The organism is Pedobacter namyangjuensis, from assembly GCF_003313325.1.
Taxonomy (GTDB): Bacteria; Bacteroidota; Bacteroidia; order Sphingobacteriales; family Sphingobacteriaceae; genus Pedobacter; species Pedobacter namyangjuensis.
On sequence record NZ_QMHQ01000004.1, the window covers coordinates 230,686 to 288,356 of the forward strand.

General features: G+C 36.1%; 60 protein-coding genes (1 of these 60 running past the window's edge). 30 read left to right on the forward strand and 30 right to left on the reverse strand.

The genetic code is table 11. The annotated features are described in order from the left end of the window. The first annotated feature begins 79 nt into the window (after nucleotides 1-79). Nucleotides 80-391: a hypothetical protein gene (locus DUT69_RS16720; RefSeq protein ID WP_113654401.1), complete on the forward strand. Its 312-nt coding sequence runs from the start codon at nucleotides 80-82 to the stop codon at nucleotides 389-391. Between the two features lie 149 nt (nucleotides 392-540). Here DUT69_RS16720 and serS read toward each other — a convergent pair whose 3' ends face one another. Beyond that, entirely contained in the window at nucleotides 541-1,812 is a 1,272-nt protein-coding gene (serS, locus tag DUT69_RS16725; RefSeq protein WP_113654402.1) for a serine--tRNA ligase, read from the reverse strand. 116 nt (nucleotides 1,813-1,928) lie between these two features. On the opposite strand from serS, the gene rsmI reads away from it, so the two are divergent. From rsmI to DUT69_RS16755, 6 genes are all read left to right on the forward strand, one after another. After that, nucleotides 1,929-2,654, forward strand: a complete 726-nt coding sequence (gene rsmI / locus DUT69_RS16730; RefSeq protein WP_113654403.1) for a 16S rRNA (cytidine(1402)-2'-O)-methyltransferase — start codon at nucleotides 1,929-1,931, stop codon at nucleotides 2,652-2,654. 59 nt (nucleotides 2,655-2,713) lie between these two features. Continuing rightward, the gene (locus DUT69_RS16735) at nucleotides 2,714-3,358 is read left to right on the forward strand and encodes a PH domain-containing protein (RefSeq protein WP_113654404.1); all 645 of its coding nucleotides are present in this window, start codon (nucleotides 2,714-2,716) and stop codon (nucleotides 3,356-3,358) included. Nucleotides 3,359-3,473: 115 nt separating this feature from the next. Continuing rightward, on the forward strand, nucleotides 3,474-5,093 hold the full coding sequence (gene lnt / locus DUT69_RS16740) for an apolipoprotein N-acyltransferase (RefSeq protein WP_113654405.1): 1,620 nt from the start codon (nucleotides 3,474-3,476) through the stop codon (nucleotides 5,091-5,093). Beyond that, entirely contained in the window at nucleotides 5,078-5,587 is a 510-nt protein-coding gene (locus DUT69_RS16745; RefSeq protein ID WP_113654406.1) for a hypothetical protein, read from the forward strand. The genes lnt and DUT69_RS16745 overlap by 16 nt, the downstream gene beginning before the upstream one ends. Nucleotides 5,588-5,590: 3 nt before the next feature. Further along, entirely contained in the window at nucleotides 5,591-6,085 is a 495-nt protein-coding gene (lspA, locus tag DUT69_RS16750; protein ID WP_113654407.1) for a signal peptidase II, read from the forward strand. A 70-nt stretch (nucleotides 6,086-6,155) separates the two neighbouring features. Then, complete coding sequence (locus DUT69_RS16755; protein WP_113654408.1) at nucleotides 6,156-6,407, forward strand: YtxH domain-containing protein; 252 nt, start codon at nucleotides 6,156-6,158, stop codon at nucleotides 6,405-6,407. 56 nt (nucleotides 6,408-6,463) lie between these two features. On the opposite strand, the gene DUT69_RS16760 is transcribed toward DUT69_RS16755, so the two are convergent. Both DUT69_RS16760 and DUT69_RS16765 read right to left on the reverse strand, forming a co-directional pair. After that, the gene (locus DUT69_RS16760; RefSeq protein ID WP_113654409.1) at nucleotides 6,464-8,104 is read right to left on the reverse strand and encodes an NAD+ synthase; all 1,641 of its coding nucleotides are present in this window, start codon (nucleotides 8,102-8,104) and stop codon (nucleotides 6,464-6,466) included. Between the two features lie 29 nt (nucleotides 8,105-8,133). Continuing rightward, complete coding sequence (locus DUT69_RS16765) at nucleotides 8,134-8,787, reverse strand: porin family protein (protein ID WP_113654410.1); 654 nt, start codon at nucleotides 8,785-8,787, stop codon at nucleotides 8,134-8,136. Between the two features lie 26 nt (nucleotides 8,788-8,813). On the opposite strand from DUT69_RS16765, the gene gldB reads away from it, so the two are divergent. Next, entirely contained in the window at nucleotides 8,814-9,848 is a 1,035-nt protein-coding gene (gldB, locus tag DUT69_RS16770) for a gliding motility lipoprotein GldB (RefSeq protein WP_113654411.1), read from the forward strand. A gap of 32 nt (nucleotides 9,849-9,880) precedes the next feature. Further along, nucleotides 9,881-10,681 carry a patatin-like phospholipase family protein gene (locus tag DUT69_RS16775; RefSeq protein WP_113654412.1) on the forward strand — a complete coding sequence of 267 codons (801 nt, stop codon included), beginning with the start codon at nucleotides 9,881-9,883 and terminating at the stop codon, nucleotides 10,679-10,681. A 14-nt stretch (nucleotides 10,682-10,695) separates the two neighbouring features. On the opposite strand, the gene DUT69_RS16780 is transcribed toward DUT69_RS16775, so the two are convergent. Together DUT69_RS16780 and gcvT are read right to left on the reverse strand one after the other, a co-directional pair. Then, nucleotides 10,696-11,412, reverse strand: coding sequence for a 2-phosphosulfolactate phosphatase (locus DUT69_RS16780; RefSeq protein WP_113654413.1), 717 nt, complete (start codon nucleotides 11,410-11,412; stop codon nucleotides 10,696-10,698). A 71-nt stretch (nucleotides 11,413-11,483) separates the two neighbouring features. Beyond that, nucleotides 11,484-12,563 carry a glycine cleavage system aminomethyltransferase GcvT gene (gene gcvT / locus DUT69_RS16785; RefSeq protein WP_113654414.1) on the reverse strand — a complete coding sequence of 360 codons (1,080 nt, stop codon included), beginning with the start codon at nucleotides 12,561-12,563 and terminating at the stop codon, nucleotides 11,484-11,486. Between the two features lie 101 nt (nucleotides 12,564-12,664). Here gcvT and DUT69_RS16790 point away from each other — a divergent pair, with 101 nt between their 5' ends. The 3 genes from DUT69_RS16790 to DUT69_RS16800 all read left to right on the forward strand — a co-directional run bounded on the left by DUT69_RS16790 (nucleotide 12,665) and on the right by DUT69_RS16800 (nucleotide 14,585). After that, the gene (locus DUT69_RS16790) at nucleotides 12,665-13,213 is read left to right on the forward strand and encodes a nuclear transport factor 2 family protein (protein ID WP_113654415.1); all 549 of its coding nucleotides are present in this window, start codon (nucleotides 12,665-12,667) and stop codon (nucleotides 13,211-13,213) included. 305 nt (nucleotides 13,214-13,518) lie between these two features. Next, nucleotides 13,519-14,067 (forward strand): DNA-3-methyladenine glycosylase I, encoded by a 549-nt coding sequence (locus DUT69_RS16795; protein ID WP_113654416.1) that lies wholly within the window; start codon nucleotides 13,519-13,521, stop codon nucleotides 14,065-14,067. Nucleotides 14,068-14,141: 74 nt separating this feature from the next. Continuing rightward, nucleotides 14,142-14,585, forward strand: coding sequence for a DoxX family protein (locus DUT69_RS16800; RefSeq protein ID WP_113654417.1), 444 nt, complete (start codon nucleotides 14,142-14,144; stop codon nucleotides 14,583-14,585). Between the two features lie 52 nt (nucleotides 14,586-14,637). Here DUT69_RS16800 and DUT69_RS16805 read toward each other — a convergent pair whose 3' ends face one another. From DUT69_RS16805 to DUT69_RS16830, 6 genes are read right to left on the reverse strand one after another with little or no spacing between them, the layout of a single operon-like run. Then, a complete protein-coding gene (locus DUT69_RS16805) occupies nucleotides 14,638-15,873 on the reverse strand; it encodes a WG repeat-containing protein (RefSeq protein WP_113654418.1) in 1,236 nt (411 codons plus the stop codon). Beyond that, nucleotides 15,873-17,075 (reverse strand): glycosyltransferase family 4 protein, encoded by a 1,203-nt coding sequence (locus DUT69_RS16810; protein WP_113654419.1) that lies wholly within the window; start codon nucleotides 17,073-17,075, stop codon nucleotides 15,873-15,875. Before DUT69_RS16810 ends, DUT69_RS16805 begins: the two co-directional genes overlap by 1 nt. Nucleotides 17,076-17,091: 16 nt before the next feature. Then, on the reverse strand, nucleotides 17,092-17,703 hold the full coding sequence (locus DUT69_RS16815; RefSeq protein WP_113654420.1) for a ribonuclease HII: 612 nt from the start codon (nucleotides 17,701-17,703) through the stop codon (nucleotides 17,092-17,094). A gap of 43 nt (nucleotides 17,704-17,746) precedes the next feature. Then, nucleotides 17,747-18,892 (reverse strand): ABC transporter permease, encoded by a 1,146-nt coding sequence (locus DUT69_RS16820; RefSeq protein WP_113654421.1) that lies wholly within the window; start codon nucleotides 18,890-18,892, stop codon nucleotides 17,747-17,749. A 3-nt stretch (nucleotides 18,893-18,895) separates the two neighbouring features. After that, nucleotides 18,896-20,038: a glycosyltransferase family 2 protein gene (locus DUT69_RS16825; protein WP_113654422.1), complete on the reverse strand. Its 1,143-nt coding sequence runs from the start codon at nucleotides 20,036-20,038 to the stop codon at nucleotides 18,896-18,898. Further along, complete coding sequence (locus DUT69_RS16830; protein ID WP_113654423.1) at nucleotides 20,016-20,993, reverse strand: hypothetical protein; 978 nt, start codon at nucleotides 20,991-20,993, stop codon at nucleotides 20,016-20,018. The genes DUT69_RS16825 and DUT69_RS16830 overlap by 23 nt, the downstream gene beginning before the upstream one ends. 43 nt (nucleotides 20,994-21,036) lie before the next feature. On the opposite strand from DUT69_RS16830, the gene ruvC reads away from it, so the two are divergent. Next, nucleotides 21,037-21,603 carry a crossover junction endodeoxyribonuclease RuvC gene (ruvC, locus tag DUT69_RS16835; RefSeq protein ID WP_113654584.1) on the forward strand — a complete coding sequence of 189 codons (567 nt, stop codon included), beginning with the start codon at nucleotides 21,037-21,039 and terminating at the stop codon, nucleotides 21,601-21,603. A 500-nt stretch (nucleotides 21,604-22,103) separates the two neighbouring features. Here the strand turns inward: ruvC and DUT69_RS16840 are convergent, their stop codons facing one another. The 11 genes from DUT69_RS16840 to DUT69_RS16890 all read right to left on the reverse strand — a co-directional run bounded on the left by DUT69_RS16840 (nucleotide 22,104) and on the right by DUT69_RS16890 (nucleotide 30,568). Next, nucleotides 22,104-22,973, reverse strand: coding sequence for a DUF4349 domain-containing protein (locus DUT69_RS16840; RefSeq protein ID WP_113654424.1), 870 nt, complete (start codon nucleotides 22,971-22,973; stop codon nucleotides 22,104-22,106). A gap of 232 nt (nucleotides 22,974-23,205) precedes the next feature. After that, nucleotides 23,206-23,421 (reverse strand): hypothetical protein, encoded by a 216-nt coding sequence (locus tag DUT69_RS16845; RefSeq protein WP_113654425.1) that lies wholly within the window; start codon nucleotides 23,419-23,421, stop codon nucleotides 23,206-23,208. A gap of 63 nt (nucleotides 23,422-23,484) precedes the next feature. Further along, the gene (locus DUT69_RS16850; protein WP_113654426.1) at nucleotides 23,485-24,255 is read right to left on the reverse strand and encodes a 5'-nucleotidase, lipoprotein e(P4) family; all 771 of its coding nucleotides are present in this window, start codon (nucleotides 24,253-24,255) and stop codon (nucleotides 23,485-23,487) included. A 153-nt stretch (nucleotides 24,256-24,408) separates the two neighbouring features. Continuing rightward, a complete protein-coding gene (gene atpG / locus DUT69_RS16855) occupies nucleotides 24,409-25,290 on the reverse strand; it encodes an ATP synthase F1 subunit gamma (RefSeq protein ID WP_113654427.1) in 882 nt (293 codons plus the stop codon). A gap of 152 nt (nucleotides 25,291-25,442) precedes the next feature. Further along, nucleotides 25,443-27,014, reverse strand: coding sequence for a F0F1 ATP synthase subunit alpha (gene atpA / locus DUT69_RS16860; protein WP_113654428.1), 1,572 nt, complete (start codon nucleotides 27,012-27,014; stop codon nucleotides 25,443-25,445). A gap of 181 nt (nucleotides 27,015-27,195) precedes the next feature. Beyond that, on the reverse strand, nucleotides 27,196-27,732 hold the full coding sequence (gene atpH / locus DUT69_RS16865) for an ATP synthase F1 subunit delta (RefSeq protein WP_113654429.1): 537 nt from the start codon (nucleotides 27,730-27,732) through the stop codon (nucleotides 27,196-27,198). 91 nt (nucleotides 27,733-27,823) lie between these two features. Further along, nucleotides 27,824-28,318, reverse strand: coding sequence for a F0F1 ATP synthase subunit B (locus DUT69_RS16870; RefSeq protein WP_113654430.1), 495 nt, complete (start codon nucleotides 28,316-28,318; stop codon nucleotides 27,824-27,826). Nucleotides 28,319-28,410: 92 nt separating this feature from the next. Further along, nucleotides 28,411-28,617 carry an ATP synthase F0 subunit C gene (atpE, locus tag DUT69_RS16875; RefSeq protein ID WP_010601523.1) on the reverse strand — a complete coding sequence of 69 codons (207 nt, stop codon included), beginning with the start codon at nucleotides 28,615-28,617 and terminating at the stop codon, nucleotides 28,411-28,413. A gap of 41 nt (nucleotides 28,618-28,658) precedes the next feature. Continuing rightward, nucleotides 28,659-29,804, reverse strand: a complete 1,146-nt coding sequence (gene atpB / locus DUT69_RS16880; protein ID WP_317047221.1) for a F0F1 ATP synthase subunit A — start codon at nucleotides 29,802-29,804, stop codon at nucleotides 28,659-28,661. A gap of 38 nt (nucleotides 29,805-29,842) precedes the next feature. Beyond that, a complete protein-coding gene (locus tag DUT69_RS16885; protein ID WP_113654432.1) occupies nucleotides 29,843-30,229 on the reverse strand; it encodes a hypothetical protein in 387 nt (128 codons plus the stop codon). Nucleotides 30,230-30,337: 108 nt separating this feature from the next. Further along, nucleotides 30,338-30,568 carry an AtpZ/AtpI family protein gene (locus DUT69_RS16890; protein ID WP_113654433.1) on the reverse strand — a complete coding sequence of 77 codons (231 nt, stop codon included), beginning with the start codon at nucleotides 30,566-30,568 and terminating at the stop codon, nucleotides 30,338-30,340. 110 nt (nucleotides 30,569-30,678) lie between these two features. Between DUT69_RS16890 and porW the strand changes: the two genes are divergently transcribed. From porW to uvrC, 3 genes are read left to right on the forward strand one after another with little or no spacing between them, the layout of a single operon-like run. After that, on the forward strand, nucleotides 30,679-33,582 hold the full coding sequence (gene porW, locus DUT69_RS16895; protein WP_113654434.1) for a type IX secretion system periplasmic lipoprotein PorW/SprE: 2,904 nt from the start codon (nucleotides 30,679-30,681) through the stop codon (nucleotides 33,580-33,582). Between the two features lie 2 nt (nucleotides 33,583-33,584). Next, nucleotides 33,585-35,813, forward strand: a complete 2,229-nt coding sequence (locus DUT69_RS16900) for a transglycosylase domain-containing protein (protein WP_113654435.1) — start codon at nucleotides 33,585-33,587, stop codon at nucleotides 35,811-35,813. 20 nt (nucleotides 35,814-35,833) lie between these two features. Then, entirely contained in the window at nucleotides 35,834-37,648 is a 1,815-nt protein-coding gene (gene uvrC / locus DUT69_RS16905) for an excinuclease ABC subunit UvrC (RefSeq protein WP_113654436.1), read from the forward strand. 119 nt (nucleotides 37,649-37,767) lie between these two features. On the opposite strand, the gene porN is transcribed toward uvrC, so the two are convergent. From porN to DUT69_RS16935, 6 genes are all read right to left on the reverse strand, one after another. Further along, on the reverse strand, nucleotides 37,768-38,694 hold the full coding sequence (gene porN / locus DUT69_RS16910; RefSeq protein WP_113654437.1) for a type IX secretion system ring subunit PorN/GldN: 927 nt from the start codon (nucleotides 38,692-38,694) through the stop codon (nucleotides 37,768-37,770). Between the two features lie 8 nt (nucleotides 38,695-38,702). Then, complete coding sequence (gene porM / locus DUT69_RS16915) at nucleotides 38,703-40,241, reverse strand: type IX secretion system motor protein PorM/GldM (protein ID WP_113654438.1); 1,539 nt, start codon at nucleotides 40,239-40,241, stop codon at nucleotides 38,703-38,705. A 49-nt stretch (nucleotides 40,242-40,290) separates the two neighbouring features. Beyond that, a complete protein-coding gene (gene porL, locus DUT69_RS16920; protein ID WP_113654439.1) occupies nucleotides 40,291-41,100 on the reverse strand; it encodes a type IX secretion system motor protein PorL/GldL in 810 nt (269 codons plus the stop codon). Between the two features lie 43 nt (nucleotides 41,101-41,143). Next, complete coding sequence (gene porK, locus DUT69_RS16925) at nucleotides 41,144-42,481, reverse strand: T9SS ring complex lipoprotein PorK/GldK (RefSeq protein ID WP_113654440.1); 1,338 nt, start codon at nucleotides 42,479-42,481, stop codon at nucleotides 41,144-41,146. Between the two features lie 240 nt (nucleotides 42,482-42,721). Continuing rightward, complete coding sequence (locus DUT69_RS16930) at nucleotides 42,722-43,489, reverse strand: uroporphyrinogen-III synthase (protein ID WP_113654441.1); 768 nt, start codon at nucleotides 43,487-43,489, stop codon at nucleotides 42,722-42,724. Nucleotides 43,490-43,504: 15 nt separating this feature from the next. Further along, nucleotides 43,505-44,473 carry a DUF4271 domain-containing protein gene (locus tag DUT69_RS16935; protein WP_113654442.1) on the reverse strand — a complete coding sequence of 323 codons (969 nt, stop codon included), beginning with the start codon at nucleotides 44,471-44,473 and terminating at the stop codon, nucleotides 43,505-43,507. 90 nt (nucleotides 44,474-44,563) lie between these two features. Between DUT69_RS16935 and hemW the strand changes: the two genes are divergently transcribed. The 5 genes from hemW to DUT69_RS16960 all read left to right on the forward strand — a co-directional run bounded on the left by hemW (nucleotide 44,564) and on the right by DUT69_RS16960 (nucleotide 49,051). Then, on the forward strand, nucleotides 44,564-45,706 hold the full coding sequence (hemW, locus tag DUT69_RS16940; protein WP_113654443.1) for a radical SAM family heme chaperone HemW: 1,143 nt from the start codon (nucleotides 44,564-44,566) through the stop codon (nucleotides 45,704-45,706). Beyond that, nucleotides 45,706-46,491: an SDR family oxidoreductase gene (locus DUT69_RS16945; RefSeq protein WP_113654444.1), complete on the forward strand. Its 786-nt coding sequence runs from the start codon at nucleotides 45,706-45,708 to the stop codon at nucleotides 46,489-46,491. Before hemW ends, DUT69_RS16945 begins: the two co-directional genes overlap by 1 nt. A gap of 89 nt (nucleotides 46,492-46,580) precedes the next feature. Then, nucleotides 46,581-47,132: a fasciclin domain-containing protein gene (locus tag DUT69_RS16950; protein WP_113654445.1), complete on the forward strand. Its 552-nt coding sequence runs from the start codon at nucleotides 46,581-46,583 to the stop codon at nucleotides 47,130-47,132. A gap of 187 nt (nucleotides 47,133-47,319) precedes the next feature. Beyond that, complete coding sequence (locus tag DUT69_RS16955; RefSeq protein WP_113654446.1) at nucleotides 47,320-48,201, forward strand: cupin-like domain-containing protein; 882 nt, start codon at nucleotides 47,320-47,322, stop codon at nucleotides 48,199-48,201. 235 nt (nucleotides 48,202-48,436) lie between these two features. Continuing rightward, on the forward strand, nucleotides 48,437-49,051 hold the full coding sequence (locus DUT69_RS16960) for a sugar O-acetyltransferase (protein ID WP_113654447.1): 615 nt from the start codon (nucleotides 48,437-48,439) through the stop codon (nucleotides 49,049-49,051). 476 nt (nucleotides 49,052-49,527) lie between these two features. On the opposite strand, the gene DUT69_RS16965 is transcribed toward DUT69_RS16960, so the two are convergent. Further along, nucleotides 49,528-50,064 (reverse strand): hypothetical protein, encoded by a 537-nt coding sequence (locus DUT69_RS16965; RefSeq protein WP_162796348.1) that lies wholly within the window; start codon nucleotides 50,062-50,064, stop codon nucleotides 49,528-49,530. A gap of 10 nt (nucleotides 50,065-50,074) precedes the next feature. Next, a complete protein-coding gene (locus DUT69_RS16970) occupies nucleotides 50,075-50,500 on the reverse strand; it encodes a YybH family protein (protein WP_113654449.1) in 426 nt (141 codons plus the stop codon). Between the two features lie 57 nt (nucleotides 50,501-50,557). Here DUT69_RS16970 and DUT69_RS16975 point away from each other — a divergent pair, with 57 nt between their 5' ends. The 9 genes from DUT69_RS16975 to DUT69_RS17015 all read left to right on the forward strand — a co-directional run. Further along, the gene (locus DUT69_RS16975; protein WP_240186749.1) at nucleotides 50,558-50,950 is read left to right on the forward strand and encodes a ribosomal maturation YjgA family protein; all 393 of its coding nucleotides are present in this window, start codon (nucleotides 50,558-50,560) and stop codon (nucleotides 50,948-50,950) included. Nucleotides 50,951-50,970: 20 nt separating this feature from the next. After that, a complete protein-coding gene (locus tag DUT69_RS16980; protein ID WP_113654450.1) occupies nucleotides 50,971-51,636 on the forward strand; it encodes a suppressor of fused domain protein in 666 nt (221 codons plus the stop codon). 12 nt (nucleotides 51,637-51,648) lie between these two features. Further along, on the forward strand, nucleotides 51,649-52,542 hold the full coding sequence (locus DUT69_RS16985; RefSeq protein WP_205314296.1) for a CbrC family protein: 894 nt from the start codon (nucleotides 51,649-51,651) through the stop codon (nucleotides 52,540-52,542). 50 nt (nucleotides 52,543-52,592) lie between these two features. Further along, nucleotides 52,593-53,459, forward strand: a complete 867-nt coding sequence (locus tag DUT69_RS16990; RefSeq protein ID WP_113654451.1) for a carbohydrate kinase family protein — start codon at nucleotides 52,593-52,595, stop codon at nucleotides 53,457-53,459. A gap of 12 nt (nucleotides 53,460-53,471) precedes the next feature. Continuing rightward, complete coding sequence (locus tag DUT69_RS16995) at nucleotides 53,472-55,487, forward strand: WG repeat-containing protein (protein WP_113654452.1); 2,016 nt, start codon at nucleotides 53,472-53,474, stop codon at nucleotides 55,485-55,487. Between the two features lie 84 nt (nucleotides 55,488-55,571). Next, nucleotides 55,572-55,799 carry a DUF433 domain-containing protein gene (locus DUT69_RS17000; protein WP_113654453.1) on the forward strand — a complete coding sequence of 76 codons (228 nt, stop codon included), beginning with the start codon at nucleotides 55,572-55,574 and terminating at the stop codon, nucleotides 55,797-55,799. Continuing rightward, nucleotides 55,799-56,134, forward strand: a complete 336-nt coding sequence (locus DUT69_RS17005; protein WP_113654454.1) for a DUF5615 family PIN-like protein — start codon at nucleotides 55,799-55,801, stop codon at nucleotides 56,132-56,134. Before DUT69_RS17000 ends, DUT69_RS17005 begins: the two co-directional genes overlap by 1 nt. Nucleotides 56,135-56,439: 305 nt before the next feature. Continuing rightward, nucleotides 56,440-57,531, forward strand: coding sequence for a vWA domain-containing protein (locus tag DUT69_RS17010; protein ID WP_113654455.1), 1,092 nt, complete (start codon nucleotides 56,440-56,442; stop codon nucleotides 57,529-57,531). 79 nt (nucleotides 57,532-57,610) lie between these two features. Next, nucleotides 57,611-57,671 carry the 5' end (the start) of a sigma 54-interacting transcriptional regulator gene (locus DUT69_RS17015; protein ID WP_113654456.1) on the forward strand. The gene runs 1,424 nt beyond the window's last position, so only the first 61 of its 1,485 coding nucleotides appear in the window; the start codon lies at nucleotides 57,611-57,613; its stop codon lies beyond the right edge, outside the window.

A 57,671-nucleotide genomic window follows, 5' to 3' on the forward strand; every position in this document is an offset into this window, starting at 1 on the left:
CAAGCTGATATTAGAAATGCAGAAAAGGTTACATTTGATTTTACTGCAACATCACATTCTTAATTAAAAAACAAAAATTATGAAAAAATTTATTTACTCGTTGGTTTTAATCTTTACGTTAGGTGTTAGTGCAAATACAGCTTCTGCTGCAGACAGCAAAAAACCTAAAACCGAACTTACAGCTGAGCAGAAAGTCCAGTTCGAAAAAATTACTTCTAGAGTGGAGGAAATCCGTAACATGGATAAATCTAACTTATCTAGAGCGGAGAAAAAAGCTTTGCGTAAAGAATTAAGAGAAATGAAAGATCAAGCTCGTGCTTTATCTGGTGGCGTTTATCTATCAGTTGGCGCAATCATTATCATCATTTTATTATTAATTTTGATTTTGTAAGCACACGAACACTATTATAAAAAAGCCCTCCCAAATTAATTTTGGAGGGCTTTTTTATTTTTCATACCCAACTCGGCTTTGTACCTAATGCGCAACATAATTGTATCGCATTAAGATTCCGCTTTTTTGGAGAGTGAAGAATTTTTGTGTTAATCGATTATATCAAATCCAGTATATTTTCTTAAAACTTCCGGTACTATAATACCGCTTTCACTTTGGTAATTTTCTAAAATAGAAGCTACAATGCGTGGTAAAGCTAATGCACTTCCATTTAAAGTATGTGCCAGCTGTGTTTTTCCTTCTTTACCTTTAAAACGCAATTTCAATCTATTACTTTGGTAGGTTTCAAAATTCGATACAGAAGAAACTTCTAACCAACGCTGCTGAGCTGCGCTCCAAACTTCCATATCATAAGTCATTGCAGAAGTAAAGCCCATGTCGCCTCCACACAAGCGTAATACACGATAGTGCAAGCCTAATTGTTGCAACAATGATTGCACGTATGCACTCATATCCTCTAACGTTTCATAAGATTTGTCGGGATGCGAAATTTGCACTACTTCTACCTTATCAAACTGATGTAACCGGTTTAAGCCGCGAACATGAGCACCGTAAGAACCTGCCTCCCTACGAAAACAAGGCGTGTAGGCAGTATTTTTAATTGGAAGGTCTTCCTCCTTTAAAATCACATCGCGGTACAAATTAGTTACCGGAACTTCCGCCGTCGGAATTAGATATAAATCGTCTACAGTTGAGTGGTACATTTGGCCTTCTTTATCTGGCAACTGACCTGTTCCAAATCCCGAAGCAGCATTTACCATATGTGGCACTTGCATTTCTTTGTAACCCGCAGCCGTAGCGCTATCTAAAAAGAAATTAATCAAAGCACGTTGCAGCCTGGCTCCTTTTCCTTTATAAACAGGAAAACCTGCGCCCGTAATTTTTACGCCTAGTTCAAAATCAATAATATCGTATTTTGCTGCCAACTCCCAATGAGGCTTTGCATCAATATATAAGCTTGCAGGCTCGCCATGCGTTAAAACAATTTCATTCTCTTCTGGCGTAGCACCAGTTTTTACTAAATGATAAGGCAAGTTAGGCAACTGAACAACTAAGTTAAATTGATTTTCTTCCAGTTCATTTAATTTCTCTGTTAACGATTTAATTTGCTCTTTATAGTTAGCTGTGTTTGTTTTAACAACTTCAGCCTCTTCTTTCTTGCCATTACGCATTAGCTCGCCAATTTGTTTGGCAGCTAAGTTCGCTTCTGCAGAAATACTATCCAACGAAGTTTGAGTTTGGCGACGTTCTTCATCTATGGAAATGATTTGATCTACCAATTCGGGTTGTTTAAAATTGCGCACTTTTAAGCGCTCCAAAACTTTCTCTCTATTTTCGCGGATATAGTTAACTTGCAGCATTATTTTAATTTTTCACAAAGATAGTTTTTAAAGGCGAAAGGCAAAAGGTTTAAGGCATAAGCGTAACGAAGCATATTATACTAAAAACCCCAACCCCTCCCTAAACCCTAAACCTGATGAGCGGAATACTTTATCTCGTACCCACCCCAATTGGAAACCTGGAAGACATGACTTTTAGGGCGATTAGAATATTAAAAGAAGCAGACGTTATACTGGCGGAAGACACTAGAACTAGTGCACCCATGCTAAAACATTTTGGGATTGATAAAAAAGCCTACTCGCACCATCAGCATAATGAACATAAAGCCACTGCCGAAATAATTAAATTTTTAAAGGAAGGAAAAATGGTTGCTTTGGTTTCTGACGCAGGTACGCCTGCGATTTCAGATCCGGGATTTTTCTTGGTAAGAGAGGCACTGAAAAACGAAATTGAGGTAAATTGTTTGCCCGGGGCGACAGCTTTTGTACCAGCTTTGGTTAACTCTGGCCTGCCCAGCGATCAATTTGTTTTTGAGGGATTTCTTCCTGTTAAGAAAGGTAGACAAACGAGATTAAAGTTATTGGCGGAAGAAGAAAGAACTATGATTTTTTACGAAAGCCCACATCGGTTATTAAAAACATTAGAAGAATTTGCCAGTTATTTAGGTGAAGATAGACAGGCATCTGTAAGTAGAGAGCTTACCAAAATTTACGAAGAGACCGTTCGTGGCACAGTATTAAAAATAAAATCACACTTCGAAAACAATATATTAAAAGGAGAATTCGTAATTTGTGTAGCTGGAAAAGACTTGGCAAAGGACAAAGCATCAAAGAATAAAGACAAGTATAAAAAAGAAGATTAAAGAAATTCCTCAGCAAGGCTTCTGTTTAAAAGGAAGTACATGAGCTAAAAGAAAATAAAATGAATTCAATAGATAGATTTTTAAGCGACGAGCAAGACCCAAAAGCGGTTGAAAAAGTAATCGGAAAATTAAATGATTTACTAACCAGTGGCGAAGAACTTTTGTATTTAGCTGTACAAAAAAAACCAGCTGTAAATTTGTTACCAGATAGCATTGCAATTAGCAATAAACGAATTTTTTATTGTGAGCCAGGAAATCTTGGCCTAACCATGAACTTCAAGGATATCTCTTGGAAAAATGTTAAGGAAGTTTCTTTTAAGGAAGGACTTTTAGGCTCTAAATTTATCTGTGTACCACAGTCTGGAGAAAATATCGTTACAGATTTTATTCCAAAGGCTCAAGTACGCAAGTTACACCAGGCTGCCAACGAACAACTAGAGCAATACAAAGAGTTGTTAAGACAACAGAAACTAGAAGAAAACAGAGCAACAGCATCGGCAATTAATGTACCGCCGGTTGCGGAGAGTTTTTTTCAGGCACCTATTGAAATTGAAGAAGCAGTGGTAATTGCCCCTGCGCAAATTGAAGAACCTGAAGATGAAACAACCTTAAAATTAAGAAAGTTAAAAACGCTTTACGATAAACAACTGATTACCTTAGATGAATACGAAAGTAAAAAATCTGCCATTTTAGATAGTTTGTAATCTCTTTACGTCGCCCTGATTTTTATTCTAGCGTCTGTTTTTAAACGAAGAGAGCAGCCATAGATGCTGAACTAAATTTAGCATGACGACACACATCGCAATGACGAACCAAACAATGACCAAAAAACAAACTTATCTATTAGCCTTGCTTAGCGCATTTTTAATGTGGTTGGCTTGGCCACCACATAATTGGCTAGCCCCTATCCTCCTTGTTGGTTTAGTACCATTATTCGTTGCGCTACATCAAATCATCAATAAAAAAGAAACTAAAACGGGTAAAAAAGTTTTCTTAACTGCCGGATTAACGTTTCTAGTTTGGAACACGGCAAGCATTTACTGGGTTTTTAACTCTATCAATGCGGTAAATACAGGTGTGGTTGGCACCATAATTTCACTTTTAGTTTCGCTTATACCATATTGTTTAGGCGCTTTTTTAATGACATCAGGATTTTGGCTTTATTATCGCCTAACTAACTATACCAACAAATACCTTAGCTATTTAGGGTTGATCTCATTTTATGTAGCTTTAGAGTATTTACACGAAAGTTGGGATCTGGCCTTCCCCTGGATGACGTTAGGCAATGGATTTGCAGGCTTGCACCAATTGGCGCAGTGGTATGAGTTTACAGGGGTTTATGGTGGCTCCATTTGGATTTTATTAAGCAATATCTTGGCTTTCGAACTTTATAATGCCTATAAAACCAAACAACGGGTTGGCAAAACTGCCATAGCCTTAGTTGCTACCATTGTTTTACCCATAGTAACCTCGCTTTACATATATTCAAACTACAAAGAAAAATCAGTACCGGTAAATGTGGTGGTGGTTCAGCCTAACATAGACCCTTATGATAAATACGGTGAAATTTCTGCTACCGAACAACTGCAAATTCTAGCAAAACTATCAGACTCGGTTGGACAGGTAAATACCGAATATTTTGTTTGGCCAGAAACTGCGATACCCAATTATGCAGACGAAGATAAAATTCGTGCTAACGGAGATTATATTAAAACGCAGGAATTTTTAAGTAAATATAAAAATGGAACATTAATAACCGGAATAGAAAGTAGGAAATTTTACGATGATCAAAAAACGTTATCAGCCAAAGTAAATCCAAATGGCGGCTTTTATGATAATTTTAATACGGCAATGCAAGTAGAAAATTCTGCAAATGTCCAGTTTTACCATAAATCTAAACTCGTTCCTGGCGTAGAGAAATTACCTTTTCCAACAGTGTTATCTTTCTTAGCTCCTGTTTTCGACAAATTAGGCGGCAGTGTTTCTGGCTGGGGATGGCAAGACAAGCCGGGTGTTTTCTATTCACAAGGCGGTGTTGGAGTTGCTCCTGTTGTTTGTTACGAATCTTTATGGGGAAGCTGGATTGGCGAATCGGTTAAAAACGGCGCACAGTTTATAACCATTATTACAAACGATGGTTGGTGGGGAAATACATCGGGCAAAGACCAACATTTGCTTTATGCTAAGCTAAGAGCAATTGAAACACGCAGATGGGTTGCCAGATCGGCAAACACTGGTATATCAGGTTTTATAAATCAACGAGGTGATGTAGTTCAGCAATCTAAATGGTGGACAAGATCTGCGTTAAAAGCAGACATCAACCTAAATGATAACCTTACCATTTACGTAAACAACGGAGATTACCTAGCGAAAATATTTTCGTTTTTAGCCGTATTGTTAGCATTAATTATTCCTTATAGAAAATGGGTAAAAAAATAATCTTCTCAATACTCTTACTGTTATCATTCGGCTTTAGTGCCAAAGCTCAAGAATATTTAGATAGCATAAAAAGTCAGTCTACTCAAATGGTTAATGCTTTTTCTAAAGGTGATTATGGTAAACTACTTGAATTTACACATCCTTCTATTATTAAAATAATGGGTGGAAAAGAAACTGCAACAAGACTTTTAGACACCGCTCTTCACCAGCTTAAAGAGTCTGGAATAACTGTAGAAGAGGCCAAAGTAGGAGATATCATACAGTCGCTCAAATCAAACGATACTATTCAATGCATGCTTCCGCAATACCTTAAAATGAAAATGGGCGATAAATTTTACAGTTCTAAAAATTACCTGTTGGGAATTTCTTATAACAACGGAAAACGATGGTATTTTATAGATACAAATGGTGGTACTGAGGAAAGCATAAGAAAAATGATTCCGGAAATTAGTAAGGAAATAGTTTTTCTGGAAGCTGAAAAAAGCTTTAATTAAGCCATGGGGAAAGTTAACAAAACCAGATTGATAATCTTATTCGCCATCATTTGCGTTAATGTTGCATTAGACCAAGTTTCTAAAGCAATTGTTAGAAACGAAATTAGCTACCAAGAACAGATCAGCATTATAGAAAATCATTTTATTTTAACCAGGGTAGAAAACACAGGGGCTTTTTTAAGCGCAGGCCATAATTTACCAGAGATTATTCGATTTCTATTGTTAACCGCTTTGCCTATCGCTGTTTTGGGTTATGGCCTATACTTCTTAATCAGCAACAAAAATATACCAACTAAAATGCAAATTGGAATCTCTTTTTTAATTGGCGGAGGAATTGGCAATATTTACGATAGAATTGTTCACGGTTCGGTAACCGATTTTCTCTTTATAGACTTCGGAATTTTCAAAACCGGAATCTTCAACGTTGCCGATATGTCTATAATGTTTGGAATTGGCCTTTTACTACTCCAATCCTTTTTACAGAAAAAAGCTGTTTAAACATCTAAAAATCAGTTATTTGAATATTATTTATTTTTCTATATTTGAAGTTCATCTATAGAAAAATACAATGACAAACGAAAATCAACAACCAGAAGAAGAAAAAAGTTTTTTCGACAATTTATCGGATAAATTTGAAGAATTAAAAGACAAAGCAGAGGATAAATTCGAGGCCTTAAAAGATCAGGCAGAAGAGAAGTGGGATGAATTGAGTGATAAAGCCACACTTGCAGCCGACGAAGCAAAGGTTAAGTTTAATGAGCTTAAAGATCAAGCCGAAGATAAGTGGGATGATTTAACAAACGATAAAGAGGTTAAATAGTTGTAAATTATCTTCTAAACAAAAAATCCCAGTTCTAATAGAGCTGGGATTTTTTGTTAGGCTGTATATTTTCCAACAATAGGCATTCTTCGGCCCATACCAAAAGCCTTAGGTGAAACTCTTAAAATTGGTGGCGTTTGATAACGTTTAAACTCGGCCAAGTTTACCATACGTAAAATACGGTGTACCAAAGCCTCGTCATAACCAGCAGCAATTATTGCTTTAGAACCTTTTTGCAATTCAATATGCTCAAACAAAATCCTATCTAAAATTCCATAATCAGGCAATGAATCTGAATCTTTCTGATCTGGCCTCAATTCTGCCGAAGGAGGTTTGACAATCGTATTTTCTGGAATAAGTTCACCATCTTTATTAATATACCTTGCAACCTCAAAAATCTGCGTTTTGTAAACATCGCCTATTACACCAATTGCGCCACACATATCGCCGTACAGCGTACCATAACCCACCGCACATTCGCTTTTGTTAGATGTATTTAATAAGATATAACCGAACTTGTTTGACATTGCCATTAAAACAATACCACGGCAACGAGCCTGTATGTTTTCTTCTGTTAAGTTAAACGGTAAACCCGCAAAAGGTTTTGCCAGCATACTGTCAAACGCATCAGCAGCTTCTTTAATGGGTACAATTTCATGCTTGCAGCCAAAATTATTAACTAAATCCAACGCATCTTTAATAGAATGATCTGTGGAGTACTTCGAAGGCATTAAAACTGCCATCACATTTTCTGGTCCTAAAGCTCTACAGGCTAAAGCGCAAACAACGGCAGAATCTATTCCGCCAGAAAGACCTAAAACTGCTTTTGTAAATCCAGACTTTCCAAAATAATCCTGTATTCCCAATATTAAAGCATCGTGAATTTGGCTGATATCCGATGCTCGCTCTACCGCTGGATATTTATTTTTTACGTTTTGTACTTCATCCAAATCAAATACCTGAAGATCTTCTTCAAAATATTTCATTTCTGCCTTTACATCACCTGCTTCGTCAAAAACCAAAGATCCACCATCAAAAATAATTTCAGTTTGGGCACCTACTTGATTAACGTAAAACAGCGGTAAATTATACTTCTTGGCATTATCAGAAAGTACTTGAATACGGTTTTCGTCATGCCTGTAATTAAATGGCGAAGCTGCAATATTGATCATTAAATCTGGCGATTCTTTAATCAATTCATCCATTGGGCAAGAAACGTATAACGGATTGTCGTTAATGTTCCAAAGGTCTTCGCAAATGGTTAGCGCAATCTTTTTGCCTTTAAAATCTACACATTCAAATTTCGTATTTGGCTCAAAATACCTGTACTCGTCAAAAACATCGTACGTGGGCAAAAGTGCTTTCTTAATTACTTTCTCAACTTTACCTTCACTAATAAAATACGCTGCATTATATAAATCTTTACCTTCTAAAACCTCGTTTTTAATTGGCAAACCAACAATACAGGCAATATCTACACAATGCGTTGCAATTTTTTGCGCAGCCTCGTCACAAAGCGAAATAAAGTCTGTAAACTCCAAAAAATCACGAGGCGGATAACCGCAAATTGCCAGTTCAGCAAACACAACAATATCAGCTCCTTTGGTTTTAGCCAAATTGATATTTGTTATAATATGATTGGTATTATGTTCGAAATTACCAATGTGATAGTTAAGTTGTGCTAATGCTATTTTCATCTATGATTAACCTAAATAATTGTTTCTATTTAAAAGAAAACACCAATATTAATACCCACGTAATGGTTACGAACACTGTTTTTGTTAGTAGAAATATTGGTAAAACCGTTATTCAAAGACAAACCAGCCATAATGCTTGTTTTCTCATCAATGTCATATTCTGCTCCACCGCCAATAATTAAACCAGCACGGTAAAAACGTGTCCAGTCAGATGAATTAACATCGTCAGCAATCATATTATTACCTACAGAAGCATCTTGCCTAGCACCAATCTTAAAATCGTTAGATAAGCCAAACTGACCATACCATCTTACATCGCCAATTTTATTTGTTTTTAATTTAACAGTTAGCGGAACTTCGATATACTGCATTTTGTATTTCAAATCGTAAGCGGTATTTGCACCGGTAACATGATAGGGTAAAGCATTAATTTCTGTGCTTTTACCATTAATAGTTGTAATAGTTAAGCCAGTTGCAAAGCTATAGTTTTCTGCAAAGTTAAAATCTCCGATCAATCCGTAAGAAAAACCTAAGCTTACGCCATCCGATTTTCCATTTTCTGCTTTAATAAAACCTAAAGTTGGGTGTGCGGTTAAGCCTAGTCTAAAACCAGAGAATACCTCTTGGCCATATACATTCGCCGTAAAAATTAAGCATACTAAAGCAATAAGTGTTTTTTTCATCGTACTTGTTTTTATATTTGTTATTAATGAATGAAAAAGGGAGATTACCGCAAATCTATTTAATTTTTTTATCTATCTGCATAATTATTTCGTGCAAACCAGCTAAGAAACCGGACGTAAGCAATATTAAACTCGATATAAAAATCGAACGTTTTGAACAAGATCTGTATCAAGGAAAAGGGGAAAATATTGCAGAAACAGACCAGAAACTTCAGTCTAAATATGGGTATTTTTATGATGATTTTGTAAAGCGAATGGTAGGAACCCCAGATTTACAAGGTGCAGAAGTTTTAGATATACTATATAAAAATCAAGCCTTTACAGATTTATATAAGGAAATTGACAGCGTTTACCCAAACCTAAATCAGGCTGAAAAGGATTTAACAGAGAGTTTCAAATACATTAAATATTATTATCCGAAAACCAAAATACCGCGTTTTATTTCTTTCCTATCGGGATTTGCTTATCAAGTACCAATTGGCGACAATTATATAGGTATTGGCTTAGATATGTTTTTAGGCAAAGACAGTAAATTTTACAAAGCAATTGTACAAAGCGTACCAATGTACGCCTCAAAAAGGTTTACTCCAGCGTATATTGCACCAAGAGTTACAGAAGTTTTTGCTCGCGAAGAACTTTTTAAAGAGCGAGATGAAGACCAAACTTTATTGTCTAAAATGATTTTTAATGGCAAGATACTTTATTTTTTAGATCAGGTTTTACCAGAACGCGTTGCCGACTCTGTAAAAATTGGCTATACTGACAAGCAAATTAGCTGGAGCAAAAATTACGAAGGCAATATTTGGGGCTACTTTTTAGAGAACGATTTACTCTACCAAACCGATATGCAGAAAATACAGGTTTATTTAACTGATGGGCCTTTTACGCCGGGCATTGGCGAAAAAGAATTTTCTGCGCCTAAACTTGGTGTTTGGTTAGGCTGGCAAATAGTTAAGCGGTATATGGAAGAAAACCCGAAGGTTACTTTACAACAATTAATGGAAGAAACCGATGCACAAAAAATACTAACGCAATCTAAATACAAACCAAAAGAAGGCTAATAACTAAATACCTAACTTGAACCAAAAAAAGCATGTCTGAAAATAATGTTTTAAAAACCGACAAGAAAATCGGCATTGTATTATCTGGTGGTGGCATTAGAGGTATTGCTCATTTAGGCGTGTTAAAAGCAATCGTAAACACTGGAATTAAAATTAGTCATGTTAGCGGTACTAGTGCAGGTTCTATTGCCGGTTCGTTCTTTGCTGCTGGCATAGACCCAGAAGAAGGTTTAAACATCTTTATAAAGACTAAGCTTTTACGTTTCATTCGCCCTGCTTTAGGCTCGTTAGGCTTAATCAACATAGAAAACGTTAGAGATATTTTAAAAGATTATTTCCCGACGGATAAAATAGAAGCGCTAAAAATTCCGCTTACCATTTGTGCAACCAATTTTAGCCAAGGCACTGTTAGCTACTTTAGCGAAGGACCGCTAATTAGGTCTATTCTTGCGTCGAGCTGTATACCAGGAATTTTTAAGCCAATTATGATTGAAGACCAGATGTATGTGGATGGCGGCATTTTAAACAACTTTCCTATTGAACCGTTACTAAATAACTGCGATTACATTATTGGATCGAGTTGTAACCATTTGAAACCAGTGGATAAAATATCGAAAATTGCAGATCTCATCCAGCGTTCGGTAGTAATGTCTATCAATCATGATATGGAGCGAAAGGCAAGCCTTTGCAATGTTATGGTAGAGCCTAAAGGCATGGGAGAAATTAGCACCTTCGATATGAAAAAGGCTGAAACCATTTACTGGCTAGCTTATGAAGAAGCTTTAAAATCGATTAAAAACAATGAGAGTTTTCAGGAATTGTTAAAGCGTTAAGTCCGCTATCCCGCTTAGGAATTAAGGGAGATTAATCTCTCACCTTCTAAAACAGGAATCGCTTTGCAAATATCTAACTTAAGGCAAAACTTCACATCCTCCTCAATATTTAGTTGCTCCAATCTGTGGTTATGAGAAGATTTTTTCAAATAACCACGCAGATCATCTTTCGCTAACAAGTACATATCTTCCGCGGCAACGCAAGCATCATCAAAATGAACAAAATCTTTGCGCAAAGTATTTACTACTGCACCAGCAAACAACGTATCCTCTAAATTAAACTTATCTTTCCAGCCAGCACAAAGCAATAGCACATCCTTATCTTGCACTTTTAACCAATCGCAAAGCGATGTTAAATTAAGAAATGAACCCACTACAACTTGATGTGCACGTTCTTGCGCCAAATGCATGGCTTTTGTGCCATTTGTAGTAGTTAGCACAATAGTTTTACCCTTAACTTTTTCGGTTGTATAAGAAAAAGGAGAATTACCAAAATCATAACCTTCTACTACTTCGCCATTACGCTCAGCTGCAAGTAAGTAACCCCTATCGGCATAAGCCAAACAATCATCTACCTGCGCCACCGGAATTATTGCTTCTGCGCCATTATCGATGCCGTAAGTAATAGAAGAAGTTGCCCGTAAAATATCGATAACTACAACAATACTTTTCTCAATAGTATATAAATCTAACAGCGCCGGTGTAAGGCAAACTTCAATGGTTCTAGACATATTTTTGGTATATAGTTATTAGTATTTAGTAGCTAGAGAAATCCAATTACTAAATACTAACTACTAAAGTATTATTTATAAAAAGGAAACTTAACTACTTTAGCCTTAATTTTCGTGTTTCTAATTTCAACAAAAATTTCTGTGCCTTCTTTGGCAAATTCTTTAGCTACATATCCCATACCAATAGCTTTTTGCAACGATGGCGATTGGGTACCAGAAGTAACTTTACCAATTACTTTACCTTGTGCATCAACAATTTGATAATCGTGACGAGGAATACCTCTATCAATCATTTCAAAGCCAACCAGTTTGCGTGTTACCCCAGCCTCCTTTTGCGCCTGCAAAGCTTCAGAATTAGTAAATGGCTTGGTAAATTTGGTAATCCATCCTAAACCAGCTTCAATTGGCGAGGTAGTATCATCAATATCATTACCGTATAAACAGAAACCCATTTCCAAACGCAACGTATCACGAGCTGCTAAACCAATTGGTTTAATACCATATTCTGCACCTGCGCTAAAAATTGCCTCCCACATTTTATCTGCATGCTCGTTATCAAAATAAACTTCAAAGCCGCCAGCTCCGGTGTAACCAGTTGCAGAAACAACTACGTTATCTATTCCTGCAAACGTTCCTTTCTTAAAAGTGTAATATTCCATCGATCCTAAATCAATGTCGGTTAAGCTCTGCAAAGCATCTGCCGCTTTCGGACCTTGAACTGCCAATAACGAAGTCTTATCAGAAATGTTGTGCATCTCTACGTTCGCTGTATTGTATTTCTTAATCCATTCCCAATCTTTATCAATATTGCTCGCATTAACAACCAACATGTAGGTTTTCTCGTCAATACGGTAAACCAACAAATCGTCTACAATACCGCCATCTTCATTTGGCAAACAAGAATACTGCACTTTACCATCAATTAGCTTAGAAGCATCATTACTGGTAACACGTTGAATTAAATCTAAGGCATTTTCGCCTTTCAAAATAAATTCGCCCATGTGGCTCACATCAAAAACACCAACAGCACTCCTAACGGTTGCATGTTCTGCATTAATGCCTTCGTAAGTAACAGGCATGTTATAACCTGCAAATGGCACCATTTTAGCGCCTAATGAAATATGTTTTTCTGTTAATGCGGTATTCTTCATTTTATGGATTTTAGATATTTGGTGGGCAAAAATACTAAGAATAGCCCAATGATTTTAGCACAATTTGCTAACTTGTAAAAATTAATCTAAACACCCGTTTTATGAAAGCAAAAATTACCCTATTAGCTATTTCCTCTATTATCGCTTTGTTTTTTTCGTGCACCCAAAAGGCAAATGAAAATGCAACTACCACTCCGCCAACAGAAGCCCAAATAAAATCAAGCAAAACTGAAATAGCACAGCTTTTAGACTCTTTAAATGCTGCAGCCGCTAATGCCGACCTCGAAAAATATTTTAGTTATTATACCGAAGATGCCACTTATAACGGAACAGATGCTACCGAAAACTGGAACAAACAATCTTTTAAAGATTGGGCAAAGCCTTATTTCGACAAAAAAACAACTTGGAATTTTACCACAGTTAAAAGGAATATTTATTTCGGTGCCCATCAAGATATTGCTTGGTTTGAAGAATTGGTAAGCACTCAAATGAAAATTTGCCGAGGCTCTGGCGTAGTGGTTAAACAAGATGGTAAATGGAAAATTCAGCAATACGTTTTATCTATGACCATACCAAATACACAATTAGACAAAGTTGTATCACTTAAAACTGCCGAAGAAGATTCGCTCTTAAAAAGCTTTAAAAAATAGTTCGCAACTTTTGCAATTAGCTCATCATTTGTTCTTTTGTGGTTAGTAATAATTATAGAAACGATTTGCATAACTTGAAAACGACCGGCAGAATTTCATCGCAATTTTAGTCCCGCTTTCCGCTTCAATCTTTTTTGCCCTTCCACAAGCTCAGGATGACAGCAAAAAAGGATTTCGCTGCAATCGGGTTTAGATAACAAAGGTTTTGTTGCTATGTACAGTTGCAATAGCAATTTATCAAATATGCGTTATTCCAGATTTCTAGTCCGTAATTCTTATCCCCAAAATATTAATAAAGCAACAACATGTCATACTGCACAGCAATTAATAACATGTCTGGCGACAGACGAGAACTGCACAAGGCTTACCACGATAAGCTTTACGGCTTCCCCATAGATAACGACAATGAACTGTTTTGCAGGTTGATTTTAGAAATTAACCAAGCCGGATTAAGTTGGGAAACTATCCTTAAAAAAGAGAGCAGTTTCAGAAAAGCCTTTGATAATTTCGATATCAAAAAAGTGGCGTCTTACACAGAAAAAGATAGAGAGAGGCTTTTAGCCGATGCAGGAATTATTAGAAACAAACTAAAAGTAAATGCTGCAATAGAAAATGCTAAAACCATTTTGGATATTCAAAAAAAACATGGTTCGTTTAAAAACTGGTTAGACGAACATCATCCAAAAACTAAGGACGAATGGATAAAACTTTTTAAAAAGACTTTTAAGTTTACTGGAGGAGAAATTGTTAACGAATTTTTAATGAGTACAGGATATTTGCCTGGAGCACATGATTTAAATTGCCCAACGCATCAACAAATTTTAACACAAAAACCAAAGTGGTTAGAACATTAATAGCTAAATGCAAGAGATAAAAATTCTTAAACCAGTTTAAGTAATTTGTAACCAAAGAAGTATAATTTAACCAAATGGAATCAAAATCTGCTAATTACGCACAGTTCTTTTTACGCATTGCACTGGCTTTTTCTTTTTTATCTGCTACTGCAGATAGATTTGGGTTTTGGGGAAAATCCGGAGAAAGTGGTGTGAGCTGGGGCAATTGGCAAAATTTTGTTAATTATTCTAATACGCTTAACTTTTTTGTACCTGCAAGTATTGGAGAAGTGTTAGCCATAATAGCTACTGCATTAGAAATAATTTTAGCCTTGTTTTTAATACTAGGTTTTAAAACAAAGTTTGCTGCAATAATTTCTGGCTTATTATTAACTGCTTTTGCATTTTTAATGTCAATTAGCGTAGGCATTAAAGCACCATTTGATTATTCTGTTTGGACTGGCGCTGCAGCTTGTTTTTTGTTGAGTATTTTTAATAACTACAAATACAGCATTGATAGTTTATTCAAAAATCGATAAATAACTATTATTCACTCCGGAATTCGTCCTACGCTAAATATAATTAAGTTAGTTAGGGCAATAAATCAATAAACTTTCTATTTTTTACATCCAATTTTCTCGGCGTACCAATTCTACCCTCCCGTACATTAAACTTGCCATCTCCCATCGCATCAATTTTATCGTAAGTTGGATTGATGATCCAATTTCCTTGCACATCAACAATACCGCTTAATTGTTTGGCGTCGTCAACAGCTACAAAATATCCTTCTTTACCAATTTCTTCTCGCTCTTTAAGCAAGTTTACAGTAACTTTTCTTAAAGTATTGGTTGGTTTTTCGTCGCGTATATATACCGTTACGTATGCTACAGGACCTGAGAAAAAATGTTTGGAGAATTCTATTGTGTTGGTATCTGCTGGCTTTTTCGGCAACTTTTCCGCCAAGAAAGATTTTAAAGCTTGAGGCGCTCTTAGGCGTTCGTGATCAATTTCCTCCACAGCCTTTTTGTAAACCGGCAATGCTTCCTTTAACCACGCAACTGTAGCTTTAGACGAAATAGAATACGCCGTACTGCCAGATTTTCTGAGTGCCCTGCCATCTTTATAAAATCCTTGTACTTCTGCAACCCTATTAGCCAAAGCTTTAGGATAGTTTATTTTTACCTCACCCGCCTCGTTACTTTTAATTTCCAGCCAGCTGTTACCTACTTTAATTTTAGGTTTTGAAAGATCTAACCGATAACCGGTACTTTTATAGTTTTTAAACCACACATCAAAATCAATGTTTCTAATTGGCTTGCTAGCATCAATTAAAAAATGATTGTATTCCAATTCATCATTTGCAGGCGAAGCATTATAGTTTGCACTTGCCACCGTACCATCCCAAAAATGCAAGACATTTGGTGTAAATTTTGGCGCATTTTCGTAAACTTCATCTATACTTAAATCTAAGCCTAATAACTCCTTTACATTTATTAAATTAAGTGATATTGATACTGCACTTTTTGGTTTCCCGAATTGGGATGCTAAAAAGAAATCTTTTTTTACGGCTGAAATAAATTCATCTTCAGAGAGGTATTTATTTTGCTGATCAGTGAAATTACGATAGTCCTTTTCATCGAAATCATTTTTTGGAATTACTGTAGTAGGCTTCAAACTAAATTCTACATCTATCTGATTCTCCGCATCTGAAATTAGGTTCTCCAAATTCTCTTTCGACTCTGCCATATCATTATCCGGAAGACTAAGGCAACCACTAAACAAAAACACTGCGCAGCAGAAAAAAACTATGTTTAGTTTGTAAGTCATTATGCAAGAATTAATTTTTCGTAAATATTTAACATCCGCTTTGCATTACTATTTATCTCGTGGTCTCTTTCGGCAGTTTTGCGAGCGTTTGCTCCTATTTCTTGCCACTTATTAGGCTGTGTTATACATTGCAAAATTGCACGGTAAAACTCGTCTGATGTGTTTGCAATCAGAATATCCTTACCGTTTTTGTAGTTAATTCCTTCGGCCGCCATGCTGGTTGCTATGATACACTTCTGCATAGCCATTCCCTCTATAATTTTAACACGCATACCGCTAGCAGAAAGCAAAGGCACAATCATTATTGCTTTCGAGTTCATAAATTCAACAGCGTCAAAAACTTCTCCCTCCACAATCAAGTTATCTGAGTCGTAATCAAAAAACTGCTTTTGCATATTTTTACCAGCAATATAAAATCTCAACTCTCGGTTAAGCGTTTCTATATCAGGCCAAATTTCATCTAAAAACCATTCTAAACCTTCTTTATTTGGGCGCCAATCCATTGCACCAAGGTGGAAAAGTGTTGGAAAGCTGGTTTTTGTGTTATCTATGTTATATTTTTCAAAATCAATAGCTACGGGAAAAACATCCAATCTGGTTTGGCAGCCCATGCGTAAAATACTGTGCCTATCTGGTTCGCTTATGGCAAATACTTGGTGAAATCTGTTAATCTGTTCGGTTTCGTAAACCTTTAATCTTCTCGATAAAAATTCTAGATACACTCTACGCGGTGTAAATCGTTCTCTCAAAGCCAAGCGTTCCCAAACATCAAATGCAATGTTGTGTGCTCTATAAATCAGCTTTGCTTTACTATGTTCTTTAACCGTTTCTAAATACGGCACAACATAAATACCTTCGAATTGGATAACGTCAAAATCCCTTTCGCGTAAAATATTTTCTAATACTTTGGCAGCTTCATCATCAAAAAACCTAGAAACATTGTAAGATTGGTTGCTGAAAATATTAAAAAATGCTCCCCAAATATTTACTTCCGTATCGATATTATAAGAATGAAAATCTATTTTCTCAAAAATTGGATCATAGATATCATCTACATCCGTTTTCTCTTTATAAGGATTAATGCTAAACAAAGTAACTTCTACCCCTAATTTTAGCAAGCCTTTAATGGTATTATACACCACAATTGGATAGCCACTATTTGGCGGAAATGGTACCTGATGAGAAAGCATGAGCAGTTTCATGCCCTGAAATTACTAATTATACTTCTTCTGTGAAAGAAATTAAAAGCTGAGGATCGCTAACGTTAAAAGTTTTACGGTGATATGGCGACATCCCAATTTCCATAACGGCTTTCCTATGCGCAATTGTTGGGTAACCTTTGTTGCTTTGCCAATTGTAATGTGGAAAATCTGTAGCCAATGTATCCATATATTCATCTCGGTGTGTTTTTGCCAAAACAGATGCTGCCGCGATATTTAGGTATTTTCCGTCGCCTTTTATTATGCAACAATGCGGAATATCGTTGTACTTTTTGAATCGATTGCCATCAATAACCAAGTGTTGCGGAAGAATAGACAATTTTTCGATTGCCCGATGCATAGCCAGAAACGATGCATTTAAAATATTTATCTGGTCGATTTCCTCGTGATCTACGAAACCAACTCCCCAAGCAAGGGCTTGCTGCTCAATTATTGGGCGCATTAAATCTCTTTGTTTATGATTTAGCTTTTTCGAATCGTTTAGTCCTTCTAAGTAAAAATCTTTGGGCAAAATTACGGCAGCAGCAACAACCGGACCGGCAAGGCAACCTCTACCGGCTTCATCGCATCCGGCTTCAACTAATTCTGTATGGTAGCAATTGATTAGCACTTTGCAAAGTTAATGATTTTATTAGAAACGCTGATTTGATAATCTAAACGCTTGTGTTCTGCCCTTTAACGTCAAAAGCATCACGTAAACCAATTGCTAAAACATTAAAGGCATAAACGGTTAACATAATGGCCAAACCGGGTAAAATGGCTAGGTAAGCGGCATCCATAATGATATAGCCATAATGTTCCTTAATCATTGTTCCCCAACTTGGCATGGGCGGTTGTGCGCCAAAACCTAAAAAGCTTAACCCGGTTTCTAACAAAATTGCCGAAGCGAAATTTGCTGATGCAACTACCAAAATTGGTCCGGCAATGTTGGGCAAAATGTGCTTTACAATTGTTCTAGTGGTAGAAAATCCTAAAGCTTTTGATGCTTCTACAAATTCAACTTCTTTTAGCGACATTACCTGTCCACGAACTAAACGAGCTACATCTACCCAAGTTGAAAGGCCCACCGCAATAAAAATTTGCCAGAATCCCTTTCCTAAAGCAAAAGATATGGCAATAACGAGCAGTAAAGATGGCAAGGACCAAACTACGTTCATAAACCAGCTGATTAAAGCATCGGTTTTACCGCCAAAATAACCGGCAATTGCTCCTAAACTTACCCCTATAAACAAAGAAATTAGCACTGCCATTAACCCTACCGACAATGAAACGCGAATGCCAAGAATGAGCCTGCTTAACAGATCTCGGCCGTAAATATCTGTGCCTAACCAAAAAGTTTGCTCATAAATATTTTTCATTTCGAAAAGCATTTGAGTATTACCCAACTTACTAGGCAACATGCAGCTGGCACAAAGCTCACGAAGCTTGTAAACTGTTGGTGTTGTATTTTTCTCCTCGCCAATATACTCGTAAGCTAAAACTTGTTCGTTAACAATTTTGTACGATGTTATGGGCACACTTTTAAATTTGGCAGGTTGGCCGTAGATCATTTTCCCAAAAAAACCAACGTCTGCCACATTATTATAGCGTTGAACAATTAAGAATTTGAATTTCGCACCCGGCTTTTCTTTGCTAATCTGTAAGCTTTGGTTATTTGCATAAGGTGTACTATCTGGTGTAATTAAGTAACCTAAAACGCCTATTAACACCATCAGCAAAATAAACACAAGTCCGCCAAAGGCGAGCTTGTTGCGTTTAAAACGTTTCCATATTTTTTTAGATGGGCTGTTGCTACTCATTTCTTACTTTACCACGCGACCTTTCCAGTTGTATTTCCCAGAATTTCCGGCTATGCCAATGTAAACAATATAAATAATATGTAAAATTGAAATTATCGGCGTTAGGACTAATAATTGTCTTCTTCTAAAAAACTTGGTAATGGTACTTAAAAAAGTTAATTCCATTCCCAGTTTAAATATCAATTGGAATACTAAAAAATGTACTGTTTCGCTTGCAGGGAAGATAATCGCCAAAATACCATTAAGGATTATGCTAACGTTAAAAAGCCAAATGCTTACACCTAAAATAATTACCGATTTATCTTTATACCTAGTACTTTTAGATGCCCATCTTTTTCGTTGCGAAATAAAATCGCCTAAGGTTGGTTTTGCATGCGTGTAAACAATAGCGTCTTCATTTTTTAGAAAACCTATTTTCTTATCATAAAGTGCAGCCATTTTATGCAATAACAGTTCATCATCTCCAGAAGCCAAATCATCTATACCTGTAAAACCGCCAACTTCAAAAAAGGCATCTCGCTCGTAAGCTAAATTAGCTCCATTGCAAGTACTCGGATTATTATTTCCAATGGTAGATGCGCCTAAACCTATTAAATAAGAAAACTCTAGCGTTTGCATTTTCTCAAACACACTTTTTTCTTCAAAATAAGCCACAGGCGAAGAAATCATCTTATAACCATTGGTTTCATAGCAAGAAACAATAGTTTTTAGCCAATTCGGGCCCATTCGGCAATCGGCATCAGTAGTTACAATCAATTTTCCACTTGCCTCGCCTATAGCCGTCTGTATGGCTTTTTTCTTGTATGAGTTTAGGGCATTAGGTTCATTTAAAACAATAAGCTTTACACCACGATCTGCAAAAGAACGAATGATTTCAGAAGTGCGATCTGTAGAATGATCGTCTATAACAATAATTTCTACGAGTGATTTTTCATAGTCTTGAGCTAAAATATCTTCTATTGTTTTTCCGATCAAAACTTCTTCGTTTCGAGCTGCAATAATTACCGAAACCATTGTTGCCGGAGCATTTCCTACAACTTTAAACCGGTTTATTTTTGCCCAACCCCTTATAAATGTAGCAATAACAAAAACATATATCAGGGTTAAAAAGACCGAAAAATAATTAACTGCGCTTAGTACTTCCAAAGAAATTTAATTTAAAAACGAAATAAGATCCTAATATAGCAGGAATAATAATATTGATTAGCCAAATACTTGCAATACATGCTACTACCGCTGTATTTTGATCGGTTACGTATTTGAAAAAGAACAAACCGGTAACACTTCTAATCCCAATATCCAATAAATCTAAAGAGGGTAAAGATGATTGAACAAAAAACAGAATGCTTACCAGCATCATAATGTCTAAAAAGTTGATGCTTGGGATCAGCCAAAGAAACATAATAAAATATTGGGTGCTAAATACAGCATATCTTGCCAAACAAAACATAAGTATTTTAAACAGTTCTGCTTTTTTATATCGAGCTAAAATTGCGTAGAACTTTTTATATTTTCTGGTAAAACGCATAGAAAGCAAAATGCCGTTTAGCCATTTTATATTAAAGTAAAAGACGATAAAGAATAGGCAAAATGCTATCGCGATAGCGCAAATTGCCAAATATAAACTTGTTTCTATGGGTACAAACCGATATACAAAAATGCAAATTGCAATGGCGCCAAAAATGTTTGTTAAAACCAGCTGACCAATATTTCCTACTGCCATGGCTACAATACCAACTATTCGTCTTTTAGGCGATAGAAAAAAAACTCTGCCTCCGTATTCGCCCAGACGGTTTGGAGTAAATACAGCCCAGGTTAAGCCGCAAAAAACAGATTCTATAGCAAGCCAAAGTCTTATTGGTTCTATTTGTTTAATTAACCGTTGCCATTTAATTGCTTCTAAGCCCCAATTTACCAACATGAGCAAAACAACGGAACCTATTGCAAGCCATATTTGTGTTGAGGGCATGGTTTGCAATAAGGAAACAAATTTCTTTAAATCGTTATTAGCAATGAGTTTTATATAGATAAACCAAAAGGCAAAAAGTACTATTGCAATTTTTAAAATTATGGAAAGTGATTTTTTGAATCCTGTTGTCAATTTTTTGCGCTTTTGAACTGCAAATATGCTTAATATTGTGTTAATGTTGGCTGAAAAAAAAGAGCGAGTAATTATGGGTATAGATCCAGGTACTGCAATTATGGGTTATGGTGTTGTTTTAGAGAAAGGTAGCAAGATAGAATTGGTTACGATGGGTATTGTTAGGATGGATCATTTAGACGATCATTTTTTAAAACTCCAACGCATTTTCGAAAAAACCATGAGCTTAATTGATGAATATAAACCAGATGTTTTAGCAATTGAAGCTCCCTTTTATGGTAAAAATATTCAGGTAATGTTAAAATTAGGCAGGGCACAAGGCATTGCAATGGCGGCCGCTTTGTCTAGAAATATTTCGGTAACTGAATATGCACCACGTAAAATAAAACAATCTATTACCGGAAAAGGCACAGCAAGTAAAGAGCAAGTAGCTCTAATGCTTCAACGGTTATTGAATTTTAAAGAAACACCAGAATTTTTAGATGCTACAGATGGCTTAGCCGTAGCGGTTTGCCATTCTTTTCAAAGAATTAACACTTCAGCGGGAAGCAAAAAATCTTACTCTGGTTGGGATGCCTTTGTACAAGACAACAAGAAACGGATTAAGTAAAACACAAAAGGAAAAGCAAAAAAGAATATAGCCGTCATTATAAAAGTAAAAGCTTTGTTTATTAAACGTTTCTTTTGCACAACCAAGCCATAAACGAAGTAATTATCGCATAAGGCAAAAGAAAAACTAAGAATATCAAAAAATCTTCTCTATAGGTTTAAATGTTAATTTTATCAATCTACATTACCAACCGGTCGAACTTTTTGAAAAGCTTTTTTTTGAAAATGAACGTACATTATTTCATAGGTACTGCAGTCCCGCTATCGCCCATAGTCCTCTCCCGATAAAATCGGGATTGCGGGCTATTTAGCTCTATCGGGTTTAAGAACAATGGTTTTACGCCTTGGCAAACCTGCCAATAGCAAATTAACAGTGTAAAATAGCCCCGATATAACGAAAATACTTTTGTGGAAACCCAATAAGCTTTTTTCCGCTTATTGGGTAACAAAAGATTGTAGTGTTAGCGGGACTATCGGTTAAAAAGCGCCACAGGTTTTACGCTACTTAGAGATATTTTGTGGTTTGTTTTTGCTTCTCAGGTAATACTTAACTCCAAAGAACACAGCAAATCCGGCTATAAAAAACATCCACAAATGCGACAGAACGAGAATCAATTCTTTAAAATAATTCCAGCCATCAATTAAGTTTAAGCCCAAACGTTTAAAGAAGCCGGGCTTGTAATTGTACAGGTTATCGTTAGCTATAATATGAGTCTGTATGGTATTATTTTGATAAAAGCTTAGTGTGATAGTGCTAAACTTTACACGATCGTCAATACTTATGTTTTCTATCTTTTTATCCACCAAACCGTCTTTTACATATAATGAGGTTTCTACATTATTAGATTTTCTGGTGGCCGTTTTATTTATTTGTTTAATGGCCTCTGTCCTATTTTGCGCTTTCAATTTATTAGCTAAATAAGCTATGCTCTGGTCATCAAGTTTCATATCCTGACTATCTACAAATACCGCCATTTTAGCAACCGTATTAGTAAACTCATCTAACTTATCTGATGGAACTTTAGCTACAAGCATGCCGGTTTTTCTATAAGAGCTTATCTCTTTAAGTGAATCGAGGCTGTAAGCAACCTTTGTACTTTCTTGGATATGGCTTTGTATAGAAAATTCTATTACCGTGCCACCTTGAGATTTTAAATGAGAGGATAACGTTTCTTTAGCTTGCTGTACATCTTTTACCCTAAACTGCATGCCTGCAGTTTTAATAATTTTGGGTGTTGCTAAGGTGTCGGTTGCAGATTGATCTGTCAAAACTACTTCCTGACTTGCCCCATCTGCGTAACTTTCTTTCTTATCGGCGTTACAGCCAAACAAGATTATAACTATGGCGATACAAAACAAATTCTTTTTCATTTCCTTTGGTTTTAGGTTGCAGAAATCCACAGCAAAAGCCAGTTATTTGAGCTTTGTACATAGAAATTTCTTATTAATAGCTGAGTTATTAATTATTGTACCGGCCGGTATTGCTTAATGCCAATATGATGGAGAAGTAACCTAAAATACTTACACGTAACAGAAATGCTACAAAAAAAGAAAAGTCCGTTTCGGGGTACGAAACGGACTTTAGAAAAATATTTTGATTAAACTATTTTGCGTCTAGAATCTTAAAAACCGCTTTACAGCAAATAAATGCTCCGATAAAAAGGATTACCCAAGAAGCAATTGAAAGCATTGTTGAGTCGAAAGCAAAACGTAAAAACACGCCTATAACGCTTACAATAACTCCAACAGTTATCATCATGTAAATTGACGACTGATTAGCAGTTTCCATGCTTCTTTCTCTTTCTTCAGCTTGATTCATCTTAATTAGATTTTAAATTGTAATTGCACAAAAGTAATATTAATAGGTAATTAAACCAACAATTTAGTAACTTTTAAGTTTGTTTAATCTTTGTTTAGCTCTGTCCTGTTCCGTAAGCTTATCTCCATTGTATAAAAGCTTCTCCCAATCGCCATACATTGGGTTTGGCAATACAATAAACTTAGTGCCAAATAGCTGTTGTGCTTTATCAACTTCCGTTTTAGTATCCTTCCCTTCTCGGTAAAAAACATTAGAGAAATCGCTTAAATTATCTCCACACAGCAAAAGTATATTGTAGTTTTTTAATATTTCTTGTCTGCGAGTTTCTTTATCCGAAGTGGTTGACTTTAATAAAATGTGTTTATCATCTACGTTAGGAAAACCGAACTTCTTTAGATTTTTTACCGTTCCTTCCCTATCAGCTTCATCTCTATTGGTAACATAAAAAGTTTCCACGCCTTTACTAGCAGCAAACCTTAGAAAGGCTAAGGCTCCAGGAACAGTGTCTGCTTGGCCTAAAGCCGTCCATCCTGTCCAGTCTTTTTGCACATAACTAACCCCTTTTCTAATCTCATGTCCTTGAAATGGAGAGTTATCTAAAATTGTCTCGTCAGCATCTACAATAACGCAATTTGGTTTGCCGTTTGCTTGCTCCCACAAAGCTTCTTTTAAGGATAGTTTAGCAAAGTTATACGCTTGAAAAGCCAATGCTCTATATTCACCACTTTGTTGTTGCCAAAGTACAGCATTGATATAATCTCTTTCTGGCGTTTTTTGTGCGAACCCTAATATCGGCAATATGCCAAATGTTAATATTAACAGGTATTTTTTCATTGATTTAGATTTACTTGATGATGAAAACAATAGAAACATTACAAAATAATCATAATAATTTTGGATTAAGGAATGTCTACTCATTAAAAAACCCTTTATCAACTAAGATAAAGGGTTTGTATTTTTAAGTCCCCTTTTAGGAGATCTACAGGTTTATCCATTCAACGCAGCAGCACCACTTACAATCTCAGTTAATTCGGTTGTAATTGCAGCCTGACGAGCTTGGTTATAAGATAATTTTAATGCTTTTAATAAATCACCAGCATTTTCAGTAGCCTTATCCATAGACGTCATACGAGCACCATGTTCAGAAGCATGAGAATCTAATACCGCTTTATACAATTGAATTTTGATTGATTTAGGAATCAACTCTGTTACGATTTTTTCTTGGTTTGGCTCTAAGATATAATCTACGTTTGATGCTTTTTCTTTAGCTACAGGCTCTGCTTTAGGCAAAGGCAATAACTGCTCTGTAGTTAAAATTTGTACAGCAGCATTTTTAAATCTATTGTAAACTAATTCAACCCTATCAAACTCGCCTTTTTCAAAACCAGCCATAATAGCATCGGTAATTTTAGATACATTTTCAAAAGATAATGCACTGTAAACATCATTGTTATTACCAATAACATTGTAGTTGCGTTTCTCATAAAAATCCTGAGATTTTTTACCGATAGCAACAATGCTCACTTTTCCGTTTTTAAGCTGTTCGCTGTATTTTTCGGCTATTAAATTATTGGTGGTTTTAATTACGTTCATGTTAAAAGCACCAGCCAAACCACGGTTTGATGATACAGTAACCACCAACACTTTATTAGGTTCACGTTCCTGAATAAATGGAGATGACGAACCTTCTAAACTTGCAGAAAGATTTCCTAAAATCTCTTTCAATTTAGTAGCATACGGACGTAATTGAATAATAGCATTGGTAGCACGCTTTAACTTAGCAGCCGAAACCATTTTCATGGCCTTGGTAATCTGCTGGGTAGATTGCACCGATGATATACGAATTCTTACTTCTTTTAAATTAGCCATTTTATATTAGATGTGAGATGTGAGATGTGAGATGTGAAACGATAAACGCTCAATCTCATATCTCTTATCTATTTTCTCAATTGCAGATGTGAGATATGAGACGCCAGACTAAGTCAACTCTCATATCTCATATCTAACTTCTCAAATCTCAGTTAGTATTTACTTGAAATCTCTTTCGCTACAGTTTCTAAAACCTCTACTGCATCATCTAACTTACCAGCTTTTAAAGCTTTTAAAGTCTCTGGGTGACGCAATTCTAACGCTTGTAAAAACTCCACTTCGAATTCTTTCACTTTGTTTACAGGAACAGAGCGCATTAAGTTTTTAGTACCTAAATAAACGATAGCAACTTGTTTCTCTACAGTAAATGGCGAGAATTGCGCTTGTTTTAACATTTCTACGTTACGTGCACCTTTATCTAATACAGATTTTGTAGCAGCATCTAAATCAGAACCGAATTTAGAGAAAGCCTCTAACTCGCGGTATTGAGCCTGATCTAATTTTAAAGTACCAGCTACTTTTTTCATCGATTTAATTTGAGCGTTACCACCCACACGAGATACAGAGATACCTACGTTAATTGCCGGACGAACACCTGAGTTAAACAAGTTAGACTCTAAGAAAATCTGACCATCAGTAATCGAAATTACGTTAGTTGGAATATATGCAGAAACGTCACCAGCTTGAGTTTCGATAATTGGTAAAGCAGTTAATGAACCACCACCTTTAACAATACCTTTTAACGACTCTGGCAAATCGTTCATGTTTTTAGCAATATCATCGTTAGAGTTGATTTTTGCAGCTCTTTCTAACAAACGGCTGTGTAGGTAGAAAACGTCACCCGGATAAGCCTCACGACCTGGAGGACGTTTTAACAACAATGAAACCTCACGGTAAGCAACAGCTTGTTTAGATAAATCATCATAAACAATTAAAGCTGGTCTACCAGTATCACGGAAAAACTCGCCAATTGCTGCACCAGCAAAAGGAGCGTAAAACTGCAATGGAGCAGGTTCTGCAGCCGAAGCAGCAACAACAACAGTGTAAGCCATTGCACCGTTCTCTTCTAAAGTACGTACAACGTTTGCAACTGTACTTGCTTTTTGTCCACAAGCTACATAAATACAGAATACAGGATTACCTGCTTCGTAAAATTCTTTTTGATTGATGATGGTATCGATACAAACCGCAGTTTTACCAATCTGACGATCGCCAATAACCAACTCACGCTGACCACGACCAATTGGAATCATCGCATCAATAGCTTTAATACCAGTTTGTAAAGGTTCAGTAACCGGCTGACGATAGATTACACCTGGTGCTTTACGCTCCAAAGGCATCTCATAAGTTTCGCCTAAAATTGGTCCTTTACCGTCAATAGGTTCGCCAAGCGTGTTTACCACACGACCCAACATGCCTTCGCCAACTTTAATCGAAGCAATTTTTTTAGTACGTTTAATTGTATCACCTTCTTTGATCTCGTCTGATGGGCCTAACAAAACCACACCCACGTTATCCTCTTCAAGGTTTAATACAATACCTTGCAAGCCATTTGCAAACTCAACAAGCTCACCACTCTGAACTTTAGTTAAGCCGTAAACACGAGCAATACCATCGCCCACTTGCAAAACGGTACCAACTTCTTCAAGCTCAGCTTCTGATTTAAAGCCCGCCAATTGCTGTCTGATAATTGCCGAAACTTCGTCTGGTCTTACCTCTACCATAATTTTATATTATTTTGATATCTTTTTGTAAAATCTAATCTCTTACTCTTTTGTTATTTTAGTCCCGCTTTCCGCTTTACTTCGTGTCCGCTTCAATCGGGTTTATATTACTTATTGCTGTAGTTCTTCTTTAAGTTCCAGTACCCCTCAAATTACTTATCCGAATACTCGGTACTAAAATCTAATTAGCAAATTCTTTCTTTAACTTATTTAGGCTACTAGCAATACTTGCATCAAATTGTTTATCACCTACCTTAAGAATAAAGCCACCAATTAAATTGGCATCAACTTTTTCCTTAAGTAAAACTTCGTTTGCACCAAGCTCTTTCTTTACCAAGGCAATTACCTCGGTTCTGTTTGCCTCGGTTAATTCTGTCGCCGAAACAACATTTGCAGTAACAATGCCTTTTATTTCATTGTACTGCTGTACAAATTGCTTAGCAGTATCAAACAAAATAGAAGAACGACCTTTAGCAACAACCAACTTTAAAAAACTAGCGCTAATTGCATGTATTTTACCTGCAAAAATACCCTCTAAAATACCTTGTTTTTTATCTAACGGTACAATAGGATTTTTTAAAATAGCCTCTAACTCCGAGTTGGCACCTACCACCTCTTCAAAAAACAGCATATCACTTTTAACCTCTTCAACAGCATTTTGCTCTTTAGAAAGGTCTATCAATGATTTTGCGTATCTAGCTCCTGCTTTACTCGACATATATTTTAGTTGTAAGTTGTAAGTGGTAAGTTATAAGTTACTGTATAAAATCAGTACCAAAACTTAAAACCTAAAACGTAATACTTATAACTTAGTTCAATTCAACGTTTTTCAACAAGCCGTTTACTAACTCTTGTTGTTTTGCTTTATCATCTAACTGCGAACGTAAAACACGCTCAGCAATATCCAAAGACAATGCAGAAACTTGTCCTTTTAATTCAGCAACAGCTGCTTTTTTCTGATTTTCAATCTCAATGCGAGCTTTTTCGATCAGTTTAGCACCTTCAACCTGCGCAGAAGTTTTTGCTTCGTTAACAATGTTGTCTTTTAATAATTTAGCTTCTTTTAAAATTTCATCGCGTTCTGCACGAGCTTGTTTCATCAAATCTTCGTTTTGCGCAGTTAAACGAGCCATTTCTTGTTTGGCTAATTCAGCTTTGTTTAACGCATCTTCAATACTGTTTTCACGCTCGCTGATTGCTTTCATGATTGGTTTCCAAGCAAATTTGCCTAGTAAAAAAACCAAAACTAAAAACGCAATGGTATTCCAAACTAATAAACCAATCTCAGGAATTAATAAATCCATCTTATATAATTAATATTCTTATTATGCTAAACAATTAAACAAGAACCTTAACGGCAACCCCGAAAAGGTTCTTGTAATAAATTTTTCTTTGATTATTTTGCGATCAAAGAAACTACTACTGCGAATAACGCAACAGCCTCGATAAAGGCAGCAGCGATAAGCATAGCAGTTTGAATTTTTGAAGCAGCCTCAGGTTGACGAGCAATTGATTCCATTGCAGATCCACCGATTTTACCAATACCTAATCCAGCGCCAATTGCAGCTAAACCTGCGCCGATTGCAGCTAATGTTCCAGTCATTTTTTCTATTTATTTATATTGTTTAACAATTATTGTTCTAATTAATGGTGTTCTTCTACGGCCATACCTATAAATAAGGCCGAAAGAATGGTAAAAATAAACGCTTGTATAAATGCTACCAAGAATTCAATTAAGCCGATAAATACAGCAAAGAAAATTGAAGCCGGAGCTACAGCGTAAGAGTTAAAAATAAAGATTAAGCACAATAGCGACATTACCAAAATGTGGCCAGCCGTTATGTTTGCAAACAAACGAATTGCTAATGCAATTGGCTTTGTAAACATACCAAAAATCTCTACCGGGATCATTAGCGGTTTTAACCACCAAGGCACAGGAGGATTTAAAATGTGTCCCCAATAATATTTGTTTGCTTTAAAAGTAGTAATTAAAAAAGTACAAGCCGCTAAAACCATGGTTAAAGCGATGTTACCTGTAACGTTAGCACCTCCCGGGAAGAAAGGAACCAAGCCCAACATATTGTTTATCCAAATAAAGAAAAACACAGATAATAAGTAAGGCATAAAAGCCGCATATTTATGACCCAAGTTTGGCCTAGCGATATCATCACGAACAAAAAGAATAATTGGCTCTAAGAAAGACTGCATGCCTTTTGGCGCTTTACCTTGTCTTTTCTTGTAAGACGAAGCCACTTTAGTAAACACAAGCACCAATACAATAATTGACAATAGCATACTAAATACATTCTTAGTTACCGAAAAATCTAAAGGACGAGCGTTAGTTACAACTTCTTCTCCGTCTTTAACTTCATGAGAAACATAAGAACCATGTGCATCTGCAGTTGCATTAGCATAGTATATTTTATTGTGAGCAATAGCAAAACGCTGGCCGTTTTTCTCTACTACAACTTTACCATCGTCATTAAATTTAAATTCAGAAGAACTAAAATTAACCAATCCATTATCCGTCCAAAGAATAATAGGCAAGTGTAAAGTTACACCATGATCTCCATGACCGAACAATGTAAAGAAGTGGCTATCACTGATGTGATGAAAGATGAATGAGGTAATATCAAAAGCTTTTTTTTCTTCGCCATGGCCTTCTGCATGAGCTACCGCTTCATGACCAGAAACACTAACGCTATCAACTTGCGCAAAAGCCGTAGTGCTAAAACCTAAAAACGCCGAAAAAAGCACAAAAACAACAATTAGCCTCTTAACTTTTGACACAAAAACTTGGTTACAATCCATTTACTCGCAGATTTTTACTATTTATTTTGGTGGCGCAAGTTACGTAACAAACCTAATATTTCAAAGAGGGTAAACAATAAATATAAAGAAAAAAAATTAAAGACAAATGGCAAGTCGCTTTCTGTGTGTTTTAAGCTGTAAATCAGCACGAAAGACATTGAAAATAGCATTTTTAAAATTACGGAGCCCATTATTGCAAAAACACCCATTTCTGGCTTACGCCTTATACCAAAATCAGCCAATATATATGCAATTAGGGTTAATCCACACAAAAACCAAAAAACTAACCAAAACTGATCAGTAAACAATTTTACACCTGGAAAGAGGGTCGGCAGCAAAAAAGCAATGCCCGCTAAAACGCCTGTATATATACTATAAGAAATAAGAAATTTAGGTAAGCTCAAAATTTTGCAAATTATTTGTGCAAAGGTAACAAAGCAAGTTCAATCAATTGCAATTTGCTAAAACTATAGGTTAACATTGTAGAAAACTATCCGCACATTGCGCCAAAATTATTTCCTCGGTTTGTTTAAACTTCTAATTAATTGCACCAGAGAAATTATTACGCCTAACAATCCTAATAGCGCAGTAAAAATTAAGGTAGTTGAATTTCTATATCCATCTATTTTATAGCCGAGAAATACAAATAGACCAATTGTAGCCAACATCTGAAAAGCCACACCTGTGTATTTCACAAAATTTGTTGTTTCCCTTTTAGCTTTATCGCTACCTAAACCGCCCATAAAAAAACATATAAATAAAAAACTGATTCAAATATTAAGATTTTATTGCCGAATAAAATATTTTTGCATACATTTTGTTATATTGTAAGGTAATAAACAATAACCCGTCCTTGAAGAATTACGTCGCATTCAGCATAAAAACCTTGTTATCTTGTTTAAGCATAGCCTTTTTATTGGGCTGTAGCACGCAAAAAGATAACGCTACAAATAGAGGATTGCAAAATCTTTCTGCTCGTTATAACTACATTTACAATTCAAATGTTTTGTTAGATCAATATCAAACCGATCTTTCGCAAACGCATAAAGACAATTATGATGAATTACTGGAAGTTTACATAGCACCAGAAACCATAGATTATTTAAATAGTAGCGCAACCAACAAACCAAATGCATCATTAGAAGAAATCAACAAAAAAGCCCAAGCTATTATTAGCGAAAAAGGATTGAGTAATTATATAGATGAGGCTTACATCCTTTTAGGAAAAACAAATTTTTATACTGGAAGCTATTTTACGGCAGCAGAATATTTTGATTACACTTCTCGCACCTACAAAAAGAACAAAAAAATTCATTTAAATGCACTTAATTGGAAAGCAAGAAGCTTAATGCAACTATCCAATTATAATGATGCAGCCAAAGTTTTAGACACTGTTTATTTCTTACTAGATTCTGTAAAAAGCGAAAAAGCAGAGCCTTTGGCAACTTTAGCGCAAATGAGCATCTATACACAGAACTATAAAAAAGCAATCGGTTTTTTAGAAAGTGCTATTAAGGAAACTAACCAAATCCAGAGCAGAACGCGTTGGCCATATATTTTAGCGCAACTTTACGAGTTGGACAAGGATTATAATGCCAGCATTAGAAACTACACCAAAGTAGAAAACAGCAATGCTCCTTTTGAGATGTATTTTAATGCGAAATTGAGCAAGATTCGTATAAATGATTTACTGAACGACCAAACATCTAATCGTAAGCAACAATTATTACGTTTGTTAAAGGATGATAAAAATACAGACTATAACGACCAAATTTATTTTGAGGTTGCTGAAGACTACTTAGCTGATGCCGATTTTCTTAAAGCAGAAGAGTATTATAAATTATCAACGCAAAAAAGCACTACCAACCAATACCAAAAAGGTTTATCATACATCAAGTTAGCCGATTTAAATTTTACCCATTTAAAGAACTACGTAAACGCAAAGTTGTATTACGATAGTGCGGCATTAACTTTACCTAAAAATCATCCAAACTATGAGGCTACCGTAAAAAAAGCTCAGAATTTGGAATATTTAACCAAGCGTTACCAATTAATTGCCGAGCAGGACACCTTACAGCTAATTGCAAAAATGCCTGAACAGGCAAGAGCGAAAAAATTAGACGAGATGTTTACGCCTAAAGTAGCTGCTGTAACAGAAACTAAGGCTGCCAATAATGGAAAGGCAGGAAGAGAAGTAGATTTTACGAAACAGCAGGGCGGAACATTTTATTTTAGCAACAACAACGCTATAAGCAAGGGATTTACCGATTTTAAGAAACGTTGGGGAAATAGACCTTTAGAGGAAAACTGGAGACAAAGTGTGAAATCTTCAGCTCAGGTTAATAGAGAAAATCAAGTTGCAGTTATAGGTAATGGGGCAGATACCACAAGCGCTAACCTTGCGATAGAAAAAACGGAGAAGATTAAAGCGTATACAGCACTTCTCCCATTGTCGGCAGACTTAATGGCAAGATCTGATCAGCAGATTATAGATGCCTATTTTGAAATTGCAGGTTTTTACCAGCAGGTATTAGAGGACGAACCGGAAGCGATAAAAGTTTATGAAATTTTGCTAGCTAGATATCCGCAGAATAACCATTTAGATGCGATATACTATAGTTTGTACTTAGGCTATTCTAAAACGGATCAGGCAAAATCTAATAGCTACAAAAACTTGGTGTTAGCAAAGTTCCCAGGAAGTGTTTATGCTAAAACAATTTTAGACCCTAACTTCTCATCTAAACAAAATGCTTTAGATACAGAGGTAAATAAATTATATAATAATGTGTTTGCCGTTTACGAGAAAAAAGATTTCCCATCGGTTATTACGAACGTAGATCAGGTAAATCAGCGTTTTCCAGGTAATTCCTTGCAAGCACAATATGATTATCTGAAAGCAATTGCAATTGGTAGAACTCAAAATGTCGACAGTCTTTTAGTCGCTTTTAATTCCATAATTGCGCAACATCCTAATGATCAGCTCATCAATCCGCTAGTTAAAGATCACATTGCCTATATCAATGCCAATTTAGCATCATTTAAAGCCAGAAGAATAGCATTAATAGATTTTGATGGTACCGAGCCGAGGTTTATTGCACAACAAGAACCTCAAAAACCCGTTGTTAAAACAGAGCCAGCTAAACAGCAAACAAAAGTTGAGCAACCAAAACCGGTAATTGTTGAGCCAAAGCCAGTTATTCCGCCTGTTGAAACTAAGCCGGTTATTGCAAAAACGGTAACACCGCCTGTAAAAACTGATACAATTTCAAACGTTGTGAAGCCAGATACAATTATTAAGGTTAAGCCAGATACTGTTGCGATCAATCCGGTAACTCCACCAGTTAGAATAGATACTCCAGTTAGCGCAGTTAAAGCACCAATTGTTGCAGATAATTTCTTTAGCAAAGATGAATCTAACATCTATTATTATGTAATTGATGTTGCAGACGTAACGGTTAGTGTAAGTTCTTCGCGTTTTGGAGTTGGCCAATTTAACAGAGGTAATTTTTCTGGAACAGGAATTAAGCACCAATTGTTAGAATTAGCAGAAAATCAACTGATTTATGTTGGCGACTTTAGTAGCTTAGCAGACGTAAAAGTTTACGCTGATGGAATAACCCCACAACTAAGCAGAATTATGAAAGTTCCAGCTAGCACATATAAAGGTTTCTACATCAGTAAAGAGAATTTCGATAAAATAAAAGACAGAGAAAAATTAAATAGATACATTGAATTTTTCAGAAACAACTACCAATAAAAATGAGCAAATCAACGTCCCTAACGCAAGAAGATATAAAGAAATACAACGGCCGAATTTGGAAGCTACTCATCGGTGGATTGGTTTTCTTTGCCTTGTTTATTGTAATGATAGGCTTAGGTGTTTTCGGGGAGATCCCTTCTTTTCGAGCAATTGAGCACCCTAAAAGCAATGAAGCTACAGAGATTTTGTCTGAAGACGGAAAGGTTTTAGGAACATATTTCGTAAAAAACCGTTCTAATGTAAATTATGCTCAAATATCTCCAAATGTTATCAATGCATTGATTGCAACGGAAGATATTCGTTACCGTACCCATTCTGGAATAGATTTTAAAAGAACCTTTACCATTTTCGCCTATGCTTTAGTTGGTAAAAAACAAGGCGGTAGTACAATCACCCAACAATTAGCGCTAAATTTATTTTCAGATGAGGGTAGACAGAAAAACTATTTAAAGCGTATTATCCAAAAATTTCAAGAATGGGTTATTGCCGTTAAGTTAGAGCGAAACTACACAAAGGAAGAAATCATCACTATGTATTTAAATACGGTTGATTTCGGCAACCAGGCTTACGGAATAAAATCTGCAGCAAGAGTGTATTTCAACACTACTCCAGATAAACTGACAGTTCCTCAAGCTGCCGTTCTAGTTGGCCTGCAAAAAGGAATTACAAGGTACTCTCCTACTAAAAACCCTGATAGGTCGTTAACTAGAAGAAATACGGTTATGGCTTTAATGGTTAAGGCCGACTTATTGACTGACCAGGAGTTCGAAACATTGAAAGAAAAACCGCTTGGCCTGCATTTTAATGCTGCTACCAACAACGATGGCATCGCCCCATACTTTAGAGCAGTACTTAAAAGCGAAGTGAAAAAGATTCTAGAGGAAAGATCTATCACTAAAAATGGCGTACCTTATGATTTGGACCGAGATGGTTTAAAAATAACGACGACCATTAATTACGATATGCAGGTTTACGCCGAGCAGGCTCAAAAAGAATATATGAAAACCCTGCAACAGCAATTTGCTAATAGTTGGAAAGGCCGAAACCCATTTAAAGGAATGGAATTACAGCTAGACCAAGGCATGAAACGCTCTGACAGGTACAAAGCATTAATGCTCGAAGGCAAATCTGAAGAAGAAATAAAGCAAGATTTTAATACACCAACCAGACTTTCTATCTTCACATGGAAAGGAAATATAGATACTTTGATGAAGCCAATGGATTCTGTAAAGTATTACAAGTTGTTATTGCGCAATGCGATGATGTCCATGGATCCGAAAACTGGATTCGTAAAAGCTTGGGTGGGCGGTATAAACTTTGAGCACTTTAAATACGATCAGGTTAAAATAGGTACCAGACAAGTTGGCTCTACCGCCAAACCTTTCACTTATGCTGTAGCTATAGAAAATGGATATTCACCTTGTTATTCTGTATTAAACGAGCCGGTAACTATAGAGGGTTACGGTAAGCCCTACACTCCTCGTAACTCTGGTACGCCATTAGCTGGGTCCATTACTTTGCAAAAAGCACTTGCTTATTCTCAGAATTACATTGCAGCTTATTTAATGAAACAGGTTGGACCTACAGCTGTGGTTAACGAAGCTAAAAAAATGGGTATCACTACAGATATACCGGCTGTACCATCTATTTGTTTAGGTACGTTCGATGCTTCTATTTATGATATGGTTGGCGCATACGGTGTTTTCGCTAACAAAGGCGCTTGGACACAACCAACCTATATTACAAAGATTGAAGATAAAAACGGTGTCGTGTTATATGATAGTAAACCTATCATTAAAGTAGTAATGAACGAAGAAATTGCCTACGTAATGACAAGAATGTTGAGAGGTGTAATAACCGGAGGTACAGGTTATAGATTAATTGGCAAATATGGTGTTAATGCGCCAACTGGCGGAAAAACAGGCACCACCCAAAACAACTCAGATGGATGGTTTATGGCTATCACGCCAGATTTGGTTACTGGAGTATGGACTGGGTGCGAAGATAGAGCGTTCCACTTTACAAGTACACGAGATGGTGAAGGAGCAAATTCTGCTTTACCGATTTATGCAGGTTTTATAAAACGTGTTTACGCTAATTCAAGCTTAAAAATAAGCAAAGCTGATTTTGAGGCGCCTGCAAGTGGCGTATCCATAGTTTACGACTGTAACCAGTACACACAACCAGAACAAGAAACTACCGAGCTAGATAAGAAGCTAGGCTTCTAATTTTATCCCTATTTGTAAAGATGAGTGCGTTTGATTATAAAAAGGCCTTAAATGATATTCCCCATAGACCTGGTGTATATCAGTATTTCGATGTTGATGATACGCTAATCTATATTGGTAAAGCTAAAGACTTACGTAATCGTGTAGGGTCTTACTTTAACCAAGAAAACAACCAAATTAATGGTAAAACACGTGTACTAGTATCAAAAATTAGGCGCATCAGCTTTACTATTGTTGATACCGAAATTGATGCCTGGCTTTTAGAAAACAGCCTGATTAAAAAGCATCAGCCAAGGTATAATATTATGCTTAAGGATGATAAAACCTACCCATGGATTATCATAAAAAAAGAAGATTTCCCACGAGTTTTTTGGACCAGAAATAAGATAAAGGATGGTTCTATCTATTTTGGCCCGTATGCCTCTGTTGGCATGATGCACACTATTTTAGATTTAATTAAGGAAACCTATACTTTACGAACTTGCAATTTACCGCTAACGCCAAAAAACATACACGACGGAAAGTTTAAGGTTTGTCTAGAATATCAGATAGGAAACTGTAAAGGCCCCTGTCAAAACTATCAAACTAAAGAAGACTATGATCGTAACATCGAGGAGATTAAGGATATCCTTAATGGAAAGATTGGAAATGTAATTAGAGATGTAAAACAGGTAGTTAAAAAAGCTTCTGAGGATTTAAATTTTGAACTTGCCCACTCCTATCAAAAGAAATTGGCTGTACTTGAAAAATATCAAAGTAAGTCTACCGTAGTAAACAGCGCCATTACCAATGTTGATGTGGTAAGCATTGCTTCTGACGAACGTTACGCATTTGTAAATTACCTGAAGGTGATGAATGGAAGCATTATACAGACGCAAACCATCGAAATAAAAAAGCGTTTAGATGAAACTGACGAGGAACTTTTAACCCTCGCGATTACCGAGTTTAGAACTAAATTTAAAAGTACCTCTAAAGAGGTGATTGTACCTTTTTCCATCCCACTTAGCGATGAGAATATAAAACTAGTGGTACCAAAATTAGGCGAAAAGAAGAAGTTGCTTGAGTTATCGCAGAAAAACGTCTTGTTCTTTAAACGCGAAAAATTAGATCAGTACGAGAAGTTAAACCCAGATTTAAGAACGGATCGTATCTTAAGTCAGATGCAAAAAGATTTACGATTAACCCAATTGCCACAACATATCGAGTGTTTTGATAATTCTAATTTTCAGGGTAAATATCCGGTTTCGGCAATTGTAGTATTTAAGGATGCTAAACCTAGTAAAAAAGACTATCGCCATTTTAATGTTAAAACCGTAGAAGGGCCTAACGATTTTGCTACGATGCAGGAAGCTGTTTACAGAAGGTATAAGCGAATGTTGGAGGAGGAGAACACATTGCCTCAGCTTATTATTATTGATGGCGGTAAAGGTCAGCTATCGTCTGCAGTTAGCAGTTTAAAAAAACTTGGCATAGATAAGAAAGTAACGGTTATTGGTATTGCAAAGCGATTGGAAGAACTTTACTACCCGGGAGATAGTTTGCCTTTGTATCTTGATAAAAAATCTGAAACATTAAAAATTATTCAACAGCTAAGGGATGAAGCACACCGTTTCGGTATTACTTTCCACCGTAAAAAACGCGATCAAGGCACTTTAAAAACGGAGTTAGAGCAAATCCCTGGCATTGGTAAAACAACGGCGGATAAACTTCTGGTAAGATTTAAATCTGTTAAAAAAATAAAGGAGGCTAAAGAAGAGGAACTGGCGCAGCTGTTAAATAAAAAGCAAATGGCAACACTAGCAGATTTTTTTAACGAACACATTCAAGGCGAGTAATATTCTCAGTTTTTAAAAGAGATTTCTTCTGTTCTCGTAAGTTCGAAGCTACACTATAAAAAAAGGAGCAAATGTAAATTTGCTCCTTTTTTTATAATTATCTTAAATCATTTTAAGCATTAATACTCCCAGAGTCCTTGCTCAAAATCAGCCATAATCTTTTTAATTCGTTCTGCTTCCAACAATCTTTCTTTTGAATTAGACAGATAATCTTCAATTCTATTATCTGCAGAATTAGATTGTTTAACAATGTTGCTATAGAATAATCTGCGTGTAAATACGTCATCGAAGTTAATTCCAGAGTTGTCATTGTTATCGTTAGCAACTTTGGTTTTAACCAAAATCTCTCTCAAATCGTCAAAATACAACCATCCAGCAACAGTTCTTAGTGTATCTGCTCTGGGCGAATTTGTAGTGGGATCTAGCACAGGATTGCCATTATTATCTGTCTGCGTTTTCACGTCAATTCTAACTGGCGCAATACCAACAATACGAGGTTCAAAGATTCCTCTTTTTATATCTAAAATCCAATCTTCTTTAATTCTTAATGTAGTAAAACTTGCAGCAAAAAACTCATTGTTAGCTCTGTTTATTTCACTCGTACCAGGATTAACACCTAAAAAAGCAGTATCAACAGCCGAGCTATTGGTTGCATTAGGGTCGTTACCCTTAGTTTGACTTAAAGGCTCTCCTTGAAAATCTTCATCCTCTGAAGAATACAAATCAAGTTCGCCGGCCGCCAAAGCCTTGTAAATTGTGTTTAAGATGTTAACTTTTGGAGAAGCCAATATTGAATTACCCCTATCGCGTAAATCGATTTCCCTCCAAATTCTTTTGGTATAAGCTACATCTTCCTTTGCTACCTTGGCATAAGGAACAACCGTATCAGCTTCGCTTTCTTCTCTATAAATAAAACCGTCTTTTTTTGGCCCTTTTTTCTTAGGCGTAACCTTTTTTTCTTGTGCTGGCGGAGTTGTACCACCAGTTTGCGCAAACACCGTTGCACTAGCTAAGAAAAATAACGATAGAAAAAATAATCTTCTCATAATTACAATTATTGTACGGTAAACACCATTGAGTTTAACGTTGGTGTACGTCCATCAGGCATTTGCGCCACTATATTATCAATATAAACCACCGATTTAAAAGGCAAGTTAGATAATGCAGCTTTTGCTTGTGCGTTAAAATTATCACCTTGACAATAGTAAACTTGCGCATCCTGACGAGGCCTAACTACAGTTACATTAAATTTCGTAACTCTTGCTTTAATATCGAATTCGAAATTATCTAAAACTGCTGATACTTGGCTTTCTCTTGCCATAACGTTTCCAGATATTACACCGCCCATTTTACCAGCAAATTTCGCTACCGGATTTGGAACTGGTTTTACTCTAAAAACAGTGTTGCCTAAGCTCAGGTTTTTACCAGCATTATTAGCAGAAACACTTATAGTAACTTGGTTACCAATCATACTGCCAGGAACGTTGATCATAAACTTACCAGAACCACCAGACATAGATCCGCCAGAAATACTTGCTTTAATACTTTCTAAAGGAAAGCCTGGAGCCGATATAGAAAAAGGATTTGGTATACCTGCGTAAATAACATTTAAGTTTGTAGAGGCTACGGTTGCAGATGGTTTAGCAACTTGGTAAGTAATTGGTTGGGTTTCGTAAGTTTGAACTTCGCCATTGGCTTGTTTAACTCGTATTGTACCTTTCCACGTAAAGGAACCAACACTTCCAGTTCCGCCAGTATAAGTACCAACACCATCTTTAACACTTAAGGCACTACCACCTACTGATATTTCTGGATTGGATTTAGAATCACTTGCAGTTAAAAATACCTCTGCTTTATAAGGCTGGCCTTGAATAACGTAGCTACCTGAAGGAACAGCTACCGCTTTAAATTTATCCAAAGTCATTTGCGTTGGATTTAACTCGCCAAATATTTTGGTAACAACTTCAGCTTCCGCATTATGCAAATCAGCTTGTATTTTCGTTAAAATGGTGTTAGCCGCGGTTAATGGCGTACCTTCACCGAAGTTAATGTCTTCCCAGCTTTTTTTACCGTTAACAGGTTTTTTAGGATCTAAAGCGTCTAAGGTAAAAGATACGTTAGCACGGTCTTTAGGATCTAGCAAAGCAATAAGTTTCGCTCTAGTATCGTTAATTTTAGCTTTAAGTTTTTCGCCTTCTTTTTGATTAATCATCACCGCCTGAGCGATGTCCATGTTATCTCTCAGCACAAAATCACCAGTTTCGGGATCTAAACCATCGCCTCTTTGCAGAAATACGTCTTTTAGTCGTTGTACTTCTTTATTTAAATCATCGGCGTACTTCTTCGCCATTTGAGCTTTGTCCCAAAGTGGCTTAGCACGCTCTGGCTTATTTTTCAATTCAGTATTTTGAAAAGCACTGAACTTTTGGTCTAAACTAGCACTAACATTTGATTTAGCTGCATCTAGACTATCATTTATATTCTTAAAAGCATTTAAGATCGTGTCTGAAACGTTTAAGGCAAGCATAGCCAACAATACCAAATACATGATATTGATCATCTTCTGCCTTGTCGTTTCTTTTCCTCCAGCCATGTTTAATTAGATTTTGTTGTTACCGATTAAATAATTTTAACTTCACTAATTATACACGTGGTTGGTTCATAGCTGTTAACATATTGCCATAAATTGCATTTAATGACGATAGGTTTTTAGCTAACTTGCCCACTTCCTCTTTAAACTGTTTAGAGTCTTCCATCGATTCGTTGAAATTATTCATCGTTAATGAAAGGTTTTGATAGAATTTATTCATCGATTTTAAATGTGCGCTAGAATCTTGCAATTCTAATTCGTACACTGCGTTTAAAGCCGAAAGATTTTTTGCTAAGTTATTTACCTGCTCGTGATAAGCTTTTGAGTCTGCGCTGCTTTCGCCCATTTCTGCTAATTGCGCTGTTGCTTTACCGAAAGCGTTATTCAAATTATCAGCGCTTGTACCTGCCGTTTTAATTTTAGTAGCAAATTCGTTAGTAGCTACCGCAGCGTCTGAAACATTTGATATCGTTGCAACTTTGTCGCCAAATGTACGTAGCCCTGCTCCTAAACTTTCGATAAGCTCCGGACCAATTTTCGCATCTGCTAACATATTATCTAATGCAGCTGTATTTGAAAAGCCGCTTTGCGCTACAACTGGTCTTGCGGTTGCTTTTGGCAATTCGCCATTAAAATCTACAGCTAACTCCGGGTGCACTCTCTCCCAAGGTAATTCTGGCTCTGGCGGAAAAAATCCTGTTAAGAAGAATAGAATAGCTTCTACTCCTAAACCAATACCAATTAACCAGTTAGCATACTGCCCACCCAAGTGTAAAATTTTGGCTAAAGCACCTACAATTACGATACTTGCACCCCATGAAATTGCTACGTGTAACCAGGCTGGTTGTTTTTTTGCTGCCATAATATTTTTAGTTTTCTGTTTTATCTTTGGTTGATGGTTTGATTTAGTTTAAAGCGTTACCAGGATAATCTGATACGCAACGGAAGCCGATGTAAGATTTGGCTTTATCCTGAAACTCGTAAGTTCCTACTGAGTTTTGTAAAAAGAATCCCATGTCTTTCCAAGATCCTCCTCTTACTACTTTAGCTCCTTTAGCAACATTAGTATAATTAGGGCTAAAATCAGAAAGCAAGCTAGTTGCCGATCTGTTATATGCTGTTACCGTCCATTCTGCAACGTTACCAGCCATATTATACAAACCATAATCATTTGGCAAATATGCTCTAGCATCTACAGTGTACAATCCACCATCGTCGGTATAATTACCTCTGCCTACCTTGAAGTTGGCCTGTAAACAGCCTTTGGTGTTTTTGATGTATGGTCCACCCCAAGGATACTTAGTTTGTGTTCTACCGCCTCTAGCTGCATACTCAAATTCTTGTTCTGTTGGGAGTCTATATCTTAATCTACCGTTTTCTGGTTGTCTTCTTGCCGAAGCTACATTCCTGTATAATGATGTTCTCCAATGGCAGAAAGCTGTTGCCTGATCCCAACTAACTCCCACAACCGGATAGGTATCATAAGAAGGGTGGTTAAAATAAGCATCGACCATCGGGTCATTCTGCGAATAAGAAAAATCTCTTTTCCAAACCATTGTATCAGGGTAAACACTTACCGATGGATGTTCGTTAGCTTTACCTGGCGTTGGATTATCGGTATAAGATTGTATAAAGTCTTGTCTGCTTTTCGTCGGATCATTTTCTCCAGCTAAAGCCAAATCTTTATCTAAATAACTATAAGCATATCTAAATTTTCTAACGTCAAACTCTGTTTTACCTTGAATTGCATCGTTGCCAGAATAGTACATATTTTGCAGACGAGGTTTCAAAGTGCTTGATTTGCCCCATAACGGACTACCATTTCCTACCCGTTTCCAATCTATTTGATCTTGACCAACAACAGCTGGACCACCTGCGGTTGCAGTTGGCTGTGCTTTGTAAAGGTTTGGAGCACCAGATCTGCCTAAAGAAGTAATTGCAACAGAATCTCTAACCCAATTTACAAATTGCCTGTACTCGGCATTGGTAATTTCGGTTTGATCCATATAAAAAGCTGGAAATGAAGTCATCCGGCTTTGGGCACCTTTATAAAAGGTATTGTCTTCATCAGTCATGCCAATCAAAGTTCTTCCAGCAGGAATAAAAACCATACCCATAGGGATAGTTTTATTTTTGAACTTTTTATTGTAAGCACCTACAAGCTCGCCTTGAGAACCTCCCTTAGAACAACTTGCAAGAAAACCACAAACAACAATGAAACTTAATAGGTATAGGTTTCTCATAAAATCAATCGATACAGTACTGTAATATTAATAGCAATTTTATCAAAATTCTGTGATATTAACAATTTTTTACACATTTATTAGTATGCTGCACAGCCACCAAACAACTTACAAGCATAAAATTAACTATAAGTTATTGAAATTAAACTATTTATTAATAAATAATATTTAAGTTAAAAAAGCGTTAATCAGCTTAAAAATTGCAAATACAGAGATAGTAACGACAGAAATTACGCTTTATTACTTGTTAGATTTTTTAATGTAATTTTCTATCGCCATAATCATAGATGGAGCCTCTGGACTAGGCGCAGCAATGTCTACAATTTGTCCTGCGTCTGTAGCTGCCTTATTCGTATTTAAGCCAAAAACTGCAATTCGAGTATTGTTTTGTTTAAAATCAGGAAAATTAACGTATAAAGACTGGATACTTGACGGACTGAAGAAGGCAATTACATCGTAGAAAACTTCCGCTAGATCAGATAAATCACTTACTACTGTTCTAAAAAGAACTGCAGGGGTAACATCATAACCATTTTTCTGCAAAAAGTTCATGGTGTCTTCCGTAGCTACATCAGAACAAGGATATAAAAATTTCTCGCCAGCATGTTTCTTTAAAACTTCTGCCAAATCAGACGCAGTTTGTTTGCCGAAGAAAATTTTACGCTTTCTATACTGGATATATTTTTGAAGATATAAAGCTGTCGATTCAGAGATACAGAAATATTTTAAATCTACAGGCACCTCGTATCTCATCTCCTCACATATCCTAAAGAAATGATCAACCGCATTGCGACTTGTAAAAACTACAGCAGTAAAATCTGCCAAGTTAATCTTGTCTTTTCTAAAATCTCTCGCTGGCACTCCTTCTACATGTATAAAAGACCTAAAGTCGATTTTTACATTATACTTTTTCGCCAAATCAAAATAAGGTGATTTTTCTGTTTCGGGTTTTGGTAGTGTTACAAGTATACTTTTTACTTTACGTACCCTATCGTTAGTTTCCTGCATTTTAACTATTTCCGCTTAAAATCCTATTGCCTTGATTAATATTAATATAGGGCAAATTTCGAGGGTGCAAAAGTACAAAAATAAATAGACTTTTGAAAATCGATATTGAGATAAAATATTTATTGTGGCTCTAATAAACTGAAAAACAAAAATTATAAGCAACAAAACAACCGCTATTGCAATATATAATTTGCCGTTTTTAAGGGGCGACAAGGCGAAAGCTACTACTAAGGGCATAAATAATAACGATGCATTAAAATAACTTAAATATAATATAGAAATGTATTCGCTTACTGGTTTTTGCACGTCAAAAATCAAACCCAACAGGCGTAGCAATAAAATCTTTAGCGCATAAAGTAAAATTATTATTATCGATATAGTTAGGAAAAATTGAAATCCGTTTGCCACATAGGATAAGTCTTGTTGTTGCGCTACCAGATAGAAAAACATCCCTATGGTAAAACCAAATTGTACAAATAAAAGTAAAAATGGCCAAGAGGTAAATAAGGTGTCTTCCTTATTTAAATTACCCAATGCCCTGTTACTAAAAAAAGATTGCACAATAGCCATTAGCTGTTTAGAAAACATACTGTTTATTATAGCAAATACTACTATTAAAAATCCTACTACCGCTAAAATCCAAACATCGCCCCTAACTAGCAAGTCTCCCTTTTGCTGTTCTACCTTACTTTGCGAGCTTAGCAAAAACAAGTCCACAAGCTCTTTTACATTTATTACTTTAAATCCGCCGAAACCTGTAGCTAAACTATCGGCTATATGTGCCACAGTCGCAGAATCTAAGGGTTTAAGCAACTTTGGGGTAAGCGTATCCGCAGGTAACACAAGGGCCGAAGTAGAATCTACAACACTAAAACCCAGATCTGATTGTTGGAGCGAATCGATGGGCGCAGTTTGTTTCGCATGAGCCCCAAAAGAAAATGCACCTATCAGCAAAAAAAATAATAAAGCAAATCTTTTAACCATTAAGGTGTGTTTTGTGGTTTTGTGCTACAAATTTACTGCTTTATTATTTGTATACTAAAGTGTAGCTTCAAATTAATTTATCTTTGCAGGATGGCCGGCATCTACATCCACATACCTTTTTGCAAAAAAGCTTGCAATTACTGCGATTTCCATTTCACAACGTCTTTAAAATATGCCGATGAAATGGTTGATGCGATTTGCAAGGAAATAAAACTGAAAAAAAACAGAATTACCGAACAAGTTGGAAGCATCTATTTTGGTGGAGGTACGCCATCTGTACTTTCATCGGTTGCGCTACAGAAAATCTTCGATACACTTATCAGTAATTTTTCTATATCGGCCGATGCCGAAATAACCATAGAAACCAACCCAGACGATTTAGATGCAAAAAAAATAAGCGAACTAAGGCAATTGCCAGTAAACAGATTTAGTATTGGCGTTCAATCTTTTTTTGAAGAAGATCTTTTGTGGATGAATAGAGCCCACAATGCTGAAGAGGCTGTTAGTTGCATTAAAAGAAGTCAGGATGCTGGTTTCGAAAATTTAACCATCGATTTAATATATGGCTACCCCTTATTAACAGATAGCAAATGGCTCAATAACATAGAAACCGCGATAGCATTACAAACACCACATATTTCTGCTTACTCCTTAACCGTTGAACCACGAACAGCATTGGCAAACGCTGTGAAATCCGGAAAACAAATACCGGTAAGCGACGAACAAAGTGCTAACCAATTTTTAACCTTAACAGAAAAACTAAGCATTGCAGGTTTTGAGCATTACGAAATTTCTAACTATGCACAACCAGGAAAATATGCTGTACATAATACCAATTACTGGAAAGGCGTTCCATACTTAGGCATTGGACCATCGGCGCATGGTTTTGATGGTTTTTGCAGGTACATTAACATTGCCAACAATGCCAAGTACTTAGATTTATTGGCCAAAAATGAACTGGCTGAAGCCGTTGAGGAACTATCGAAAACCGATCGTTTTAACGAATACATCATGACTTCGTTGCGTACACAGTGGGGAACAGATTTAAAGAAAATAAACAGTGATTTCGGCTTTGCTTTTGGAGATGAAACGCGTAGGCAAATGAAACCTTTTGTTAAAAACGGCAAACTATTGCTTGAAAACGATACAATAAAATTGAGCAAAGAAGGCAAACTATTTGCCGACGGCATAGCTGCCGAGTTATTTATTGATGATACGTATAATAGAATTTAATGAAAGATAAAATTGTGTGGATTACCGGTGCTTCATCTGGAATTGGAGAAGCATTAGTTTACGAATTTAACAAAGCTGGCGCAAAGCTTATTATCTCGTCTCGTAATAGAGATGAACTTTTTAGGGTAAAAAACAAGTGTAAAAACCAAATAGATGTACATGTACTTTCTTTGGATTTGGCAGACCAGGATAGTTTGACAAAAAAAGCTGAAGATGCTTTAAGAATTTACGGACTCATAGATATTTTAGTTAATAGCGGTGGCATTAGTCAGCGTAGTTTAGCGCTAGAAACAACATTAGAAACTGAACAAAAATTACTAAATGTAAACTTTTGGGGAACTGTAATTTTAAGCAAAGCTGTTTTACCGCAAATGTTGGCCAGAGGCGACGGCAACATTGTTTGTGTGAGTAGTTTAGTAGGTAAGTTCGGCACAAGATTTCGTTCTGCATATGCAGCATCTAAACACGCCTTACATGGCTATTTCGATTCTTTAAGGATAGAGGTCGACAATCCGAATATACAAGTGTTGCTAGCTTGCCCAGGTTTTATAAAAACAAAAGTTACTATAAATGCGCTAACAGCAAATGGAAGTGCTCAGGGAACAATGGACAGTGCTCAAGAAAACGGCATGCTACCCGAGGCTTGCGCAATTGAAATTATAAAAGCCATTAAAGATAAAAAAGAGGAAGTTTACATTGGTGGCAAAGAAACCAAGGGAATACTTTTAAAAAGATTTTTCCCTGGTTGGTTTTCCAAAATCATCCGGAAAGCAAAAGTTACCTAGCTATAAAATAAGCATTTAAAACATATTTTTCCTTTTTTCAATCCACCATCTAGTAATCTCCGTATGTCCTTTCATAAAATCTAAAAATTATGAAAAGAATATTATTATCTGCAATTGCCGTAGTAGCTATGGCATTTACATCTAACGTTTACGCACAAAAAAACCCAATGGTTGGTGGTGCTGAAATGTACGCCAACAAAGACATTGTAGACAACGCCGTTAATTCTAAAGACCACACAACCTTGGTAGCCGCTGTTAAAGCTGCAGGTTTAGTAGAAACCTTAAAAACCACTGGCCCATTTACTGTTTTTGCACCAACAAATGCGGCCTTTGATAAGTTGCCAGCAGGAACGGTAGAAACTTTAGTAAAACCAGAAAACAAAGAAACCTTAACCAAAATTTTAACCTACCATGTAGTAGCAGGCAAAATGGGTAGCAAAGAAATTGCCGCTGCAATAAAAGCAGGTGGTGGTAAAGCAGAGCTTACTACCGTACAAGGTGGCAAACTTTGGGCTTGGATGGATGGTAAAAAACTAGTGCTTAAAGACGAAAAAGGTGGAACATCTACAGTAACCATTGCAGATGTTTTTCAAAGCAACGGCGTAATTCATGTTGTCGACACCGTATTAATGCCAAAATAAGAGGTTAATCATCCCAATCAATTAGCTTTTAAAAGCGTCACGATAACTCGTGACGCTTTTTTATTTTACATCGAATTATCATCAGCTTAACATTTATGAGATTAATCATATTTATTTCGAATATTAATTTACATTTTTGTAATGGTAAATAATCAACCATTTACCTACTATTTACTTATCGCACATTATGAGCTTTATTTTAAAACCTGTTGATATCGTCGAGAACATCACTCCCGAAGATTTTAAAAAAAACTACCTTAAAACCAAACGTCCATTAATAATTAGAGGTTTAACCAAAGATTGGCCTGCTAGAGAAAAATGGACTACCGAATACTTAAAGGAAATTGGTGGCGACTTGGAGGTGCCCTTATACGATAACTCTAAAGCAGACCCGTCAAAGCCAATTAATGCAGCAACCGCTCATATGAAGTTTGGCGATTATCTTGACCTTATCAAACGTGAGCCAACTGAGTTGAGGATTTTCTTTTTCAACTTATTTAAAAAAGTACCAAGCCTAATTAACGATATTAAAATTCCTAAAGATTTAATGGGCGGATTTATAGAAAGTATGCCTGCAATGTTTTTTGGAGGGTCAAATTCTGTTACTTTTTTACATTACGACATCGATTTACCACACATTTTCCACACCCATTTTGGTGGCAGGAAACATATTATTTTATTCGACTACAAATGGAAGGATAGGTTATATTGTTTGCCAAATGCAACCTATGCTTTAGAGGATTACAAAGTAGATAATCCAGATTTCGAAAAATTCCCAGCTTTAAAAGGCGTACAAGGTTACGAAGTGTTTTTAGAGCATGGCGATACTTTATTTATGCCTACGGGAATGTGGCATTGGATGAAATATGTAGACGGTTCGTTCTCTTTAAGCTTAAGAGCTTGGGATCAGTCAATCTCTCGTAAAGTTGCTAGCGTGTGGAGCTTATTTAGGCATGGCGCAGTAGACAGTTTAATTAAAATGGCATTTAAAGAAAAATACGCCCATTGGAGAGAGAAAAAAGCAGTAGTTATTGCCGAAAAAGCAATGAAAAACGGAAATCCAAGATAATCATACTTACTAACTCTCTTACAGAAATTAGGGTAAAGCAAACACAGCGGGGCGTCGGATAAGACAGCCCCGCTTTTTGTTGCAATCTTTTACCACTTGTTCCCCTGAAGGGGAGTGGTAAAAGTATTTTCACTTCAATCGGGTTTAGATTTATAGGTCAGCAAAAGACACTTCCATATCATAATCTCAAAAATAATTACGGCCTACACATTCATATACTTACTTTAGCAGTGCAATGGAAGAAAATCTAGTTACCGAAAAACAAAAAATGCTTGCCGGTAAAGCTTATCAAGCTGGCGATGCAGAACTATCTAAAGAACGTTTACAAGCCCGCGAAATAGTTTATGAGTTTAATAATCTGGCTCCGAAATTTATTAAACAACGAAAAGAGCTATTAAAAAAGCTGTTCGGAAAAACAGAAAGAATGTTTTACGTAGAACCTCCGTTTCGTTGCGATTATGGTTATAACATAGAAATTGGCGATAATTTTTACGCCAACTTTAACCTGGTGGTTTTAGATTGCGCCAAGGTAAGTATTGGCAATAATGTATTTATTGCACCAAATGTAGCAATCTATACAGCTGGCCACCCTATGCATGCGTACTTACGCGATCAAGAATACGAGTGGGCGCAAGAGGTTACTATTGGCGATAGTGTGTGGATTGGCGGTAACGTAGTAATAAACCCGGGGGTAAAAATTGGTTCTAATGTAGTTATTGGTTCGGGTAGTATTGTTACTAGAGACATTCCCGACAATGTTTTTGCTGCAGGAAATCCTTGCAGGGTAATTAAAGAAATTACTGATGCTGACAAAGATTTCTACTATAAAAATTTAAAGCTGGGCGAATAAGGTTTTAAACTTTAACGATAGTCTTGATATTCGTTTAAATACCTACACTCTTTTTAGCAAATCTTAAGCAGAAGAACTGTCCAATGGGCGGATTATTTCTATTGCCTTTTTTTTGGGGCCGTAAGTAACTACAAAGCATCAAATTGTGCAAGCTAAATTTTGTGTATTGAGGGGATTAAATTCCGAAAAGCGCAAAGCCTTTATTAGCTAAACCTTATTGGAGTGAGCACGAATCCCGATTTATCGGGAGGAGTAAAACGGAAAGAAGGACTGCAATTGCCGAAACGTGATACCATTGTTTTTCTGAAAAAATTAGCCTGCATTCAAAAACGGGATGCTTAGTGTTTATGCGGATAAAAAACAATAACAATTTTCGGCTTATACGCTCGAAGCGTTATCGCTGATCTGTTTAAACGGATTAGATTCCTACGATATAGGTTTCGATATTAAAAATGTCGAACAGCAAACCCCAACAGCTAATTAATTTTTAATGATTTAATAACGGCATCAACAACTGCTGTATTTTCCTTACTGTCTTTAAATTCGGCGCTGCCAACTACTGAATAAGTTTTGCCGGCATAATCAAAAACACTAAAAGAACCTTTGTTTCGGGTTGCAATAACTTTAGTTTCAAACCCAACCCTAAGAACTTTATGTTGCCCAAAAACAAAAGGCTTGGCCTGGCCTAGTAAGCCAAATTGCATTTTACGTTTGCTAAAACTAATTCGCGATTGTTTGATCAGGTTATTTAATGTAAATCTTAAATTATTAGCACTTTTAACAGCAGTTAAAACAAAATAGCTATCATCTGCAAACGGTTCTTTATTGCTAACTGTAATAAAACGGCTATCTGCCACACCATCAATAGGCCTGTCTTTTTCAACTTCCCAATATTTCGGGAGTTCAAAACTCAAACCATCTTTTGTGTAAATCTGCTTATCTGGCTTCTTGTTTGCCGAATAATTACAAGAAAAGCTTACAGTGATTAAGAGCAGAAAAATTAGGTTTTTCATTATTGCGCTTTTAACTACTATGGTCAACAATTACTTTCCAAACACCTTCAATCTTTTGCAACAATAACGTAAAGTAACCTTTAGGTTCATCTTTATCACGTTTTAAATGCCAACTACCTAAAACAAATGCCTTATCCTTTGCTAAAAAATCTACCTTTTTAATACCGAAAGTTAAAAAGCCCATGGCACTTTTATCCGGATATCCTCTTTTGTAATTATCCAATGTTTGTTGCCAGCCATAAGTTGGCCCGCTTTTGCCTACAAATAGCAAACTATCGCTTTTAGCATAAGCTTGCATAAATGCTTCTAAATCGCCTTTGTTCCAATCGTTTCTTTGCTGTTCTAAAATATTTAAAATTGCGGTTTTATCTTTGGCAGTTTGAGCCATGGCAGTACTTGTAAAAGCAACAAATAAGAGTATAATAATTTTTTTCATAATAGGTTCATTAATTCAAAATCTAAATTAAATTAGTTTTTTAATAAACCGCATAAAATGGAAAAACAAAAACACATGTTCCGCTTTCATCTTACTAGTTTTTTAATCGCGATAGCAATATTTATTATAGAAGTTATAATTGCCCTCTACATAAAAGATAACTTTATACGCCCCTACATTGGCGATGTTCTGGTAGTTATACTAATTTATTATTTCGTAAAAGCTTTTATAAAAGCACCAGTTTTGCCAATGGCCATTGGAGTTTTAATTTTCTCTTATTTGGTAGAAACTTTACAATATTTTCAATTTGTAAAGCTGATAGGATTAGCTAATAATAAGCTGGCAAATATTGTAATTGGAAACTATTTTGCCTGGGAAGACATTGTTGCCTACACAATTGGAATAACTATTGTACTCTTTATAGAAACTTATTTTATAAAACCACAATAGTCCTTCCACCCTAACCTACCATGAATGATTTTTTTGACAAATTCAAACAAAAACCCTCGTTTGATAACCACGCCGAAGCAATTTCTAAACATTTAGACCAAAAATACAAATCTGGAGAAGTTACTGTTTTTCATGAAATTTTCTCCCCAGATTTCCACCTTGATGTTTATGTGGTAGACTCCGAACAACATAATTTTAAAATTTTACTTACCGCTGGCATGAGTACGTTGGAAATGACCGTGCCAGATGCTGTGGAAAATCCCGAGCAATATAAATTCGCAGAGCTGATGTTGTTATTGCCTAAATCGATAGAATTTGGTAAAGTAACCGGGCAAGGCGAAAATGATTGGCTAATAGAAATGCTTAAAGAAACTGCTCGTTTCCCGCACCATTACGATACTTGGTTAGCTATTGGGCATACCCTACAAGCCACAGCAGATATGGATCCGTACAGCGAAAACACTGACTACACTGGCATTGTAATTTTGCCTTCGGTAACTTTTGATAAGGAATTTACCACAATACCTGTTGGAGAAAACCAAATTAACATCTATTCTGTTTTTCCGTTGTACGAAAACGAAATGAAGTATAAAATAGAAAATGGCTACAATGCTTTATTAGATAAGTTGATTGAAAACGATGCGAAAGAAATTTTCGATTATAACCGGGCAAACCTATTAGGCTAAAATCAAAATACAATGGATAAAAGAATTGAGCAGTTAAAAGAAATTAATATCACCATTGCTAAGGCAATCTCTAAAAGCAATAAGTTTTGGTTCGAACATATTTTACCTTCTCAATCATCTACGCCATTATTTGAAGAAGCTGAGCTACAATTAAATGCTATTTTAATTGACTATCCACAAGACGCAAATTTTTGGAGAATGCTTTGTAATGTTAAAACTTACACCATGGATTACCCAGAAGCTATTGTTGCATTAGAAAAAGCCATCGCGTTAGAAAACAAACAAAAAGACAAAACACAATTGCTCGAACTTTTGGAGCATAAAGATGTGCAAAAACCAAAGCCCAAAGCTAAAAAGACACAAAGTGAAGTAGCGAAAAGAGCTTTGCCGTTTTTCAAATACCATCCGGAGCCTACCCTTACCGGAGCTTTTAAAACTGATACCATTGTAACTTGCGACTGTTGCAAGAAACCAACAGATGTTTATTATAGCGGTCCGTTTTACGCTGTTGAAGATATCGATGCACTTTGCCCCTGGTGCATAGCCCATGGCAAAGCCTCTAATAAATTTGATGGCAGTTTTCAGGATGATGTAAGTGTAGACGACGTTAATGATTCTGAAAAATTAAAAGAATTGGTTGAGCGCACCCCTGGTTATAGTGGTTGGCAACAAGAATATTGGTTAGCACATTGTAATGATTATTGTGCATTTAAAGGCTATGTGGGCTGGCAAGAAATTGAACCTATTTTACAAGAATTTGCTGATATTGAAACAGATTTGGCCAATGCTGGGGGAATAAAATTGGCCGATTTGCAAAATTATTTACGCGACAACGGTTCTTGTCAAGGTTATCTTTTTCAGTGTACTTGTTGTAATAAATACCGTTTGTATTACGATTTTGACTAAAATTGGGTTAAACACTAATCTTTTATTCAAACATTACCAAAACAATATAGATGAAAAAAACTGTTGTTGCCATTGGCGAAATATTATGGGATGTTTTACCAGATCAGAAAAAAGCTGGTGGTTCTAGCATGAACGTTGCTTTAAACCTTCATAAACAAAATATCAATAGTAAATTTATTAGTGCCATAGGCGATGATAACGATGGAATAGAGTTGATCGATTTTCTAAAAAACGAAAACTTTACCACTGATTTAATTCAGGTTAACAAGTTACCAACCAGCACCGTAAATGTAAAGTTAGATGAGCAACAACAAGCAACTTATACCATTGTAGAACCTGTAGCTTGGGATGCTATTGAACTTTCTGACCAGGCAGTTGAAACAGTAAAAAATGCCGATGCCTTAGTCTATTGTAGTTTAACTTGCAGAAACCAGCAAAGCCGAAATACAATTTTATCTCTTTTAAAAGACGCTAAACTAAAGATTTTCGATATTAACTTAAGGGCGCCTTTTTACGAGACCACAACTTTAGAAACTTTGCTTAATTATGCTGATGTCTTGAAAATTAACGATGAAGAGTTACTTATTCTCAAATCGGCATTTGCCTTAACTGGAAACGATGACGAACAACTCCTAAAACAACTTAGCAATAAGTTTAATATTGCTACCATTTGCCTAACACTTGGGGGCAAAGGCGCTCAAATTTTACACGAAGAAAAATTGTATCATCACAAAGGATATCCGGTTAAAGTTGCCGATACCGTTGGTGCTGGCGATGCATTTTTGGCAACCTTTGTAGCAAGTTATCTTAACGGATTTCCAATGGACACCACTCTGGATAGAGCTTGCAAAGTTGGTGCTTTTGTGGCATCTCAACATGGCGCAAACCCATTCTACAACGAAACAGTTTTCGATTAAAACAAAAACCAAATGAAAAAACACATCTACCTTACCGCTATATTTCTTGCCTTTTTTGCCGTTTCAATGGCTCAAACTACTAAAAAAGATATCAAATCGCTTTTAGAGGGAAAGTCTTTAACCGATGCAAAAGAAGTTATTATAAAGCAAAATAAAAGTATAGAAAGCCTGCTCAAACTAGCTTCAACATCTATAAGAATTACACCGGGCAATAGTAATGTAGCAGAAAGCAAAACGACAGAAAAGTTCGATAGCTCTCCAAAAAATCAGATTATCAAAAAGTTTAACCAGACCTTAAACAAACTCTACTTTAACCAAAAAGTATTTTACCCAAACACCAACCTAAGTATTAGTTATAGCGAAAAAAGCTTAATGTACAGCGTAACGGATTACGATGATTATAAATTTCCAAATCCGGAATTAAAGCTTAAAAAAGTTTATTATCAAGATGGCACAAGTGCAAGTTTCGATAAGCAAGTTTACGGCAGAAACGATGAAAAAATAAACGAAATTAAAGGCACAAAGTGGATTGACAGCATTGAGTTAGAAGCAAGTTATCACTATCCAGAAGCTATGCCTGTTATAAATTTAAGTCCTGAAAATGCTTTACACCAGTCCGTATTGGGCAAAATAGAACTGATTTCTATAGAAGATGCTACTGCCATTCTAAAAATCTCGCCAGAGCTAAAAGAAAAAATTTTAAAGGTTGAGGGAATTAATTCGGTTGGCAAAGCACTAGATCAAAGTGGATCATCCTCTTCTAGCAACACCATAAATTATTCTCCCGAATTTTTAGCAAAATACTTGGAAGCCTGCAAAACTGCTATCAGCAACATTGATAAGGGTAGCTATAAAAACACAGACGAACTAATTGATGATTTGTACGATAAAATTCCGAAGGAAGATAAAAACAAACCAGAAAATTTAGTAAATGCCAGCTATAGTTTTAGAGGCAATTTAAAGCAGATCAACATCTTCTTAAAGCCCGAAAAAAGTGCTGTGAACAATTACAATTTCACCTTAAAAAACACCGTAAAGTATGTAGATGGTTTGGGCGTTGCTTACAACAAAAATGGTTTAGCTGGCATTTTAGACAAAAACGGCAAATGGATTGCGCAACCAACTCAAAAAGAATTATCTCATTACAAAGGCCCGTACTTTTTTGGCGGAGTAACGGAAGATGGTTACCGTTCTATATTATGGTTAGACAAAGCCAATCAAAAACTGGTTCCTTTTAACTATCATTTTTACAAGAACGATGCGATGTTGGATAAATATTATGCGATTGAAAAAACCATTAATGGCCCAAAAGGTTTAGTAGAAATTGAAACCAACAAGGTAGTTTTAGAGCCTAGTTTAGATAATATTAGCGTAAAAGGAAATTACATTGTGCTTACTTCCGATGATGAGGTTAATACCATCGTTAACAAAGATTTAAAAAAGGTATTGAGCGTAAAAGGCTACAATTATAAAATTAACGGCGATTTTATCTTTCATAGTAAGCCTTACACTTCTAAAGAAAAATTTGCAGATTACAGTATCCTGAGCAACACAGACGACGTATACAATGCTGATGGCAGAAAAATAAATAAGGAAGATTACGTGATAGACACTTATGATTTTTTTGGGATGGACAGCTTATTATTGGTAAAAAATAAGTTGGGTAAAAACCTTTTTATCAATACCAAAGGCGATGTTATAATAGATGGCTCTAAGTATGCTGATGTTGAACCATTTTCGAGCGGACTTGCACCGGTAAAAAATGCCGAAGGCAATTGGGGCTACATTAACAGCAAAAATGTGTTGGTGATCCCTTTCATGTACAACGAAGCAAAAAATTTCTCAAAAATTAGCGCAATGGTAAAAACCAGCGATGGATACCAGTTAATTGACCATAAAAACAAAGTAATTAAAAAATTTGACGACGGTTTCTCTAGCTACAGCGTTAAAAAAGACGCTGATAATTTGGAGTATAGAAATTATAATAAACAAACTTATAACTCAAAAGGCGAAGTTGTGAAAGATTAGGCAGGTAATTTTAATGTTAAACTGATATTTAGCATTAACTATCGATATATTTTTTTTTCTTAACTTAGTGTAAAACTTGAAACAATGGAAAATTTCATTAATTATATTAATATAGATCCAAATGTAAGGTTTGGTAAACCTTGCATAAAGGGGACCAGAATTACAGTTCAAGATATTTTAAACTGGTTAGCTTCTGGTATGTCAACCGAAGAAATAACTCAAGATTTTCCTCAATTAAAAGCAGAGCATATTAAAGCTGCTTTATCTTTTGCCGCAAACAGTGAAAATAGAACTCGTTTAATCTCTGCTTGATGAAAATACTGCTCGACGCAAACATTTCGTTTAAGTTAAAAAATAAATTATCCTCCCATTTTTTTGACATTGAGCAAGTGGATTGGGTTGATGTAGCCCAACCAGCAACAGACATCGCCATTTGGGAATGGGCAAAATCTAAAAATGCTGTTATTATAACTAATGATGATGATTTCTATAATTTCTCAAATGTTTACGGTTTTCCGCCAAAGGTTGTTTTATTAAGGACGGGAAATCAATCTACCAATAGTTTAGCAGAAATTTTAATCAAACATAGTGCTGATATCCATCATCTATATAATGATGATGAAACTGGATTGTTAGAAATTTATTAGCGAATAATTTGATCCAAAGTTAGGTAAAAAACTTTGAGGGGCTTTTGCGCTAGGGATTGTAAGGGTTTAGTACCGCTTTTCGCGGTACCGAAGCGAAGCGGAGCCCTGCAAAGCCCGACCCTTGGGGAGCGCCCAAATCAATAAGCAGTTTTAAGTAGATATTTTGTTTGAGCCTGTAATTTTGGATTTAATCTTTCTTACTTGAGCTTTAATGCTTTTGCCTATTTGCAGTCTTAAATATGACATCCGCCTTAAAATACTGATGCATTAAACATTTACCTTCGATTATCCGTTTATATAAGCACATGAGAGGTTTCGAATTTTCTAAGTTTTTGCCAAACGAATTGCCAAAAGGTGGTTTCGACGAATTGCTGAAGCTTTTTACCGAATTGTTAAACTACACCGCTGGCGATGCTGGCGAGACTTTGGCTTGGATGAATGAGCTGGACAAACAATATAAATTTACCAATAACGACTACGGGATGGGTGATTTTATTGACGAGCTAAAGGAGAAAGGTTACTTAAAAGAAGAAAACGGAGAGCCAAAGATTACCGCAAAAACCGAACAAACTATTCGAAAATCGGCATTAGAAGAAATTTTTGGAAAGCTGAAAAAAGCGGGCAAGGGCAATCATAACAGTAACATGTCTGGCATTGGCGAAGAGAAAAACGCCGATAGACGCGAGTATAATTTTGGAGATAGCTTAGACCAAATTGACATGACGGCGTCTATACAAAACGCACAAATTAATCATGGCATAGGCGATTTTACCTTAACAGACCGCGATTTAGAGGTAGAGGAAAAAGACTACAAGACGCTTACCTCGACAGTGCTGATGATTGATATTTCGCACTCTATGATTTTGTACGGCGAGGATAGAATTACCCCTGCAAAGAAAACAGCCATGGCTTTAGCAGAGCTGATAAAAACCAAGTATCCAAAAGACACTTTAGATATTGTGGTTTTTGGAAATGATGCCTGGCCGATTACGATTAAAGACCTTCCCTATTTACAAGTTGGCCCGTACCACACCAATACTTTTGCTGGTTTAGAATTGGCTACCGATTTGCTTCGCAGAAGAAAAACCCACAACAAGCAAATTTTTATGATTACCGATGGTAAACCAACTTGCCTGAAAGAAAATGGCAGGTATTATAAAAACAGTATGGGTTTAGATAGAAAAGTAATTGGAAAAACACTAAACATGGCGGCACAGTGCAAAAGACTAAACATTCCGATAACTACATTTATGATTGCGCAAGACCCTTATTTGCAACAATTTGTGCGTCAGTTTACGCAGGTTAACGGCGGTAGGGCCTTTTACAGCTCATTAAGTGGCTTAGGCGAATACATTTTTGAAGATTATATTAAGAATAGAAGAAAAACAATAAGATAGATAAAAGAACAAAGAGTAAGGAACAATGATTGGGCGATCAATCTTTGTTCCTTGCTCTTTCATCCTTATTCCAAAAAAAATGCAAGCAAAAACATTAGGCGAATTAAAAGCCTCCAACTATACCTCATTAAGCGTAAAAG

Bases quoted from the DNA above. Each gene is read 5' to 3' on its own strand.
- DUT69_RS16745 (WP_113654406.1), top strand. From the start codon at position 5,078: ATGGGTAAAAAAATAATCTTCTCAATACTCTTACTGTTATCATTCGGC.
- lspA (WP_113654407.1), top strand. From the start codon at position 5,591: ATGGGGAAAGTTAACAAAACCAGATTGATAATCTTATTCGCCATCATT.
- DUT69_RS16810 (WP_113654419.1), bottom strand. From the start codon at position 17,075: ATGAAACTGCTCATGCTTTCTCATCAGGTACCATTTCCGCCAAATAGT.
- DUT69_RS16970 (WP_113654449.1), bottom strand. From the start codon at position 50,500: ATGAAAAAAATTATTATACTCTTATTTGTTGCTTTTACAAGTACTGCC.
- DUT69_RS16795 (WP_113654416.1), top strand. From the start codon at position 13,519: ATGTCATACTGCACAGCAATTAATAACATGTCTGGCGACAGACGAGAA.
- DUT69_RS16820 (WP_113654421.1), bottom strand. From the start codon at position 18,892: ATGAGTAGCAACAGCCCATCTAAAAAAATATGGAAACGTTTTAAACGC.
- atpH (WP_113654429.1), bottom strand. From the start codon at position 27,732: ATGTCGAGTAAAGCAGGAGCTAGATACGCAAAATCATTGATAGACCTT.
- DUT69_RS16930 (WP_113654441.1), bottom strand. From the start codon at position 43,489: ATGCAGGAAACTAACGATAGGGTACGTAAAGTAAAAAGTATACTTGTA.
- uvrC (WP_113654436.1), top strand. From the start codon at position 35,834: ATGAGTGCGTTTGATTATAAAAAGGCCTTAAATGATATTCCCCATAGA.
- porL (WP_113654439.1), bottom strand. From the start codon at position 41,100: ATGGCAGCAAAAAAACAACCAGCCTGGTTACACGTAGCAATTTCATGG.
- DUT69_RS16840 (WP_113654424.1), bottom strand. From the start codon at position 22,973: ATGAAAAAGAATTTGTTTTGTATCGCCATAGTTATAATCTTGTTTGGC.
- atpA (WP_113654428.1), bottom strand. From the start codon at position 27,014: ATGGTAGAGGTAAGACCAGACGAAGTTTCGGCAATTATCAGACAGCAA.
- atpE (WP_010601523.1), bottom strand. From the start codon at position 28,617: ATGACTGGAACATTAGCTGCAATCGGCGCAGGTTTAGCTGCAATTGGC.
- gldB (WP_113654411.1), top strand. From the start codon at position 8,814: ATGAATGAAAAAGGGAGATTACCGCAAATCTATTTAATTTTTTTATCT.
- DUT69_RS16950 (WP_113654445.1), top strand. From the start codon at position 46,581: ATGAAAAGAATATTATTATCTGCAATTGCCGTAGTAGCTATGGCATTT.
- DUT69_RS16975 (WP_240186749.1), top strand. From the start codon at position 50,558: ATGGAAAAACAAAAACACATGTTCCGCTTTCATCTTACTAGTTTTTTA.
- DUT69_RS16780 (WP_113654413.1), bottom strand. From the start codon at position 11,412: ATGTCTAGAACCATTGAAGTTTGCCTTACACCGGCGCTGTTAGATTTA.
- hemW (WP_113654443.1), top strand. From the start codon at position 44,564: ATGGCCGGCATCTACATCCACATACCTTTTTGCAAAAAAGCTTGCAAT.
- porM (WP_113654438.1), bottom strand. From the start codon at position 40,241: ATGGCTGGAGGAAAAGAAACGACAAGGCAGAAGATGATCAATATCATG.
- porK (WP_113654440.1), bottom strand. From the start codon at position 42,481: ATGAGAAACCTATACCTATTAAGTTTCATTGTTGTTTGTGGTTTTCTT.
- DUT69_RS17010 (WP_113654455.1), top strand. From the start codon at position 56,440: ATGAGAGGTTTCGAATTTTCTAAGTTTTTGCCAAACGAATTGCCAAAA.
- DUT69_RS16735 (WP_113654404.1), top strand. From the start codon at position 2,714: ATGAATTCAATAGATAGATTTTTAAGCGACGAGCAAGACCCAAAAGCG.
- DUT69_RS16890 (WP_113654433.1), bottom strand. From the start codon at position 30,568: ATGGGCGGTTTAGGTAGCGATAAAGCTAAAAGGGAAACAACAAATTTT.
- lnt (WP_113654405.1), top strand. From the start codon at position 3,474: ATGACCAAAAAACAAACTTATCTATTAGCCTTGCTTAGCGCATTTTTA.
- rsmI (WP_113654403.1), top strand. From the start codon at position 1,929: ATGAGCGGAATACTTTATCTCGTACCCACCCCAATTGGAAACCTGGAA.
- DUT69_RS16870 (WP_113654430.1), bottom strand. From the start codon at position 28,318: ATGGATTTATTAATTCCTGAGATTGGTTTATTAGTTTGGAATACCATT.
- DUT69_RS17000 (WP_113654453.1), top strand. From the start codon at position 55,572: ATGGAAAATTTCATTAATTATATTAATATAGATCCAAATGTAAGGTTT.
- DUT69_RS16955 (WP_113654446.1), top strand. From the start codon at position 47,320: ATGAGCTTTATTTTAAAACCTGTTGATATCGTCGAGAACATCACTCCC.
- DUT69_RS16935 (WP_113654442.1), bottom strand. From the start codon at position 44,473: ATGGTTAAAAGATTTGCTTTATTATTTTTTTTGCTGATAGGTGCATTT.
- DUT69_RS16945 (WP_113654444.1), top strand. From the start codon at position 45,706: ATGAAAGATAAAATTGTGTGGATTACCGGTGCTTCATCTGGAATTGGA.
- DUT69_RS16775 (WP_113654412.1), top strand. From the start codon at position 9,881: ATGTCTGAAAATAATGTTTTAAAAACCGACAAGAAAATCGGCATTGTA.
- DUT69_RS16985 (WP_205314296.1), top strand. From the start codon at position 51,649: ATGGATAAAAGAATTGAGCAGTTAAAAGAAATTAATATCACCATTGCT.
- DUT69_RS16720 (WP_113654401.1), top strand. From the start codon at position 80: ATGAAAAAATTTATTTACTCGTTGGTTTTAATCTTTACGTTAGGTGTT.
- DUT69_RS16980 (WP_113654450.1), top strand. From the start codon at position 50,971: ATGAATGATTTTTTTGACAAATTCAAACAAAAACCCTCGTTTGATAAC.
- DUT69_RS16965 (WP_162796348.1), bottom strand. From the start codon at position 50,064: ATGAAAAACCTAATTTTTCTGCTCTTAATCACTGTAAGCTTTTCTTGT.
- porN (WP_113654437.1), bottom strand. From the start codon at position 38,694: ATGAGAAGATTATTTTTTCTATCGTTATTTTTCTTAGCTAGTGCAACG.
- DUT69_RS16755 (WP_113654408.1), top strand. From the start codon at position 6,156: ATGACAAACGAAAATCAACAACCAGAAGAAGAAAAAAGTTTTTTCGAC.
- DUT69_RS16760 (WP_113654409.1), bottom strand. From the start codon at position 8,104: ATGAAAATAGCATTAGCACAACTTAACTATCACATTGGTAATTTCGAA.
- DUT69_RS16850 (WP_113654426.1), bottom strand. From the start codon at position 24,255: ATGAAAAAATACCTGTTAATATTAACATTTGGCATATTGCCGATATTA.
- gcvT (WP_113654414.1), bottom strand. From the start codon at position 12,563: ATGAAGAATACCGCATTAACAGAAAAACATATTTCATTAGGCGCTAAA.
- atpG (WP_113654427.1), bottom strand. From the start codon at position 25,290: ATGGCTAATTTAAAAGAAGTAAGAATTCGTATATCATCGGTGCAATCT.
- DUT69_RS17005 (WP_113654454.1), top strand. From the start codon at position 55,799: ATGAAAATACTGCTCGACGCAAACATTTCGTTTAAGTTAAAAAATAAA.
- DUT69_RS16960 (WP_113654447.1), top strand. From the start codon at position 48,437: ATGGAAGAAAATCTAGTTACCGAAAAACAAAAAATGCTTGCCGGTAAA.
- DUT69_RS16990 (WP_113654451.1), top strand. From the start codon at position 52,593: ATGAAAAAAACTGTTGTTGCCATTGGCGAAATATTATGGGATGTTTTA.
- DUT69_RS16900 (WP_113654435.1), top strand. From the start codon at position 33,585: ATGAGCAAATCAACGTCCCTAACGCAAGAAGATATAAAGAAATACAAC.
- DUT69_RS16995 (WP_113654452.1), top strand. From the start codon at position 53,472: ATGAAAAAACACATCTACCTTACCGCTATATTTCTTGCCTTTTTTGCC.
- DUT69_RS16800 (WP_113654417.1), top strand. From the start codon at position 14,142: ATGGAATCAAAATCTGCTAATTACGCACAGTTCTTTTTACGCATTGCA.
- serS (WP_113654402.1), bottom strand. From the start codon at position 1,812: ATGCTGCAAGTTAACTATATCCGCGAAAATAGAGAGAAAGTTTTGGAG.
- DUT69_RS16790 (WP_113654415.1), top strand. From the start codon at position 12,665: ATGAAAGCAAAAATTACCCTATTAGCTATTTCCTCTATTATCGCTTTG.
- DUT69_RS16845 (WP_113654425.1), bottom strand. From the start codon at position 23,421: ATGAATCAAGCTGAAGAAAGAGAAAGAAGCATGGAAACTGCTAATCAG.
- ruvC (WP_113654584.1), top strand. From the start codon at position 21,037: ATGTTGGCTGAAAAAAAAGAGCGAGTAATTATGGGTATAGATCCAGGT.
- DUT69_RS16765 (WP_113654410.1), bottom strand. From the start codon at position 8,787: ATGAAAAAAACACTTATTGCTTTAGTATGCTTAATTTTTACGGCGAAT.
- DUT69_RS16805 (WP_113654418.1), bottom strand. From the start codon at position 15,873: ATGACTTACAAACTAAACATAGTTTTTTTCTGCTGCGCAGTGTTTTTG.